50 protein-coding genes (1 of these 50 running past the window's edge) are annotated in these 56,944 nt (G+C 64.3%); 16 read left to right on the top strand and 34 right to left on the bottom strand.

Annotated features, from left to right (window positions below; translation table 11 throughout):
• The first annotated feature begins 79 nt into the window (after positions 1–79).
• Positions 80–1,294 carry an MFS transporter gene (locus tag ASN89_RS16255; protein ID WP_058049992.1) on the top strand — a complete coding sequence of 405 codons (1,215 nt, stop codon included), beginning with the start codon at positions 80–82 and terminating at the stop codon, positions 1,292–1,294.
• 157 nt (positions 1,295–1,451) lie between these two features.
• On the opposite strand, the gene ASN89_RS16250 is transcribed toward ASN89_RS16255, so the two are convergent.
• Both ASN89_RS16250 and ASN89_RS16245 read right to left on the bottom strand, forming a co-directional pair.
• Positions 1,452–2,498 (bottom strand): hypothetical protein, encoded by a 1,047-nt coding sequence (locus tag ASN89_RS16250; RefSeq protein ID WP_058049991.1) that lies wholly within the window; start codon positions 2,496–2,498, stop codon positions 1,452–1,454.
• Between the two features lie 234 nt (positions 2,499–2,732).
• Positions 2,733–3,416 (bottom strand): pentapeptide repeat-containing protein, encoded by a 684-nt coding sequence (locus tag ASN89_RS16245; protein ID WP_058049990.1) that lies wholly within the window; start codon positions 3,414–3,416, stop codon positions 2,733–2,735.
• A gap of 309 nt (positions 3,417–3,725) precedes the next feature.
• Here ASN89_RS16245 and alaC point away from each other — a divergent pair, with 309 nt between their 5' ends.
• The 3 genes from alaC to ASN89_RS29700 all read left to right on the top strand — a co-directional run bounded on the left by alaC (position 3,726) and on the right by ASN89_RS29700 (position 5,841).
• Positions 3,726–4,943, top strand: coding sequence for an alanine transaminase (alaC, locus tag ASN89_RS16240; protein WP_034755193.1), 1,218 nt, complete (start codon positions 3,726–3,728; stop codon positions 4,941–4,943).
• Between the two features lie 291 nt (positions 4,944–5,234).
• Positions 5,235–5,666, top strand: coding sequence for a hypothetical protein (locus ASN89_RS16235; RefSeq protein ID WP_058049989.1), 432 nt, complete (start codon positions 5,235–5,237; stop codon positions 5,664–5,666).
• 46 nt (positions 5,667–5,712) lie between these two features.
• Positions 5,713–5,841 (top strand): hypothetical protein, encoded by a 129-nt coding sequence (locus ASN89_RS29700; RefSeq protein WP_258002789.1) that lies wholly within the window; start codon positions 5,713–5,715, stop codon positions 5,839–5,841.
• 72 nt (positions 5,842–5,913) lie between these two features.
• Here ASN89_RS29700 and glpK read toward each other — a convergent pair whose 3' ends face one another.
• From glpK to araD, 15 genes are all read right to left on the bottom strand, one after another.
• The gene (gene glpK / locus ASN89_RS16230) at positions 5,914–7,404 is read right to left on the bottom strand and encodes a glycerol kinase GlpK (protein ID WP_058049988.1); all 1,491 of its coding nucleotides are present in this window, start codon (positions 7,402–7,404) and stop codon (positions 5,914–5,916) included.
• Positions 7,401–8,960: a glycerol-3-phosphate dehydrogenase gene (gene glpD, locus ASN89_RS16225; protein ID WP_058049987.1), complete on the bottom strand. Its 1,560-nt coding sequence runs from the start codon at positions 8,958–8,960 to the stop codon at positions 7,401–7,403. Before glpD ends, glpK begins: the two co-directional genes overlap by 4 nt.
• 46 nt (positions 8,961–9,006) lie before the next feature.
• Positions 9,007–9,768, bottom strand: coding sequence for a TSUP family transporter (locus ASN89_RS16220; RefSeq protein WP_058049986.1), 762 nt, complete (start codon positions 9,766–9,768; stop codon positions 9,007–9,009).
• Positions 9,769–9,775: 7 nt separating this feature from the next.
• Entirely contained in the window at positions 9,776–11,797 is a 2,022-nt protein-coding gene (locus tag ASN89_RS16215; RefSeq protein WP_058049985.1) for an alpha-glucosidase, read from the bottom strand.
• A gap of 81 nt (positions 11,798–11,878) precedes the next feature.
• Positions 11,879–13,279, bottom strand: a complete 1,401-nt coding sequence (locus ASN89_RS16210; RefSeq protein WP_058049984.1) for a porin — start codon at positions 13,277–13,279, stop codon at positions 11,879–11,881.
• Between the two features lie 65 nt (positions 13,280–13,344).
• Entirely contained in the window at positions 13,345–14,799 is a 1,455-nt protein-coding gene (locus tag ASN89_RS16205; protein WP_058049983.1) for an NAD-dependent succinate-semialdehyde dehydrogenase, read from the bottom strand.
• A gap of 28 nt (positions 14,800–14,827) precedes the next feature.
• Positions 14,828–15,616 (bottom strand): SDR family NAD(P)-dependent oxidoreductase, encoded by a 789-nt coding sequence (locus tag ASN89_RS16200; protein WP_058049982.1) that lies wholly within the window; start codon positions 15,614–15,616, stop codon positions 14,828–14,830.
• 28 nt (positions 15,617–15,644) lie between these two features.
• Entirely contained in the window at positions 15,645–16,553 is a 909-nt protein-coding gene (locus ASN89_RS16195) for an SMP-30/gluconolactonase/LRE family protein (protein ID WP_058049981.1), read from the bottom strand.
• Positions 16,546–17,442: an aldose 1-epimerase gene (locus ASN89_RS16190; RefSeq protein WP_058049980.1), complete on the bottom strand. Its 897-nt coding sequence runs from the start codon at positions 17,440–17,442 to the stop codon at positions 16,546–16,548. Before ASN89_RS16190 ends, ASN89_RS16195 begins: the two co-directional genes overlap by 8 nt.
• Positions 17,443–17,450: 8 nt before the next feature.
• The gene (locus ASN89_RS16185; protein ID WP_034755232.1) at positions 17,451–18,281 is read right to left on the bottom strand and encodes a carbohydrate ABC transporter permease; all 831 of its coding nucleotides are present in this window, start codon (positions 18,279–18,281) and stop codon (positions 17,451–17,453) included.
• Positions 18,278–19,192 (bottom strand): carbohydrate ABC transporter permease, encoded by a 915-nt coding sequence (locus ASN89_RS16180; RefSeq protein ID WP_058049979.1) that lies wholly within the window; start codon positions 19,190–19,192, stop codon positions 18,278–18,280. The genes ASN89_RS16185 and ASN89_RS16180 overlap by 4 nt, the downstream gene beginning before the upstream one ends.
• Before the next feature lie 76 nt (positions 19,193–19,268).
• On the bottom strand, positions 19,269–20,519 hold the full coding sequence (locus ASN89_RS16175; protein ID WP_058049978.1) for an ABC transporter substrate-binding protein: 1,251 nt from the start codon (positions 20,517–20,519) through the stop codon (positions 19,269–19,271).
• A 47-nt stretch (positions 20,520–20,566) separates the two neighbouring features.
• A complete protein-coding gene (locus ASN89_RS16170) occupies positions 20,567–21,670 on the bottom strand; it encodes an ABC transporter ATP-binding protein (RefSeq protein ID WP_058049977.1) in 1,104 nt (367 codons plus the stop codon).
• A gap of 64 nt (positions 21,671–21,734) precedes the next feature.
• Positions 21,735–22,547 carry an HpcH/HpaI aldolase family protein gene (locus ASN89_RS16165; protein ID WP_058049976.1) on the bottom strand — a complete coding sequence of 271 codons (813 nt, stop codon included), beginning with the start codon at positions 22,545–22,547 and terminating at the stop codon, positions 21,735–21,737.
• 39 nt (positions 22,548–22,586) lie between these two features.
• The gene (araD, locus tag ASN89_RS16160) at positions 22,587–24,254 is read right to left on the bottom strand and encodes an L-arabinonate dehydratase (protein ID WP_235501992.1); all 1,668 of its coding nucleotides are present in this window, start codon (positions 24,252–24,254) and stop codon (positions 22,587–22,589) included.
• 396 nt (positions 24,255–24,650) lie between these two features.
• On the opposite strand from araD, the gene ASN89_RS16155 reads away from it, so the two are divergent.
• Together ASN89_RS16155 and metE are read left to right on the top strand one after the other, a co-directional pair.
• Positions 24,651–25,685, top strand: coding sequence for a LacI family DNA-binding transcriptional regulator (locus tag ASN89_RS16155; protein ID WP_058049974.1), 1,035 nt, complete (start codon positions 24,651–24,653; stop codon positions 25,683–25,685).
• Between the two features lie 269 nt (positions 25,686–25,954).
• A complete protein-coding gene (gene metE / locus ASN89_RS16150) occupies positions 25,955–28,243 on the top strand; it encodes a 5-methyltetrahydropteroyltriglutamate--homocysteine S-methyltransferase (protein ID WP_058049973.1) in 2,289 nt (762 codons plus the stop codon).
• A gap of 211 nt (positions 28,244–28,454) precedes the next feature.
• Here metE and ASN89_RS16145 read toward each other — a convergent pair whose 3' ends face one another.
• Positions 28,455–28,643, bottom strand: coding sequence for a hypothetical protein (locus ASN89_RS16145; protein ID WP_046684175.1), 189 nt, complete (start codon positions 28,641–28,643; stop codon positions 28,455–28,457).
• Positions 28,644–28,776: 133 nt separating this feature from the next.
• Between ASN89_RS16145 and ASN89_RS16140 the strand changes: the two genes are divergently transcribed.
• Positions 28,777–29,877: a transketolase-like TK C-terminal-containing protein gene (locus ASN89_RS16140; protein WP_152988589.1), complete on the top strand. Its 1,101-nt coding sequence runs from the start codon at positions 28,777–28,779 to the stop codon at positions 29,875–29,877.
• On the opposite strand, the gene ASN89_RS16135 is transcribed toward ASN89_RS16140, so the two are convergent.
• Positions 29,862–30,353, bottom strand: a complete 492-nt coding sequence (locus ASN89_RS16135; RefSeq protein ID WP_046684177.1) for a MarR family winged helix-turn-helix transcriptional regulator — start codon at positions 30,351–30,353, stop codon at positions 29,862–29,864. The two genes, ASN89_RS16140 and ASN89_RS16135, sit on opposite strands and share 16 nt — an antisense overlap.
• Before the next feature lie 133 nt (positions 30,354–30,486).
• Here ASN89_RS16135 and aceE point away from each other — a divergent pair, with 133 nt between their 5' ends.
• From aceE to ASN89_RS16120, 3 genes are all read left to right on the top strand, one after another.
• On the top strand, positions 30,487–33,162 hold the full coding sequence (aceE, locus tag ASN89_RS16130) for a pyruvate dehydrogenase (acetyl-transferring), homodimeric type (protein ID WP_058049971.1): 2,676 nt from the start codon (positions 30,487–30,489) through the stop codon (positions 33,160–33,162).
• 17 nt (positions 33,163–33,179) lie between these two features.
• Complete coding sequence (gstA, locus tag ASN89_RS16125) at positions 33,180–33,800, top strand: glutathione transferase GstA (protein WP_058049970.1); 621 nt, start codon at positions 33,180–33,182, stop codon at positions 33,798–33,800.
• A gap of 231 nt (positions 33,801–34,031) precedes the next feature.
• On the top strand, positions 34,032–35,621 hold the full coding sequence (locus ASN89_RS16120; RefSeq protein ID WP_058049969.1) for an aspartate:alanine exchanger family transporter: 1,590 nt from the start codon (positions 34,032–34,034) through the stop codon (positions 35,619–35,621).
• 12 nt (positions 35,622–35,633) lie between these two features.
• Here ASN89_RS16120 and ASN89_RS16115 read toward each other — a convergent pair whose 3' ends face one another.
• Entirely contained in the window at positions 35,634–36,842 is a 1,209-nt protein-coding gene (locus ASN89_RS16115) for an MFS transporter (RefSeq protein WP_058049968.1), read from the bottom strand.
• A gap of 158 nt (positions 36,843–37,000) precedes the next feature.
• Here ASN89_RS16115 and ASN89_RS16110 point away from each other — a divergent pair, with 158 nt between their 5' ends.
• The 6 genes from ASN89_RS16110 (at position 37,001) to ASN89_RS16085 (ending at position 41,508) form a co-directional block, all read left to right on the top strand.
• Entirely contained in the window at positions 37,001–37,588 is a 588-nt protein-coding gene (locus ASN89_RS16110; protein WP_058049967.1) for a TetR/AcrR family transcriptional regulator, read from the top strand.
• Positions 37,589–37,700: 112 nt separating this feature from the next.
• On the top strand, positions 37,701–38,051 hold the full coding sequence (locus ASN89_RS16105) for a VOC family protein (RefSeq protein WP_058049966.1): 351 nt from the start codon (positions 37,701–37,703) through the stop codon (positions 38,049–38,051).
• Between the two features lie 171 nt (positions 38,052–38,222).
• Complete coding sequence (locus tag ASN89_RS16100; RefSeq protein ID WP_058049965.1) at positions 38,223–39,413, top strand: acyl-CoA dehydrogenase family protein; 1,191 nt, start codon at positions 38,223–38,225, stop codon at positions 39,411–39,413.
• 16 nt (positions 39,414–39,429) lie between these two features.
• Entirely contained in the window at positions 39,430–40,575 is a 1,146-nt protein-coding gene (locus tag ASN89_RS16095) for an acyl-CoA dehydrogenase family protein (protein ID WP_058049964.1), read from the top strand.
• Positions 40,572–41,060, top strand: a complete 489-nt coding sequence (locus ASN89_RS16090) for a MaoC family dehydratase (RefSeq protein WP_046683057.1) — start codon at positions 40,572–40,574, stop codon at positions 41,058–41,060. The genes ASN89_RS16095 and ASN89_RS16090 overlap by 4 nt, the downstream gene beginning before the upstream one ends.
• A complete protein-coding gene (locus ASN89_RS16085) occupies positions 41,053–41,508 on the top strand; it encodes a MaoC family dehydratase (protein WP_058049963.1) in 456 nt (151 codons plus the stop codon). Before ASN89_RS16090 ends, ASN89_RS16085 begins: the two co-directional genes overlap by 8 nt.
• A 58-nt stretch (positions 41,509–41,566) precedes the next feature.
• Here the strand turns inward: ASN89_RS16085 and ASN89_RS16080 are convergent, their stop codons facing one another.
• The 14 genes from ASN89_RS16080 to ASN89_RS16015 all read right to left on the bottom strand — a co-directional run.
• Positions 41,567–42,490: a diguanylate cyclase domain-containing protein gene (locus ASN89_RS16080; protein WP_082127627.1), complete on the bottom strand. Its 924-nt coding sequence runs from the start codon at positions 42,488–42,490 to the stop codon at positions 41,567–41,569.
• Complete coding sequence (locus ASN89_RS16075; RefSeq protein WP_235501990.1) at positions 42,487–46,968, bottom strand: PAS domain-containing protein; 4,482 nt, start codon at positions 46,966–46,968, stop codon at positions 42,487–42,489. The genes ASN89_RS16080 and ASN89_RS16075 overlap by 4 nt, the downstream gene beginning before the upstream one ends.
• Positions 46,969–47,200: 232 nt before the next feature.
• Positions 47,201–47,563, bottom strand: coding sequence for a NirD/YgiW/YdeI family stress tolerance protein (locus tag ASN89_RS16070; protein WP_046683054.1), 363 nt, complete (start codon positions 47,561–47,563; stop codon positions 47,201–47,203).
• Positions 47,564–47,590: 27 nt separating this feature from the next.
• Complete coding sequence (locus ASN89_RS16065; RefSeq protein WP_046683053.1) at positions 47,591–48,163, bottom strand: prepilin-type N-terminal cleavage/methylation domain-containing protein; 573 nt, start codon at positions 48,161–48,163, stop codon at positions 47,591–47,593.
• Between the two features lie 101 nt (positions 48,164–48,264).
• The gene (locus ASN89_RS16060) at positions 48,265–48,984 is read right to left on the bottom strand and encodes a hypothetical protein (protein ID WP_058049961.1); all 720 of its coding nucleotides are present in this window, start codon (positions 48,982–48,984) and stop codon (positions 48,265–48,267) included.
• Positions 48,984–49,757, bottom strand: a complete 774-nt coding sequence (locus ASN89_RS16055; RefSeq protein WP_058049960.1) for an ABC transporter permease subunit — start codon at positions 49,755–49,757, stop codon at positions 48,984–48,986. The genes ASN89_RS16060 and ASN89_RS16055 overlap by 1 nt, the downstream gene beginning before the upstream one ends.
• The gene (locus ASN89_RS16050; protein ID WP_058049959.1) at positions 49,757–50,467 is read right to left on the bottom strand and encodes a type II secretion system protein; all 711 of its coding nucleotides are present in this window, start codon (positions 50,465–50,467) and stop codon (positions 49,757–49,759) included. The genes ASN89_RS16055 and ASN89_RS16050 overlap by 1 nt, the downstream gene beginning before the upstream one ends.
• Positions 50,464–51,186, bottom strand: coding sequence for a hypothetical protein (locus tag ASN89_RS16045; RefSeq protein WP_058049958.1), 723 nt, complete (start codon positions 51,184–51,186; stop codon positions 50,464–50,466). The genes ASN89_RS16050 and ASN89_RS16045 overlap by 4 nt, the downstream gene beginning before the upstream one ends.
• Positions 51,183–51,629 carry a hypothetical protein gene (locus ASN89_RS16040; RefSeq protein ID WP_058049957.1) on the bottom strand — a complete coding sequence of 149 codons (447 nt, stop codon included), beginning with the start codon at positions 51,627–51,629 and terminating at the stop codon, positions 51,183–51,185. Before ASN89_RS16040 ends, ASN89_RS16045 begins: the two co-directional genes overlap by 4 nt.
• Positions 51,626–52,321 carry a hypothetical protein gene (locus tag ASN89_RS16035; protein ID WP_235501989.1) on the bottom strand — a complete coding sequence of 232 codons (696 nt, stop codon included), beginning with the start codon at positions 52,319–52,321 and terminating at the stop codon, positions 51,626–51,628. Before ASN89_RS16035 ends, ASN89_RS16040 begins: the two co-directional genes overlap by 4 nt.
• Complete coding sequence (locus ASN89_RS16030) at positions 52,318–53,883, bottom strand: hypothetical protein (RefSeq protein ID WP_058049956.1); 1,566 nt, start codon at positions 53,881–53,883, stop codon at positions 52,318–52,320. The genes ASN89_RS16035 and ASN89_RS16030 overlap by 4 nt, the downstream gene beginning before the upstream one ends.
• 7 nt (positions 53,884–53,890) lie before the next feature.
• On the bottom strand, positions 53,891–55,096 hold the full coding sequence (locus ASN89_RS16025) for a type II secretion system F family protein (protein WP_058049955.1): 1,206 nt from the start codon (positions 55,094–55,096) through the stop codon (positions 53,891–53,893).
• Positions 55,096–56,799: a GspE/PulE family protein gene (locus ASN89_RS16020; RefSeq protein WP_058049954.1), complete on the bottom strand. Its 1,704-nt coding sequence runs from the start codon at positions 56,797–56,799 to the stop codon at positions 55,096–55,098. The genes ASN89_RS16025 and ASN89_RS16020 overlap by 1 nt, the downstream gene beginning before the upstream one ends.
• Positions 56,800–56,806: 7 nt before the next feature.
• On the bottom strand, positions 56,807–56,944 hold the 3' portion of the coding sequence (locus ASN89_RS16015) for a tetratricopeptide repeat protein (RefSeq protein ID WP_058049953.1). Its footprint extends 1,266 nt past the window's final position; only the last 138 of its 1,404 coding nucleotides appear in the window; its start codon lies beyond the right edge, outside the window; the stop codon is at positions 56,807–56,809.

The raw sequence follows: 56,944 nt of genomic DNA, 5'->3' as shown, positions 1-56,944 counted from the left end.
ATAAGCGGATTATGCCCTAATTATCTTTGCCTCAGCTTTGCCTAGAATGGCAACATCCCTATCGAACCGAGGAAACAACATGAACAAGGCCTCACCGTCTGCTCCCCACGACATTTCGCCCGCCATGGTGCTGCTGCTGGCCATCGCTTCCGGCCTGATCGTCGCCAATCTGTACTACGCGCAAACCCTCGTCGGGCCAATCAGCGCTTCGACGGGCCTGTCGGCCAAGGCGGCCGGGCTGATCGTCACCCTGACGCAAGTGGGCTATACCCTGGGCCTGCTGTTTGTCGTGCCCCTGGGCGACTTGCTGGAAAACCGCCGCCTGATCGTCACTGCCTTGTTGGTGACGGCCACGGCCCTCGTGGTGGCAGCCCTCTCCACCGGCGCCATCGTGTTCCTGGCCGCAGCGCTGGCCATCGGCCTCGGTTCCGTGGCGGCGCAAGTGATCGTGCCGTTTGCCGCCCACCTGTCGCAAGAGGCGACGCGGGGCCAGACGGTGGGCAAGGTGGTCAGCGGCTTGTTACTGGGCATCATGCTGGCCCGCCCCGTGGCCTCGCTGGTGGCGGCCCATGCGAGCTGGCACGTGGTGTTTGGTGGCGCCGCCGTGCTGATGGTATTGCTGGCGATGGTCCTGCGCCGTGCCTTGCCCGTGCGCCAGCCCGTGTCGAGCATGAAATATCCAGCCCTGATGGCCTCGCTGTGGCATCTGCTGCTGGGTACGCCCGTGCTGCGCCGCCGCGCCGCCTATCATGCCGGCCTGTTTGGCGCTTTCAGCCTGTTCTGGACCGTCACGCCGCTGGTGCTGTCCAGCCCTGCGTTCGGCCTGTCGCAAACGGGCATCGCCATCTTTGCCCTGGTGGGCATGGCAGGTGCAGTCGCTTCGCCCATCGCCGGCCGCCTGGCCGACGCGGGCCACACCTTGCCGGCCACGGCCGTTGCACTGGCGCTGGGCATCGTCGCCTTTGCCTTGCCGATGTTTGCGCCGGAATCGAAACATGTGGCGCTGGGGCTGCTGGTGGTCGCTTCCATCGTGCTCGACATGGGTGTTGCCGCCAATCTGGTGCTGGGCCAGCGCGCCATCTTCAGCCTGGGCGCTGAAGTGCGGGGCCGCCTGAACGGCCTGTATTTCGCGCTGTTCTTCGCCGGCGGCGCGGCCGGCTCGGCCATCGGCGCCTGGGTGTATGCCAGCTACGGTTGGCAAGCGACCTTGCTGACCGGCATGGCGTTTCCAGGCCTGGCCTTGTTGGTGTGGCTGGGAGAATTTTTGCCGCAGGCCACGCGCCGCACGGCTTGAAACCCTGATGGCGCCTCATTATCACTGATGAGTATTTCTATCATCATGAAGATAAAGTGGCGTGATATGCCGCAATGCCGCAAGATGCACTTGTCTCCTCTATCTCCTCCAAGGAAATAGATTCAGCCCGCTTCCGTAGCGGGCTTTTTTTTGCCTGTTACTTGTGCGGCATGCGATCGGCGTCGCAAAAGCCATAGCCCTGAGAATTGCCGCACCAGCCAGCTTCCTTGCGGGGCTCCGATAGCGGGTTGCAATAAACGGTGCGAAAATTTGTTGGCAGATAGCTTTTTAAGATGACATCAGAGATATTTCGAGGGGAAATTTTTTCGCCTTGTGGGGGCAGCGGAAACGTCGCTGCAATCGCGCGATCCGCTACATTGTCAATGAAGACAACGGTTTCACCGTCCTGGGTCTGGCACATGTGGTTGGTGGTGAAGTCATAGCGCTCCGCGGCCTTGATCATGAAAAGTGGCCCCTTGTTTGATATGCCCTGGATCATGGCCATGGCCGCCGAATAACTTCCGATAAAGCCGGCAATGGAGATTGCAAAGAGGAAGTAAGTGGTTTTTTTATTGGTCTTGAAATCGAAAATAAACAAGAACAACAGGAAAATGACCTCGAATATGATTGCCAGCACAGCATAGGCAAAGGCGCTGAACGAGAAGGCAAATATCAGGGTGGCGAGGCCAAAAGAAAAGGGCAGGTAGGACGGCGGAAATGGAAAATTGGCCGCAAAAAAATCGACTGCGCTCAGGCGCGAAAAAATCACGCAGGCAGACACCGCCAGGGAAACCGCCACTTTTGCCAGCAGGCTTGCAAAAACGGAATCCAGCGAAAATAGTACCCATGCAATGCCTGACACGCCAATGACGAGAATGCCTGTCAGTGCCACCTGTTCGAGGATGTAATTTACATAATCATCTGTTTCCTGGACATGTAGGTGCGATATCAGGAGGATCAAGCCGCCTATCGTGGTAATGGAAAAAATGACAAGTGAAATAATGGTTTTGGGATCGTTATATCTTTCGATCAGCGCAGGGATGATTTTTTCGGTGTCGGGAGATATCTTGACGATAAATCTTCTGATGCACTCCTTGTTTTCACGCAGCGCCATATAGCTGAAGATTATTCCCGCTGGCGGAACGGTGATGGATGTCAGGATGCACAGCAGTATGAATAAGATTATCTTTATTATCTTCATCATCGTAATTTGGCACTAGCGTCGGCGGATGTTTAAATGGAAAGCTGCGTGTGGAATATAGCACGCATTATTTGGCATGGACTGTGGTGAATGGAGTGGCCTGGGTCTGAAAAACTTCTGAGCGACGCAGAATGGGCGATGGACATGGAACAAGCAATGCCACCAGCCCAGAACCTTTAGTTGCGGCAACCCGCTTTTACCGCAAGCTTGCTGTTCAGGACGACTGTGGGGCGAGGCTTATATCACCACCAGGTCGAGCGCGCGCATGAAGTTGGCCGCCTGCGCATGCGTGATGACGGCGCCTTTCAGCAAGGCCGCTTCGCTCAATTTGAAACCGTCGATATCGGCGCCGCGCAAGTCCGCGCCTTGGAACTTCGCCAGTTTGATCGTGGCGTTGCGAAGGCTGCCGCCTTCGAAGACGGCGTCGCGGAAGTCGCAGCCGGCCAGGTAGGCGTCGGAAAAATCCAGCTGTTTTAATGTCGCCTTGCGGAACGAGAAGCCGCGCAAGTCGGCGCCCACCAGCAGGCTCTCTTCGAAGGTGAGGCCCAGGTGGGCCGCTTCCTCGAAGGACGCGCCCGTCAGCTTGCAGCCGCGGTAGGTGGCCGAGGCCAGCTTGGCGCGCCGCCATTTCGTGTTGTTCAGGTCGCAGCCTTCGAAGCAGGCGTCGACGGCGTCGACGGATTCGAAATCGGCACTGCCGGCGCGACATCGGCGCCAGGTGCTGCGCGCCAGCTTGCTGGCGAACAAGTTGGTGTCGGCAAAGGTGCAGCGTTCGAAAGTGCAGCCTTGCAAATCGAGGCGCGTCAAGTCTTCGCCGTCGAAGGCGCAATCGATGAAGTGGCGTACCGGCAAGGCCAGTTGCTGTTCCATGCCGGCGCGGTCCAGGGTCATGCCAGTTACTGCGGTGTCGTGAGTTGCCATCCGTCTAATTCCTAAAGTAAAAAACAGGGGAGGGATGGCGCGGCGGGAAAATGCACGAACCAGAACACCTCCCCGGCTGGTGTAACAGTCAGAGGTCAGCGCCGTGGGTCCGCGTGGGCGGGAGCATGCCGGACTGTGCCGGGCACTTACCGGGTTACCAACCGGTGCGCTCATTTTCGATCAGCCTGCATTGTAACGGCTTGACTACACACTTGCCAGTTCTTGCGAAGCCGGGTTAGTATCGTTGCAGGCGCACGCATTGTGCCAACGTCGCTCGGACGGATCCGGGCGCTTACGTATAGAGATACCATGACCGACAGCCAAGCTCCGCGCAGCTTTTCGCGCATCAATCGCCTTCCCCCCTACGTTTTCAATATCACCGCCGAACTCAAGATGGCCGCGCGCCGCCGTGGCGAGGACATCATCGACATGTCGATGGGCAATCCCGATGGCGCCACGCCGGCCCACATCGTGGACAAGCTGGTCGAGACAGTGAAACGCCCCGACACGCACGGCTATTCCGCGTCAAAAGGCATCCCCCGCTTGCGCCGCGCTATTGCGCACTGGTACAAGAAGCGCTACGAGGTCGACATCGACCCGGACAGCGAAGCCATCGTCACCATCGGCTCGAAAGAGGGCCTGGCCCACTTGATGCTGGCGACACTCGACCGTGGCGACACGGTGCTGGTGCCGAACCCCAGCTACCCGATCCACATCTGGGGCGCCGTGATCGCGGGCGCCGATATCCGCTCCGTGCGCATGGGCCCGGGCGTGGATTTCTTTGCCGAGTTGGAGCGGGCCATCCGCGAAAGCTATCCGAAACCGAAGATGATGGTGCTGGGTTTCCCGTCCAACCCCACGGCGCAATGCGTGGAGCTGGAATTCTTCGAGCGGGTCGTCGCGCTGGCGAAGCAGCACAATATTCTGGTGGTGCATGACCTGGCGTATGCCGACATCACCTTCGATGGCTGGAAGGCGCCGTCCATCATGCAGGTGCCCGGGGCGCGCGACGTGGCCGTCGAGTTTTTTACCATGTCAAAAAGCTACAACATGGCGGGCTGGCGTATCGGTTTCATGGTGGGCAATGCGGAACTGGTGGCGGCCCTGGCGCGCATCAAGAGCTACCACGACTATGGCAGTTTTACGCCCGTGCAAGTGGCGGCCATTGCCGCGCTGGAAGGCGATCAAAGCTGCGTGACGGACATCTGCGCCCAGTACCAGCGCCGCCGCGACGTGCTGGTGAAAGGCTTGCATGAAGCTGGCTGGATGGTGGAAAAACCGAAGGCGTCGATGTATATCTGGGCGCATATCCCGGAAGCGTATCGCCACCTGGGCTCGCTGGAATTTGCCAAGCTGCTGCTGCAAAAAGCCAAGGTCAGCGTGTCGCCCGGCATCGGTTTCGGAGAGTATGGCGATGAATACGTGCGCTTCGCCCTGATCGAAAACGAAGCGCGCGTGCGACAGGCGCTGCGGGGCATCAAGAATATGTTGCGTTCTGGCGACGGGAAAACGGAAGCGGCAGCATAAAAGTTGCCACATGGAATGCTTCGTTGCCCCTAATATCACTATTGCGTATTTCTGACATCACGAATATAAAGTGGTTTTATATGCTGCAACGCGGCATCATGCATTTGTCTCCTCTATCTTCCTCCAGGGAAATAGATTCAGCCCGCTCCCGCAGCGGGCTTTTTTTTGCCCTGTGTGCGTTCTCTTTCCCAAGACCGTATCCGCATGACTTTTATCAAAGTCCACTTCGCTGATACTGCCACCATTTCAAGTTGCACATCTTGTCGCGTCAAGCGTGTCCATGGGGGCGTCATGAACGACTGGCATCTGATGAATCTGTTTGTCCCAACCCTGTTGCCCCTCGTGTTTTTGAGCGCCTTCTTTCTTTTTGACCTGTCCACAACGGAAAAGGCGCGGGCCAATCCATTGGTTGCGATCAAGGATGGCCAACTATCGTGGGCGGGGCTGGGCATGTGCGTCAATGGGCTGTATGAACTGCCGCATCCCGCGGCTGGCAAGGCGGTGTCGCAGCTGTGGAGCATGAACACCTTCTGGCTGGTGGTCGCCGTGCTGATATTTCACGCGCTGATAGCGGCGGCAGGGCCCGTTTTCCCGACGAAAAAGTGCGGCTTCACCGTGTGCTTGAAAACGCTGCGCCACTACCGCGTGCTGCTTGCCTCGGCGATTCTCACAATTGCGGCCGGGTGGTTATACTCGGACATTCACTTGACAACACAGGGATAAGGTGACTAGCATGAAGTACAAGGAATTAAGTACAAGGAGTTCGATCATGGCGCGACTGGTACATCAATTCTTGCAAGATGAAGAGCGCAGCCGCAATCTGGTGGCGGCTGTCGGCATGGGCGCGGGCGTGATTCTGCTTACCTTGTCGATACTCAATACCTTCCTTGCCCGTTAATTTGCCCAGCTTGCCAGGTGTCGCCGCCGCTCGCAGGCGGCGTGTCGACATGCTGGCTACTGCAAGCGTTCGCTATCCCTCCCCATTCCCCGTAAACCGCCGCACCGCCACCTCCCACTGCTGCATCAGACTGGCCGCCTGGTCGCGTCCGATGGTGGGCAAGAACGTCCTGTCGGCGCGCCAGTGCGACGCCAGCTCGTCGGTGCCTTGATACAGGCCGATGGCCAGGCCCGCCAGATAGGCGGCGCCCAGCGCCGTCGTTTCGATCACTTGCGGGCGCACGACAGGGATGCCCAGCAAGTCGGCCTGAAATTGCAGCAGCAGGTTGTTGGCGCAGGCGCCGCCGTCCACGCGCAGTTCCGTGATCGGCGCTTGCGCGTCGCGCGTCATGGCGCCCAGCAGGGCGGCGCTCTGGAAGGCGATCGCTTCCAGTGCCGCGCGGGCGATGTGACCCACCGTGCTGCCACGGCTCAGGCCCAGGATGGCGCCCTTGGCCGACGGCACCCAGTAGGGCGCACCCAGTCCCGTGAACGATGGTACGAAGACCACGCCGCCCGAATCGGGCACGGAGGCGGCCAGGCCTTCCGCTTCGCCCGCGTGGCCAATGGCGCCCAGGCCGTCGCGCAGCCACTGCACCACGGCGCCGCCGATGAAGACGCTGCCTTCGAGCGCATACGCCGGCTGCGCGCCCACCTGGCAGGCGGCCGTGCTGATCAGGCCATGCTGCGATTGCGCACACTGGTCTCCCGTGTTGAGCAGCAGGAAGCAGCCCGTGCCATAGGTATTCTTGGCCATGCCCGGCTTGAAGCAGGTCTGGCCGAACAGCGCCGCCTGCTGGTCGCCGGCGATGCCGCCGATGATGACGGGGCTGCCCAGCAATTCCGCATCCGTTTCGCCATACACGTGGCTCGACGGGTGGACGGATGGCAGCAGGCTGGCGGGAATGCCCAGCCAGTCGAGCAGCTGGGCATCCCAGCAGCCTTCATGCAGGTTCCACAGCATGGTGCGCGAAGCATTGGTGACGTCGCTCACGTGCAGGCGGCCGCCCGTCATTTTCCACGCCAGCCACGTATCGATGGTGCCGAAGGCCAGTTCGCCGCGCATGGCCCGCGCGCGGGCGCCGGGAACGGCGTCGAGTATCCAGCGCAGCTTGGTGCCGGAAAAATACGGGTCGAGCACCAGGCCCGTCTTGGCATGGATGGCGCCGGCCAGGCCGCGCGCGCGCAAGTCTTCGCACAGCGCTTCCGTGCGGCGGTCTTGCCAGACGATGGCGTTGTAGACGGGCTCGCCCGTGGCGCGGTCCCAGACCACCGTCGTTTCGCGCTGGTTGGTGATGCCCAGCGCACCGAGCGCATCGGCCTGCAAACCCGCCTTGACCAGCACTTCGCGGCAAGTCTCGACCTGGCTGTGCCAGATTTCCATGGGGTCGTGCTCGATCCAGCCCGGCTGGGGGAAGAGCTGGCGAAACTCGCGCTGCGCCACGGCGACGATGGCGCCGGATTCATCGAACACCATGCTGCGCGAGCTGGAGGTGCCCTGGTCGAGGGCCAGCAAATACGTCATGCCGCCACCTCTTGCGCCAGATGGACCGCCAGCCACTGCTGCACGCGCGCCACGTCGGCCGGCGCGCAGCGCAATCCCAGCTTGCTGCGCCGCCACAGGATGTCGTCGCTGCTCCTGGCCCATTCCACCTCGATCAGATAGCACGCTTCGGCTTCGTACAGGCCGGGCGCCAGCCGCGCGCCCAGGTCGGCCATCGAGGTGGCGCCCGTCAGCAGGCGTGTGGCGCGGCTGCCGTAGGCGCGCGCATAGCGGCGCGCCAGCGCGGGCGGCAGCCAGGCGTGGTCGCGCTGGAAGCGGGCGAGAAAACCGTCGAAATCATGGCTGTCCACGAGCCGGTTCGGCTGCTGCAGGTCACCGCCGGGCAGGGGCGCCTCGGCCGTCCACGCCGCGGCGGTATTGTCCAGCAGGGGCGCCAGCAAGCCCAATGCTTCCTCGGCCAGCTTGCGGTAGGTGGTGATCTTGCCGCCCCAGATATTGAGCAGCGGCGCGCCAGTCGTCGTGTCGCCGCGCGCCACTTCCAGCAGGTAGTCGCGCGTGACGGCAGAGGCGTTTTGCGCGCTGTCGTCGAGCAGCGGGCGTACGCCGGAATACGTCCACACGACGTCGGCGGGAGAAATCTCGCGCTTGAAATAGCGGTTCGCCGCCTGGCACAGGTAATCGATCTCCATCTGGCTGATTTTGACCTGGCTGACTTCCCCCTTGTATTCCTCGTCCGTGGTGCCGATCAGGGTAAAGTCATCCTGGTAGGGGATGGCGAAGATGATGCGCTGGTCCGGATTCTGGAAGATGTAGGCGTTTGGATGCTCGAACAGGCGCGGCACGATGATGTGGCTGCCCTTGATCAGGCGCAGGCCCTGCGTCTTGCCGCCGCCGGCCGCACCGGCAAATTGCGCCGTCCACGGCCCCGCCGCGTTGACGATGGCGCGCGCGCGCAGCGTCTTGCGCTGGCCATCCTCGGCTTGCAGGGTGGCTTGCCAGTTGCCGCCATCGCGGCGCGCGTCGACGCAAGCCGTGCGCGTAAGGATGTGCGCGCCGTGTTCCTGCGCATCGAGCGCATTGAGCACCACCAGGCGCGCATCGTCGACCCAGCCGTCGGAGTACACGAAGCCCTTGCGGTAGCCGGCTTTCAGCGGCGCGCCTGCCGCGTGCGTGTCCAGCGCGATGCCTTGCGAGGCGGGCAAAAAGGCCCGCTTGGCCAGGTGGTCGTACAGGAACAGGCCCGCGCGTATCATCCAGGCGGGGCGCTGGGCGGCGTCGTGCGGCATGACGAAGCGCATCGGCCACATGATGTGGGGCGCGGCGCGCAGCAGCACTTCGCGTTCCTGCAGCGCCTTGCGCACCAGCTTGAATTCATAGTATTCGAGGTAGCGCAGGCCGCCGTGTATCAGCTTGGTGGACGCGGACGAGGTGTGCTGCGCCAGGTCGTGCTGTTCGCACAGCACCACGCGCAAGCCGCGGCCGGCCGCGTCGCGCGCGATGCCGGCGCCATTGATGCCGCCGCCGACGACCAGCAGGTCACAGTCGGCGGGCAGGGAGGAAAAGCGGGAAGCGGACATGGAAGACTCGTCTTGTAAAAGTAAAAAAGCTAAAAAAGGCGCCGCATCAGGCAAGCAGCGACAGCACGGGCGGCAGCACGAGGGCCAGGCCGGCGATCAGCAGCAGCACGAAGACGGCGCGGCGCACGTGTTCGATGGGCAGGCGCGAAGGGTGGCGGCGCGCCAGCCACGTCAAGCCCGTCACCAGCGGCAAGGCTTCCAGCGTCAGCCAGAATGCCGTCATGCTGAACTGGCCATGCGCCAGCACGAGGGCCAGGCGCAGCACGGCATTCGCGGCGAACAGCACGATCAGCGAGTGGCGGATCATGTCGGCCGGCCATGGCTGGCGGTACAGGTGGTAGACCATGGGCGGGCCGGCGCTGGCGAACAGGCCGCCCATCACGCCGGACACGCCGCTGAAGAACAGGAAGGCGGGCAGGCTTGACTGCCGCGCACGCGCGCTGGCGCGCAGCACCAGCATGAAGGCGCAAACGACGATGGCGCAGCCGAGCAGGAAGCGCAGCACGCTTACTTGCTGCGCGCTGAACCAGCCCAGCAGGGCCACGCCCGCGCCCACGCCCAGCTGGCTGACGGCCAGCGATGGGCCGAACACGGGCCAGGCCAGTTGCGGGCGCGTGCGGCCAAACGTGATGGCCGCATTCACCAGCACCAGCACGCTGACCACGTTGGCGACGTCGCCCAGGCTGGCCAGGTGCAGCACGGCCGTCAGGCCCAGCAGGATCAGGCCGAAGGCAAATCCCGTCAGGTTCTGCGCCACGCTGGCCAGCGCCACGCAGGCCAGGAACAGCAGGTGCGACGCCACGCTCATGCCAGGCTCATTTCGCCAGCGACAGGAAGAAGTCCTGCTGCGCGCAACCGCGCCGCACGAAGACGGGCGGCTGGCCCAATGGCGCATCGACTTCCACGCGCTGGCCGCCGTCGAACGCGGCGCCGCTCCACAGGTGGATCCAGGCGTCGCCCTGCGGCAGGTAGGCGCTCCAGCGCGCGGCACCGGCCGCATGCACGGGCGCCACCAGCAGGTCGGGGCCGAACAGGTACTGGTCCTGGATTGCGTAGGTGGCGCGGTCGTGTTCATAGTGCAGGAACAGCGGGCGCTGCAGCGGCAGGCCGCGCGCCACGGCCTCTTCGGCCAAGGCGCGGATGGTGTGCGCCAGCGCCACGTGCAGCCGCGTCATGCGGGCGAAGTGGCGGAACACCTCTTCATCCTGGTAGAACTGGAAGTTTTCGTCGGGGCGGTTGCCTTCGTGCGTGCGCATCATCGATGTAAACACGGCCATCTCCGTCCAACGCTGGAACAGTTCCGCCGTGCGCAGGTTGCCGAACAAGCTTGTATAGCCGCCGATATCGCTGTGGTGGTAGGCGTTGCCCAGGAGGCCCGAGGACAGGGCGCCGCAGATCACTGTCTGCAAGCCGTCGTGGCGGCTGAAGTCGACGGACTGGTCGCCCGCCCACAGCAGCGGGCAGTGCGCTTGCACGCCCGTGTAGCCGGCGCGCATGAAGAAGGTGGCGTCGCCCGTCTTGCCGGCCCGCTCGATGGCGCGCGCATTGACTTCGGCCCACAGGGTCGGCCACGCGTTGTGCATCAGGCGAGCGTCCGCGCCATTGTGCAGGCGCAGGTCGATCGGCAGGTATTCGCCGAAATCGGCCATCCAGCCGGACAGGCCGAAGTCGAGCATTTCCTGGCGCAGGATGCGTTCCTCGAACCACAGCGCGGCGGCCGGATTGGTGAAGTCGACGACGCCGCAATCGAATTCGCCGAAGTCGACCAGATAGGCGCCGCCGTCCATGCTTGTCGCCAAAAAGCCCTGCTGCAGCGCTTCCTGGTACAAGGTGCCGTCGTTGCACAGGTAGGGATTGACGTAGCCGAGGAAGCGGATGTCCTGTTTGGCCAGGTCGGCGATCCAGTTCTTCAGGTCGGGGTAGCGCTGCGGCTGCCAGCGCCAGTCCCAGAACAAGCGTTTGCCGAACGAGGTCTGGCGCAAGCCGACCCAGTCTTCGCACCACAGGGCGCTGACGGGCAAGCCGTGTTCCTGCGCCTGCGCCAGGATGGCGCGCGCGTGCTCCTCGCCGCCTTTCAGGCCCAGCATGGCGCCATTTTGCAGCCATGCAGGCAATTGCGGCTGGCGGCCGAAGCGCTGCGACACGACGCCGACCAGGTCGACGAAGGTCTCGGCCAGCATGAATTCCAGGCGCTCTGGCATGGCCCAGAATTGCAGCTCGTGGAAGTCGGCCTGGCGGAAATCGAAGTCCGCATACGCCGTCGTTTCCGCATGCAGGCAGTAACGCTGCGAAGAGATGAAACTCGGCTGCGGATAATTCGTGTGATAGTAGTCGCCGCCCGACTTGGACGTCACGTCCGCCTGCCACGTCAGATGCGTCGACTTGTCGCGGCCCACGCCCGGCTCCGACGTCCACAGGGGGAAGTGGCGGCCGCGCAAGTCGAAATACGACATCTGCTCGCCGCAGCCCCACACATGTTCGTCCTGTTCCGCGGGCAGGCGCAGCCACAGCCGGTTCCAGCCCGGCGCCGCGTACTGCACCACCAGGTGCACGCCATGCGGCGTCGCTTGCACGGCCAGCACCATTTGCGGTACCTCGCCCGCATGGCGCGCAAAGCTCAGGGTGGCGGCGTCGCCATCCTGCGTGACGGCCAGCGCGCGCAGGGCATTGCGCTCCTCGACGTAATCCTCGATCTCGAAATTGCCGCGGTACATTTCCATGCTTTCGCGGCCCTGGCCGACGAACACGCATGGCGCATCGGCGCTGTGGCGCAGCAGCAAGCGGCCGGCGCAGCGCAGGGCGACGCTGTCATTTTCCTGGTGTAGTGTGTACTGCATGACGATCAACTCCTGTGAAAACCGGCGCCCGCATGGCGGGGCATGCGGCGGGCCGGCGGTGCATCAACAATTAAGCACTAATTAAAAGACGAGGAACATGCCGGCGGTCAGCTCGACGGGGCTGTAGCCGAAGTAGTTATTGTCCCCCCGGAACTGCAATACGCCCAGCTTGGCGTGACTGTTGTTGGCGATACGCGTGGCATACGCATAGAACGACAGGGTAGGCTGGAAGTTGTACAGGTAGCCCAGCGAGTAGGCCGTCGACGTCGGCTTGCCCACGCCGTCGCCCGTGTTCGTGCCGAACGCGCCTTTGGCGTTGGCGCCGTCATAGCTGATGTGCGCCAGACTGCCTTCGATGCGGTGCTTGCCAAGGTCGTACGCGCCCGACACGCCGAAGGCGTCGGCCGCATAGCCGCCCGCGTTCGACACGCGGTAGGAGGTGTAGGAGCCGCCCAAGGTAAAGTCGTTCCACTTGTAGCGCGCGCCGACGATGTCCGTGACCTGGTTGCGCTTGACGAAGTTCGGCGTGCCGGCCGTGCTGATGTCGTTGCTCTGCTGGTAATCCATGTGCGCATAGCCGAGGAACAGATCGCCCTTCTTGTACAGCACGTTGGCGGCCCAGCTGCGGCCATCGTTTTCCAGGTCGGTGGCGGAAGACGCCTGCTGTCCGGCTGAATACGACACCTCCGCCGAGATATTGTTCCAGGTGGGGCTGCGGTAGCGCAGCGCGTTGCCATAGAACAGGGCCGTGCCCGAGTTGTTGCCGGCCAAACTCGTCGTCTTGCTGGCGTTGCCCGTCACGGGGTCTTTCAGGTAGCGGCCCAGGGATTCGGGGCGCGTGAGCGAGAACAGGGCGCTGAAGTCGTTGGCGCCGTAGTTGTGGGCCGACGCCAGATCGGCGCCCAGCGAAACCCAGAACGGCGCCATGTACATGGTGCCGCCTTCGATCGAGCCCCAGGTGGTCGAGGCAAAGCCCACGGTGGAGCCGCGGTTGAACAGCACGGACGAGGTGGTGTTGTTTTGCGTGCCGCCGCCCGCATTGCCGTTGAACAGGTTCAAGCCCGTTTCGACGCCGAAGATGGCCTTGTATTCATCGCTGAAGACCCAGGCGCCCGTGAGCCCCAGGCGGCTGGCCATCTCGCCCTGGTTCAGGCGGTGGTTCGTCAGCTGACGCCCGCTGGCATCCTTGCCGCGCGAGACCGTGTAGCCGATGTCGCCACGGCCGTACAGCTTCCAGTTGAAGCCGGTGGCGGGTTTTATCGGCGCCGCCGCCGATGATGCCGGTGCGGCCGCCATCACTGCTGCTGGCGCTGGCTGGGCCGCCTTCGCTTCCATCTGCGCCACTCTTTCTTGCAGCTGAGCCAGCATGGCTTTCATGTCGCTCAGTTCGTCGGCGTGCGCGTTAGCGCTAACAAATGATGCCGAAAAAAGGGCGCCCGTGATGGCCGCGGCCAATGTGGTCTTGCGTAACGTCGTTTGCATGATCCTGTCTCCTGTGTTTTTATAGGTGTATTATTGCTGATCCCTGCCTTGCCTACATTAAATAATCAAATCCCTCCCATGCACAAATATTTGATATCGAGGAAGTCGTCCATGCCGTAATGCGAGCCTTCGCGGCCCATGCCCGAATGCTTGACGCCGCCGAACGGCGCCATTTCATTGGCGATCATGCCCGTGTTGATGCCGACCATGCCCACTTCCAGTTCTTCGGCCACGCGCCAGACTCTGCCCAGGTCGCGGCTGTAGAAATAGCCGGCCAGGCCGAACTGCGTGGCGTTGGCCATGGCGACGACTTCGTCTTCGCTGCCGAAGCGGAACAGGGGCGCCAGCGGGGCGAAGGTTTCCTCGGTGGCCACCAGCATGTCGCTGTTCGCTTCCAGCACCACGCTGGGCTCGAAAAAGCTGCCGCCCAGCGCGTGGCGCTTGCCGCCGATGGCCAGCTTGCCGCCCTTGGACAGCGCGTCGGCGATGTGCTGCTCGATCTTGCGCACGGCGTTTTCATCGATCAGCGGGCCTTGCGTGACGCCAGCGTCCAGGCCATTGCCCAGTTTCAGTTCGGCCACCTTGGCCACCAGGCGGGCGGCGAAGTCATCGTAGATGCTGTCCTGCACGTAGATGCGGTTGGCGCACACGCAGGTCTGGCCGCTGTTGCGGTATTTCGACATCAGCACGCCTTCGACGGCCGCGTCGATGTCGGCATCGTCGAAAACGATGAAGGGCGCGTTGCCACCCAGTTCCAGCGACAGCTTCTTGATCGTGCCGGCCGCCTCGCGCGACAGCCAGGCGCCCACTTCCGTCGATCCCGTAAACGTGATCTTGCGTACCAGGTCGTTGTGGCACAGTTCCGTGCCGATCGCTTGCGCCGCGCCCGTCACCACATTGAACACGCCGGGCGGCACGCCGGAGCGCAGCGCCAGTTCGCCCAGGGCCAGGGCCGACAGCGGCGTTTGCGACGCCGGTTTCAGGACCATGGCGCAGCCGGCCGCCAGGGCAGGGCCGGCCTTGCGCGTGATCATGCCGTTCGGGAAATTCCACGGCGTGATGGCCGCGCACACGCCGATCGGCTGCTTGATGACGACGATGCGCTTGTCGTTCGATGGCGGCGCGATCACGTCGCCATACGCGCGCTTGCCTTCTTCGGCAAACCATTCCAGGTAGGCCGCGTTCGAGACGATCTCGCCCTTCGCTTCCGCCAGCGACTTGCCTTGCTCGCTGGTGAGGATCAGCGCCAGGTCGTCGGCGTGCTGCAAAATCAAGGCATGCCAGGCGCGCAGCACCGTGGCGCGCGCCTTCACCGTCTGCTTGCGCCACAGCCGGAAGGCCGCATGCGAGGCGGCGATTGCGCGCCGCGTCTCGGCCGCACCCATGCGCGGCACGGTGGCGATGACTGCGCCCGTGGCCGGGTTGGTGACATCGATGGTGGCGCCGTCATCGGCGTCGCACCAGGCGCCGTCGATCAGGCATTGCTGTTTCAACAGGCTTGCGTCTTGCAGGTTCAACATGGGGTTCTCCTTGGATGAGGGATGCTGCTTATCCGGCGACCGAGACTTGGGCCAGACCCGCGTCGACGATGATGTTCTGCCCTGTGATGCCGTCCGAATCGTCGGCCGCCAGGAACAGGGCCGTGCGCGCCACGTGGCCCGCGTCGAGCCGGTATTTCAGGCATTGCAGTTCGATGAAACGCCGGTCTTCTTCCGGATCGCGCCACAGCGCGGCCTGGCGGTCCGTGGCGATGGCGCCCGGGGCGATGGCGTTGACGCGGATATTCTGTTCGCCCAGCTCGCGCGCCAGGGTGCGCGACAGGCCCGCAATACCGGCCTTGGACGTGGTGTAGCCGACCAGGTTGGGACGCCCGCGCATCCAGGAAATGGAGCCGAGGTTGATGATGGAGCCGCCGCCGGCCGCCGCCATGCCGGGCGCCACCTGCTGGATGGCGAACACGTGGTGCTTGAGGTTCAGGGCCAGGCAGTTGTCCCAGTACTCGGGCGTCAGTTCGGCCAGCGAATGGCGGTCGTCGCGGCCCGCGTTATTGAGCAGCACGCGGATGGCGCCGAAACGCGCCTCGACGTCGGCCAGGCTGGCCTGGTAGGCGGCGATGTCGCGGATGTCGCTGTACACAAAATAGGGCGCATGGCGGCACAGGGGCGCCAGGCGCGTGGCCAGGGCGGCGCTGGCGTCGCGGTCGATGTCGCAAAAAGCCACTTGCGCGCCTTGCAGGGCGAAGTGTTCGACCAGGGCGGCGCCGATGCCGGAGCCGCCGCCGGAGACGAAGACCACGCGGTCCTGCAGGCTGGGGTAGAGAGTGATGTTGGCGTTCATGCTGTCCTCGGGAGGGTTGTGTGGGGTATCAATCCCGGTAAAGGGGTTCGGGGCGGCCTGCCACGTCCAGGCGCACGGCAAAGAGGCCGCCGGCCTGCGGCTGGCGCGCCAGTTCGTCGTCGCCTGCGCCTTCGCGCGCGCTGGTGATGTACAGGGTGCGCAGGTCGGCGCCGCCAAAGGCGATCATGGTGGGGCGCGTGACGGGCACGCGCACGATGCCGATGATCTCGCCCTGCGGCGAAAAGCGCAGTACCCGGCCGCCTTCGTATTGCGCGCTCCAGTAGCAGCCTTCGGCGTCCAAAGCCGCACCATCGGGGCGGCCGCCGTACACGGCTTCTTCGCCCTTGACGGGAAGGCGCGAGAATACCTGGCGCTCGCCGACCTGGCCGCTGGCCGCGTCAAACGCGAAACGGTAGATCACGTGGTTCGGCGTGTCGGACTGGAACAGTGATTTCCCGTCGGCCGCGAAAGCAAGGCCGTTGCTGACCTTGACGCCGAAGCCTTGTTGCGGTCCCCAGCCCAGGCGCGTGGCGCCCCGTTCCAGGCAAAACATGGCGGCCAGTTCCGTCGTGCGCGGCTCATACATGGCGCCGGCCCAGAAACGCCCGGCGCTGTCGCAGCGGCCATCGTTGAAGCGCATGTCGCGGCTGTCGTACGGTGCATCGGCCAGCTTGTCGAGCAAGCCTTCCTGCGGATAGAAACGGTAGAAACCGTCGCGCAGGGCCGCCACCAGGCCGCCCTTTTCAGCCAGGGCGATGCAGCCAGGCTCGCACGGCACCCACCAGACGCGGTCGAGGTTTGTCGCCGGATCGTAGCGGTGCACACGGCGTCCGGCGATGTCGATCCAATATAAACACTGCTCGGCCACGCTCCACAGCGGGCATTCGCCCAGCTGGGCGCGCGCGTCGAGCGCGAGTTCGGCTTGCCATTCACGCATGCTGGGCCTCCGCAGTGTCTTCCATGGCCAGTCGCATGGCGATGTGCAGGCTCTCGCCGGGCGCCAGCAAACGCATGCCCGTGCCTTGCGCGCCGCGTGCGGCCAGCGCAAACGCGTTATTCGCGTGCGTGACGGGTTCCAGCGCAATGAAGCTGCGTTCGTCGTTGGGCGCGAAGCAGACGAGGTGGCCGCAATTGTCGCTGGCCGACAGCTGCACGCTGTAATTACCGTAATCGAGGCTGGCGCGGCCCGTCCAGCCGCTGTAGCAGTTGTCCGCCTGCCAGCCGGCCACCTGCTGCGGCGTGGCGAATGGCGACGCTTGCAACACAGGTGCCAGGCCGGCGGGCAAGCGGTCGTCGCCCATGCTCCACACGCCATCCCATTGGGTCTGCAGGCGCAGGCCAGGGGCCAGCGGAAAGTAGGGGTGAAAACCCAGGCCGGCGGGCATGGCGCGCGTGTCGTCATTGCGCACCGATAAAGTCAGGCGCAGGCCGGCTTCGTCGAGCAGCACGGTTTGCTGGACGGTGCAGGCGAACGGCCAGTCCGCGTCGCCGCCATGCACGAGCAGCAGTTCGGCGCTGTTGGCCGTGCGCGCCGCCACGTGCCAGGCGCGTTGCCAGCCAAAGCCGTGGATGCTGTGCGGCTCGGGCGGGAAGTTGGCGCGCAGCGCATGCGTGTGGCCATCGGCCTGCAGCACGGCGTTGCCGATGCGGTTAGAATACGGCGCCAGCGGATAGCACGCCATCTGCCGCACACCAGCGTTGGCCGGCGCGGCGCGCAGGATGTCGCGCCCGCGCCAGCGGAGCGCCGCCAGCGCGCCACCCGTGGCCGGGTGGACGTCGGCGCGGCAGTCGCCGTGCGCGAGGGTGAAGGGAGACTGGTGGTCCATTTTCAGCCTCAGCCTTTCAAGCCGCCCGAGGTCAGGCCGCTGACGACCTTTTCCTGGAAGATCACGATCAGCACGACGATGGGCACGATGGCCACCACCAGCGCCGCCGAAATGATCGGCCACGGGAAGGCGAACTCGCCCTGGTACAGCTGGATGCCGACGGGCAGGGTGCGGTAAGCCACGGCCGAATTCATCGACAGCGCCAGCAGGAACTCGTCCCAGGAATTGACGAACGCGAGAATGGCCGCCGTCGCCACGCCAGGCGCGGCCAGCGGCAGCACGATGCGCCACAGGGCGCTCAGGCGGGTGCAGCCGTCGAGCATGGCCGCATTCTCGATGTCGCGCGGGATATCCTGGAAAAAGCTCACCATCATCAGGGTGCAGATGGGCAGGTTCAGCACCGTGTACGGCAGCACGAGCGCCCAGTAGGAATTGAGCAGGCCCAGGCTGCGCATGATCTCGAACAGCGGCACCATCAGGGTCACCAGCGGGAACATCGACACGCCGATGATGGCGGTGAGGATCAGGCCGCGGAAGCGCAGCCGCAAGCGGGCGATCGCATACGCGGCCAGCGCGCTGATGAACAGACTGAGCAGGGTCGACAGGCCGGCCACGATCAGGCTGTTGGTCAGGAACGTCAGCAGCGGCTGGTCCTGGAAGGCCGAGATGAAATTGCCGATGGTCGGTTCGTGCGGCCAGTAGGTGATCGGCTTTTGCGTCAGTTCGCTCTCGGTCTTCAATGAGGTGAACAAAATCCACAGGGCGGGGAAGACGCCGTTGAGGATGACGATCGCGGCGGCGAACCAGCGCAGGCGCTTCGATGAAAACAGGCCGCTCATTCTTTGTCTCCTCTTACATATTTCAGATACACAAACGTGGTGGCCATCGACAGCAGGAACATGAACACGGCCAGTGTCGAGCCGTAGCCCACGTCAAGGTAGTCCACCGTATTGGACTGGATGTACATGGCCAGGGTCTTGGTTTCATCGCCAGGGCCGGGCATGTTGTACGGAATATCGAAGGACTGGATGGCCGTCAAGGTGCGGAAGATCAGCGCCACCAGCATCGATGGCACCAAGAGCGGCAAGGTCACTTCCGTAAATTGCTTCCACTTGCTGGCGCCGTCCACCTCGGCCGCTTCATACAGCGAGGCGGGGATCGTCTGCAGGCCGGCGAGCAAAATGAGCGCCATGAACGACGAGGTTTTCCAGATGGTCGTGATGCAGATGGCGGCCATCGTCAGCGCGGGCGAATTGAACCAGATTTGCGGTTCCCAGCCCAGGCCGGGGATCAGCAGGTCGATGCGGCGGATGATGTCGTTCACCAAGCCGTATTCGCTGTGGAAGAACCAGGCGAAGATCAGGCCGACGAAGGCCAGCGGCAGCGCCCACGGCAGCAGCAGCGCCAGGCGCACGGGCCAGCGGTATTTGAACGGCATGTTGGCCAGCATGGCCAGGCCCAGGCCCGCCACCAGCGCGCCCGGCACGGTGACGATGGTGATGATGACGGTGTTTTTCAGCGACTTCCAGAACAGGCTGTCTTCCAGCGCCATCTTGTAGTTGTCCAGGCCCACGAAACTGGGCAGGCTGCCGCCGGACAGGCGGATGTCGAAAAAGCTGTTGTAGATCAATTTGCTGACCGGGTAGGCCACGATCAGCAGTAAAAACAGAATCGCCGGCGTCAGCAGGACCCAGGCCAGCGTCGTTTCGCTGGGGTCCGTGATGCGGCTTTTCAGGGTGCGTTGCCTCATGATTTCCTCGTCTGTTGCGGTGTGCGTATGCGTGTGCCGCCCGGGCCGCCGTCGTGGCGGCCCGGGCGCATGCCGGTTAGCGCAGGATGCGCTTGACCCGGTTTTCGATCTCGGCCACGCCGGCCGCCGGCGTCTTCACGCCCGCCATCACGGCATTCGTGTTGACGCGCACGGCTTCGGACACTTCGCTGTAGCGCGGCGTGACGGGGCGCGAACGGGCGCTTTGCACCACCGGCAGGGCGTCGGCGAACCAGCCATTGACGGCCAGCACTTCCTTGTCCTGGTAGACGGACGGGTAGACGGGCAGGTTGGAGGCCTTGATGGCCAGCTGCTTCGACACTTCCGGGCTCGACAGCCAGCGCACCAGCTTGGCCGAAGCTTCCTTGTTTTTCGAGAACGAGGACACGGCCCACTGCCAGCCGCCGATGCACGAGGCCGGCTTGCCGCCCGCCATGGCCGGCAGGCTGACGACGCCGACTTTATCTTTCACGCTGCTGTCGGCGCCATCCTGGAAGTGGTTCCAGGCATAGCCCCAGTTGACGGCAAACAAGACGTTGCCGGCCTGGAATTCCTTGCGCGTATCGTCAGTGGCCACTTCGGCGATGTTCTTTTTCGCCACGCCCTGGTCGACCAGCTTGCGCCACATGGCCAGGCCCGCTTCCGCCTTGGGCTTGTCCAGGGTCAGCTTGCCGTTGGTGACCAGTTCGCCGCCCTGGCTCCAGTACGGCAGCAAGAAGGTGCAGACGGCGCCTTCGATGGCCTTGCCCTGGAAGCTGATGCCTTGCAATTCCGGATTCTTTTCGCCGGCCTGGATGGTGCGCGCCACGGTGGCCAGCTCATCCCAGGTTTTCGGCGCCGCCAGCTTGTACTTGGCCAGCAAATCCTTGCGGTAGTAGAGGAACATGGCGTCGGCAAAGGCGGGCAGGGCCACGACCTTGTTGTCGACCATATTCGCCTGCTTGTAGGCCGGCAGGTACTGGCCCATGATCTTGTCGCGGTCGGCGCCCAGGTATTTGTCCAGGCTTTCGATCCAGCCGGCCGACGCGTACTGGGCCGGGCGGATGATGTCGATCAGGAACACGTCCAGGGTGGTGTCGCCGGCCGACAGCACGGTGTTCAGGTATTTCTGCTGCAATTCGGAGGTGGCGCCGCCCGTTTCCAGGTCGATCTTGACGCCGGGATTGGCGGCCATGAACTTGGCGAACAGTTCGCGCATGACTTCGGGGCGCTCCTGGCCGCCGACGAAGACCTTGACCGTCTGCGCGTGCGCACCGGTGGCGAGGACGAAAGTGGCGCCGAGCGCCAGGACGAGGGATTTGATACGCATGATGTTGTCTCCTGTTTTTTGGAATGGGTATGCCGCTTGTGCGCGGCTTATCGGGATGGCAGTACCGCGCCGCCCTGCGGATCGAACAGGTGGAATTTCTCCATGTCCAGCTGTACCGTGACTTGCTGCCCTGGCGCCAGTGCAAACGTGGGCGGCAGGCGCGCTGTCAATTCGCCGCCTTCGCACTGGAAGATGACGAGGGTTTCCGCGCCCAGCGGCTCGACCACGACCACGGTGGCGGCCAGGGCGGCGCTGGCGCTGCCGGCCGCCTCCAGGGTGATGTCTTCCGGGCGGATGCCGAATTCCACGGCGCGGCCATCGAGCTTGCCGCAGGCAGCCTGACGCTCGAGCGGCAGGGCCAGGCGGGCCGCGCCCAGCACAATCTCGGCCTGGCCGGCGCCATTGCGCGCCACCTTGGCGCCGAGGAAGTTCATCGGCGGCGAACCCGTGAATCCGGCGACGAATTTCGACACGGGCTCGTTGTAGATCTGGTCCGGCGTGCCGACCTGCATGATATTGCCACCAGACAGCACGACGATGCGCTCGGCCAGGGTCATCGCTTCGACCTGGTCATGCGTGACGTAAATGGTGGTGGCGCCGATGCGCTGGTGCAGCTTCTTGATTTCCGTGCGCATTTCCGAGCGCAGCAGGGCGTCCAGGTTCGACAGCGGTTCGTCGAACAGGAACAGCTTGGCCTGGCGCACGATGGCGCGGCCCATGGCCACGCGCTGGCGCTGGCCGCCGGACAGGGCGCGCGGCTTGCGGTCGAGCAAGTGGTCGATTTTCAGGATGGTGGCGGCGGCGCGCACGCGCTGTTCGATTTCCGCCTTCGGAAACTTGCGCAGCTTCAAGCCAAAGCCCAGGTTGTCGAACACGGACTTGTGCGGATACAGCGCATAGTCCTGGAAGACCATGGCGATGTCGCGCTCGCGCGGCGGCAAGTCGTTGACGACCTGCCCCTCGATGGAGATGGTGCCGCCCGTGATGGACTCGAGCCCCGCGACCATGCGCATCAGGGTGGACTTGCCGCAGCCCGAAGGGCCCACGAAGACGACGAATTCGCCTTGCTTGATTTCCAGGTCGATGCCATGAATGACTTCGACGCCGTTGTCGTACTTCTTGACGACCTTTTCCAGTTTTACACCTGACATGCTTGTCTCCAAAAGATGCGAATGACGCGTCTGAGCGCGCTACGTGCGTTGCAACAGAAATAGATTAGTAGGCGCCCGTGTCGAGGGCTTTCGCCAACGACGGTTTCAGGGCCGTGATAAAGGCGTTGGCCTGGCGCATCATCATGCCCATGTCCGAAGCGATGGCCACGTAGTCATAGCCGTAACTAATGAAAGTGTGCACCATTTCCGGCGAAGGGCCGACAATGCCGATGGGTTTGCCGATGGCGCGGGCGCGGCGGGCAGCGTCGGCAATCGCCGCCTGCACGTCGGGATGGCCGATATTGCCGATCTGGCCCATGGCCGCCGACAGGTCGCCGGGTCCCACGAACAGGGCGTCGACGCCCTCGACGGCGGCGATCTCTTCCAGCTGCGCCAGGGCGGCCGGCGTTTCCAGCTGGATGATCGAGAAGACGGCGCCGTTGGCGCGGGTGGCGTAGTCGGGCACGGTGCCATAGCGGCTGGCGCGATGCATGGCGGCAAAACCGCGCGTGCCGGGAACGGCCTGGCCCGGCTGTGGATAGCGGGTGGCGGCCACGGCGCTGCGCGCTTCTGCCGCGTTTTCCACGAACGGGAACATCAGGGTCTGCGCGCCGATGTCGAGCGCGCGCTTGATTTGCACCAGGTCGTTCCAAGCCAGGCGCACGACGGGGCAGGCCGGCGTGCCGCCCACTGCCTGCAGGATCTGGTAGGCGTCCTGGTAGTCGATGGGCACGTGTTCCATGTCCAGCACCAGCCAGTCGAAGCCGGCGCAGCCCATGGCTTCGGCCGTCACGGGCGTGCCGGCCATCAGCCAGCTGCCCAGCGGTACTGCTTTGTCCGCCAGCAAGGCGCGGAAAGGGTTGTCCAGGATATCCATATTTACTTTGTGCTCTCTATATATGTAGGGAAGGCGGCGTCAGAAGATCGGCGGCTCGGGCGTGGCGGCGTTGCCCAGCAAGAAGTCGAGGTCGCAGCCCTGGTCGGCCTGCGTCACGTGCTCCATGTACAGCTTGGTGTAGCCGCGCGCATATTTTTGCGCCGGCGCCTGCCACTCGGCCCGGCGGCGCGCCAGTTCCTCGTCCGTCACATCCATGTTCAGGGTGCGCGCGGCGATGTCCAGCTCGATCATGTCGCCGTTGCGCACCAAAGCCAAGGGGCCGCCCACGGCCGCTTCCGGCGTCACGTGCAATACGCAGGTGCCGTAGTGGGTGCCGCTCATGCGCGCGTCGGAGATGCGCACCATGTCGCGGATGCCCTGCTGCAGCAGCTTTTTCGGCACGGGCAAATTGCCCCATTCCGGCATGCCAGGGGCTCCGATGGGGCCGCCATTACGCAGGATCAGCACCGTGTTTTCATCGATGTCCAGGTCCGACGCATGGATTTGCGCCAGCATCTCCGCGTTCGAGTCGAACACGAGGGCGCGTCCGCGATGCTTGGCAAATTTCGGATTCGCGGCCGACGGCTTGATGACGGCGCCGCCAGGACACAGGTTGCCGCGCAGCACGGCCAGCGCCGCGCCGTCGGCCACCGGCTGCGACACCTTGCGGATCACGCTGTCGTCGAGGCAGACGGCGTCGGCGATGTTTTCGCCCAGGCTGCGGCCCGTGACCGTCAAGGCCGTCAAGTCCAGCTGCGGCGCGATTTCCTTGAGCAGGGCCGGCATGCCGCCCGCATAGAAGAAATCTTCCATCAGCTTGTCGCCGGACGGGAAGAGGTTGGCGATGACCGGTACTTTTTGCGCCATCGCATCCATTTCATCGAGCGACAGGGCCAGGCCGGCGCGCCCGGCGATGGCGACCAGGTGGATGGCCGCATTGGTCGAGCCGCCGAGCGCCATGTAGGCGGCCACGCCGTTCGACAGCGCGGCGCGGGTGAAGAAGCGCGACGGCTTCAAGTCTTCCCACACCATGCCGACGATGCGCTCGCCGCATTGCGAGGCCATGCGCACGTGGTTGGCGTCCATGGCGGGAATGCTGGTGGCACCCGGCAAGGTAAAGCCCATCGCTTCGACGATGGACGTCATGGTGGACGCCGTGCCCATGGTGTTGCAGGTGCCGGGCGAGCGTGTCATCTTCGCTTCGAGCTTGATCCACTCGGGCTTGGCGATGTCGCCAGCCACGTAGTCGTCCCAGAATTTCTTGGTGTGCGTGCCCGCGCCCACGCTCTGGCCGCGGTAGCGGTCGTTGAGCATGGGGCCGGCAGGGCAGAAGATGGCGGGGATATCCATGCTGATGGCGCCCATCAGCATGCCTGGCGTCGTCTTGTCGCAGCCGCCCAGCAGCACGGCGCCGTCGATGGGCAGCGAACGCAGCAGTTCTTCCGTTTCCATGGCGAGGAAGTTGCGGTAGATCATGGTGGTGGGCTTGACCATCACTTCGCCCAGCGACAGGGCCGGCAGCTCGACGGGGAAGCCGCCGGCCAGCAGGATGCCCCGCTTGACGGCTTCGGCCCGTTCGCGCAGATGCGAGTGGCACGGCGACAGGTCGCTCCAGGTATTGATGATGGCGATGACGGGGCGGTCGAGGAATTCCTCGCGGCGCAAGCCCATCTGCTGCAGGCGCTGGCGGTGGGCGAACGAGCGCATGTCGTCTGGGGCCAGCCAGCGCTGGCTGCGCAGGGATTCCAGCGTGCGGCGGGAGGTAGCGGAGCTCAATGTGTGTCCTTTTTGGTTGCCTGGCGCGCTGCGTATGGCGTTCCAGTGCTGCTGTCTCGGGTCTTGCTTGTCGTCTTTGTTAGCGCTAACATTGCAAGTACAGCGAAATATAATTTGAATCGCGGGGGGCTGTCAACAGATTTAATGCAGGGTGCAGGCGCGCAGCCCTTACACTATCGGCATGATTTCATTGACGCCAATTTCCAGGGTGGAATTTCTGCGGCCCGGCCGAAGAGCCGTAAAGCACCGGCGATACGCTGGCGTCCCCCGTGCGCCCGGCCATGGCATCATGCGTGGTGATCACCGATTTTTGAGAAGGCAGTACCCATGAACGACCCAGTACGCAAGCGGCGTGGCCTCGGCCGCAGCACCGTGTTCGATGTGGCCAAATTGGCACAGACCTCGGCCATTTCCGTGTCGCGCTATTTCAAGGAGCCGGACCGCGTGTCGCAGGAAACGCGCGACCGTATCAAGAGCGCCATCGACCAGCTCGGCTATATCCGCAACGAGGCGGCAGGCGGCCTGGCCTCGACCCAGGGCCGCATCGTGGGCGCCATCGTGCCCAGCGTGTCGAACTCCATCTTTGCGGAAACCATCCAGGGCTTGTCGACCACCTTGTCGCAGCACAATTACCAGTTGCTGCTGGCCACCCACGATTACTCGATCGAGACGGAAGAAAAGGTCGTGCGCGCCTTTCTCGGCTGGTCGCCGCGCGCGCTCGTGCTGACGGGCGCCGACCACAGCGCCGCCACGGAAACCTTGCTGGCGGGCTTGCAGATTCCCGTCATCGAAACGTGGGATATCCGCCCCGAGCGGCCGTATCCGCAGATCGGTTTTTCCCACATCGCCACGGGGCGCGACATGACCTTGTATCTGCACGGGCAAGGCTACCGGCGCATCGTCTACGTCGACAGCGGCATCGGCAGTGATTTCCGCGCGCGCAAGCGGGCCCAGGGGTATGAGGAAACCATGCGGCAGCTGGGTTTGCGTCCGGAAATCGTGCAAGCGTCGGTGACGGCGCCGCTCGACGCGGGCGGGCAAGTGTTCAGCGAGCAAATGGCGCGCGCCGAGCGGCCCGACGCCCTGTTTTTTGCCAACGACAACATGGCTGCCGGCGCTATCTATGAAGCGGCGCGCCTGGGCATCCGCATTCCCGAGCAATGCGCGGTGGCGGGCTTCGGCGACTTCCCGTTCTCGGAAAAACTCATGCCGGCGCTGACGACGATACGCGTACCGCGCTATGACATCGGCCGCCTGGCCGCGCAAGCAATCCTGCAGCGCCTGGGCGAAGTGGACGAGGGCGCCGCGCCACCGGCCTTGGCGCCGCTGGCCTACGAACTGATCGCGCGGGCCAGCGCTTGAGATACCGTACTTGCCGCAGATATTGATGAATCATATTTCTATCATCACAACATGCAATTGGCTTGATATGCTGCGATGCGGCATCATGCATCTGTCTCCTCTACTTCCTCACAGGAATTAGATTCAGCCCGCTCCCGTAGCGGGCTTTTTTTTGCCCGTGCCCGCCTGCCTTCCTATGAATATTATTAATGGATATATGAAGTTTTACCATTATTTTTCATGGATGAAAGCCTTTATGATGATTCCATACTTCATCAGGAGGCACGACCATGACCGTCACGACACACAATTTGGGCTACCCGCGCATCGGCGCCAAACGCGAACTGAAATTTGCCCTGGAAGACTACTGGAAGGGCAACATCACCTTGGCCGCGCTGGAAAGCCAGGGCGCCGAATTGCGCCAGCGCCATTGGCAAGACCAGAATGTGCTGGACTTGGCGCCCGTGGGCGACTTTTCCTTCTATGACCAGGTGCTGGACCTGAGTTTTACCCTGGGTAACTTGCCGCAACGCGTGCGCGGCCTGGAAGGCGCGGCGCTTGATAACTATTTTCGCGTGGCCCGTGGCCGCTCGGCCAGCGACAGCGATTGCAGCTGCGTCCACGCCGGCGAAATGACGAAATGGTTCGACACCAATTATCACTACATCGTGCCGGAATTTTCGGCCGGAATGCAATTCAAGCTCGACAGCAGCCGTTTGCTGCAGCAACTGGCGCAAGCGCGCCAATTGAATGTCAAGGCCAAGCCCGTGCTGATCGGCCCTGTCACCTATCTGTGGCTGGGCAAGGCCAAGGATGATTCTGACAAGCTGGCGCTGCTGCAAGGCTTGCTGCCCGTCTACGTGGAACTGTTGCAGGAACTGGCCGCCCAAGGCGTGGAGTGGGTGCAGATCGATGAACCTATCCTCGTCACGGAACTGGACAGCGCCTGGCAGCAGGCGCTCGTCACGGCCTACGATGCCTTGAGCAAGGCCAACAACGTCAAATTGCTGCTGGCCACGTATTTCGGCAAGCTGCAAGAGAACCTGGCACTGGCGTGCAAGCTGCCCGTGCAAGGCTTGCACCTCGATGCCGTCAATGCCCGCGAGGAAGTGGAACAGGTGATTGCCCGGTTGCCCGCCACGAGCGTGCTGTCTCTGGGTGTCGTAAATGGCCGCAATATCTGGAAGACGGATTTGAATGCCGTGCTGGCGTGGCTGGAACCCGTGCACGCCAGCCTGCAATCGCGCCTGTGGATCGCCCCGTCATGCTCCTTGCTGCACGTTCCTGTTGACCTGGACAGTGAACAAAAACTCGAGCAGGACATTCAATCGTGGCTGGCCTTTGCCCGTCAAAAGCTTGATGAAGTGCACACGATTGCCGGCGCACTAAACCAGGGCCGCGCCTCCGTCCAGGCGGCGCTGGACGCCAATCATGCTGCCGTGCAAGCGCGCCGCCAGTCGCCGCGCGTGCACAATCCGGCAGTGAAAGCGGCCGTGGCCCGCATCGACGCCAGCCTGGGCCAGCGCGCCGGCAGCTATGCCGAACGTGCCGCCAAGCAAGCTGCGCTGTTGCAACTGCCCGCGTACCCGACGACAACCATCGGCTCCTTCCCGCAGACGGCGGAAATCCGCCAGGCCCGCAGCCAGTTCCGCAGCGGCCAGCTCGATGAAGCCAGCTATAAAAAATTGATGCAGGCGGAAATCGCCCATTGCGTCCAGGAACAGGAAGCGCTGGGCCTGGACGTCTTCGTGCACGGCGAGGCGGAACGCAATGACATGGTGGAATATTTCGGCGAACAGCTCGACGGCTATACCTTCAGCCAGTTCGGCTGGGTGCAATCGTACGGTTCGCGCTGCGTGAAGCCGCCCATTTTGTTCGGCGACATCAGCCGCCCGCGCGCCATGACGGTCGAGTGGATTACCTACGCCCAGGCGCTGACAGACAAGCCGATGAAGGGCATGCTGACGGGCCCCGTCACGATCCTGAACTGGTCTTTCGTGCGCGATGACCAGCCCCGTTCCGTGTCGTGCTACCAGTTGGCGCTGGCCATCCGCGCCGAAGTGCGGGACCTGGAACGGGCCGGCATCCGCGTGATCCAGATCGACGAGGCGGCGCTGCGCGAAGGCTTGCCCCTGCGCAAATCCCAGTGGGCCGAGTACCTGCGCTGGGCCGTGGAATCGTTCCGCATCACGGCCAATGGCGTAGCCGATGAAACGCAGATCCACACGCACATGTGCTATTCGGAATTCAACGACATCATCGCGCAGATCGCCGGCATGGATGCGGACGTCATCACGATTGAAACCTCGCGTTCCGATATGGAATTGCTGGATGCCTTCGATGATTTCAACTACCCGAACGACATCGGCCCTGGCGTCTACGACATCCACTCGCCCAACATTCCTGGCCAGGAACAGATGGTCAAGCTGATGCGCAAGGCGGCCGAGCGCATTCCCGCGCAGCGCCTGTGGGTCAATCCCGATTGCGGCCTGAAGACGCGCGGCTGGAAAGAAGTCATTCCTGCGCTGGCCAACATGGTAGCGGCAGCGAAAACCTTGCGCGGCGACACCGTGGCGTAAGGATGGCAGGGGCAGGGGAGGCCGCTATGGCTGAAACGTGGCTGAGAGTGGCTGAGATATAGAACAATCGTATTTCTGTCATCACAACATGCAATTGGATAATGATGCTGCGATGCGGCATCATTCACCTGTCTCCTCTACTTCCTCACAGGAATTAGATTCAGCCCGCTTCCGTAGCGGGCTTTTTTTTGCCCGCGTCGTACGTGGTCCGCTACAGCACATTCGCCGCCACGGCCGAACTGTAGTTGCGCGCCAGCGCCGCGATGATGGCGGCCATCGCCTGCGGGTTGTCAGTGCCGCCGAAATGCGCGGCATACAGGCGCTTGGCCGCCTCGACTTGCGCATTCGTCAGTTTCACGGCATAGGCCATGCGCACGGTTTCAGGATTGTTCAGCGTCATTTTTCACCTCGAAGACAGGATTTCACTTGGCTCGCGCACTTGTACGCGCAAAGGATTGCAACTACAATAATTGCATTTGCAATCGTATAGGCAATATCTGCCTTGCGCAAGCATTGTTGCGACAGGAGCCTGCATGCATTCTTCCCCTTTACTTCCTCCACCGCCATTGGACGTGGCGCGCGACACCGTCCAAGCTTGCTTGGCCGCGCTGGCGGCACCGCCGGCGTTGCCGTTGCGGCAGGTTTCGCCACGCCGGGCGCTGGGCGCCATGGCGGGCAGCTTGCAGACGGGCCCCGGTGCGGTGAACGCCATCCGCATCGTGCGCGCGGAAGTGATGCAGCGGCCTGACGATGCCTGGAATGTCACGGCGTCCGCCAGTGCCTGGCCGCTGCGCTATGGCGCCGACAAACCGCTGTTGTATCTGTGCCGTCCAGCATCGGTTCAGGCATTGTGTGGCGTGCTGGTCGATGCTTGCGAGCGTGGCATCGTCTGCAGCGACGCGGAAACGCAAGCCTCGCACTGGCCGAAAGGCGTGCAGCCCGCGCTGCCCGCCTGGCTGTCCGCGCAGCATAATTGCACGCCGTTCGATCCGGCCACGGGCGAGGAAGTGCGCGCCATTCTGCGCTCGGCACTGGAAACGCTGTATGTGGAACAGCAGTCAGGCTTTTACTATCTGGCCATACATGACGAAGATGCGGACGAAGGTGCGGATGAGTATGCGGTGGCGGCGCCCTTGTCGGCCGCCGATGCGGCAGCGGCCAGCCTGGGCATGTACCGCGTGTCGCCGCTGAGCCCTGAGCCATGCCGGGTGCGTCTGTGCGGGGCGGGAGCGATGCTGGCCGTCGTTGCCGATGCGGCCCGCTTGCTCAAGGACGACTGGGATATCGCGACGCAAGTGTGGAGTTGCCCCAGCTATACGCGCCTGGCGCGCGATGCACAGGCGGCGGAGCAGTGGAACCTGCGTCATCCGCGCGCCGTCCCAAGGTTGGCCCATGTGCGGCGCTGCCTCGATGACAGCGCCGCGCCCGTCATCGCCGTCACAGGCTATGGGCAGCACATCGCGGGGCAGATCGGCGGTTACGTGCGCGGGCGTTTCATCGCCGTCGGTGCCGACGCCATGATGGAGGTCAGCGCGCCATGGCTGGCCGTCACGGCCTTGAAAGCCCTGGCCGACGATGGCGCGCTGCCCCTGCAGTCCGTCGATTACGCGCTGCGGCGCTACGCCTTGCTCTGAACCTTGCCCTGGCCTGCGTTGCGTGCCGCCTCGGCGGCGCGCGCGAGGGCGGCGCTGAAGTCCTGCTGCTCGCCGCTGTCAAAGTGCGCGAGGAACAGGTCGGCCACCGTGGCCTGGTAGACGGTCCACATCTTCTTGCGCAAGACCTTGCCATCTTCCGTGATGGAAACGAAGGCGGCGCGCCCGTCTTCCATCGAGCGCGTGCGCGTCACCAGCCGGTCCGTTTCCAGCTTGTCCACCAGGCGCGTCAGGTTGTAGCGCTCGATGGCCAGAGCGTCGGCCAGTTCATGCATGCGGCGCGAACCGTCCTGTCCGCTTTCGAGTCCCCACAGCACGTCATACCACGCATATACGGGCAGGCCGGCCGCGGCGAGGCGGCGCTCGATTTCGCGGATCATCAAACGGTGCGTGCGCACGAACGAGAACCACAGGTCGGGCGCGGAGCCCGGGCCAGTTTCAGGCGCGGTTTCAGACATCGGTATTCCTCCAGATCGGTCACAGTTGCAAATGCAATTATAGCGCTATACAATGGCCGTCGTAACGATTGCAAATGCAATGATTGCATAAGCAATTATTCGCGTATCGAATTTCCCAACCCAGGAGACTGCCATGACCACATCCCTCGCTGTGCCCGATATTGACCCGCAGGAAACCAAAGAATGGCTGGAGGCGATGCAGGCCGTCGTCGCGGTGGAAGGGCGTCCGCGCGCCCATTATTTGCTTGACCAGCTCGTCGATTCCGATTCCGCGCAGCACGGCGGCATGCATGGCCGCGTCACCACGGCCTATACCAACAGCATCGCCACCGAACGCCAGGGTGCGTATCCGGGCGACCCGGCCATCGAGCGCCGCCTGAACGCGTACATCCGCTGGAATGCGATGGTGATGGTCTTGCGCGCGGCCAGGCATTCGAACGTGGGCGGCCACATCGCCACCTACCAGTCGGCGGCCGTGCTGTACGACGTGGGTTTTGACCACTTCTTCCGTGGCCGCACAGACCAGTTCGCCGGCGACCTGGTCTACATCCAGGGCCATTCCGCGCCCGGCATCTATGGCCGCGCCTATCTGGAAGGCCGCATCACGGAAGCGCAGCTGGACAATTACCGCCGCGAAGCGGGGCGCGAGGGCTTGTCGTCGTATCCGCATCCCCGGCTGATGCCCGACTTCTGGCAATTTCCCACCGTCTCCATGGGCCTGGGCCCGCTGACGGCCGCCTACCAGGCCCGTTTCATGCGCTACCTCGAGTACCGTGGCTTGAAGGAACACCAGGGCCGCAAGGTATGGGCCTTCCTCGGCGACGGCGAGATGGACCAGCCCGAATCCCTGGCCGCCATTTCGCTGGGCGGACGCGAGCGCCTGGATAACCTGATCTTTGTCGTCAACTGCAACCTGCAGCGCCTCGACGGTCCCGTGCGCGGCAACAGCAAGGTCATCCAGGAACTGGAAGGCACGTTCCGCGCGGCCGGCTGGCATGTCATCAAGGTCGTCTGGGGCAGCGGCTGGGATGCCTTGCTGGCGCGCGATACGAGCGGCTTGTTGCGCCAGCGCATGATGGAATGCGTGGACGGCGATTACCAGACCTTCAAGTCGCAAAATGGCGCTTATGTGCGCGAGCATTTCTTTGGCAAGTATCCGGAACTGCTGGCGCTGGTGGCGCACATGTCGGACGACGACATCTGGAAGCTGACGCGCGGCGGCCACGACCCGGAGAAAGTGCACGCCGCGTATGCCGAGGCCATGCGCACGCCGGGCCGTCCCACCGTGATCCTGGCCAAGACCGTCAAGGGTTTCGGCATGGGCGAGGCGGGAGAAGGGCAGAACATCAACCATCAGCTGAAAAAGATGAGCGCCGACGCCGTGCGGACGTTCCGCGACCGCTTCGCACTGCCCGTCAGCGATGCCCAGCTGGAAGAAATGCCCTACCTGAAACCGGCGCCGGACAGCGAGGAAGGGCGCTACTTTGCCGCGCGCCGGGCGCAGCTGGGCGGCTACATTCCCGCCCGCATCGGCAAGGTGGCGCCCTTGCCCATACCGCCGCTGTCCGCGTTCGCCACCCAGCTCAACGATAGCGGGGAGCGGGGCGCGTCCACCACCATGGCCTTTGTGCGCATCCTAGGTACTCTGCTGAAAGATCCCGCCTTGAGCAAGATCATTGTGCCCATCGTGCCGGACGAATCGCGCACGTTCGGCATGGAAGGCCTGTTCCGCCAGATCGGCATCCATTCCTACCTGGGTCAGCTGTACACGCCGCAGGATGCGGGCCAGCTCAGTTATTACAAGGAAGCCAAGGATGGGCAGATATTGCAGGAGGGGATCAATGAATCGGGCGCCATTTCTTCATGGATCGCCGCCGGCACGTCGTACAGCAACCATGGCCTGGCCACCATCCCGTTCTACATCTTCTATTCGATGTTCGGCTTGCAGCGCGTGGGCGACCTGGCGTGGGCGGCGGCCGATGCCCGCACGCGCGGCTTTTTGCTGGGCGCCACGTCGGGCCGCACGACACTGATGGGGGAGGGACTCCAGCACGACGATGGCCACAGCCACGTGCTGTCGTCCGTGATTCCCAACTGCATCTCGTACGACCCCACCTATGCCTACGAGCTGGCCGTCATCATCCACGATGGCATGCGCCGCATGTTTGCCGAGCAAGAGGATATTTTCTATTACATCACCTTACTCAACGAAAACTATCCGCACCCGGCCATGCCGGCAGGGGCCGAGGCGGGCATCTTGCAGGGCCTGTATCTGCTGCAGGAAAGTCCGGAAGCACTCATGGCAACCACGCCGCGCGTGCAGCTGATGGGCAGCGGGTCCATCCTGCGCGAGGTGCTGGCCGCCAGCGTGCTGCTGCAGCAGGATTTCGGCGTGGCGGCCGACGTGTGGAGCGCCACCAGCCTGACGGAAGTGCGGCGCGACGGCCTGGCCGTGCAGCGCTGGAACATGCTGCACCCGGACAGCGCGCCGCGCGTGCCCTACATCGAGCAATGCCTGGCTGGCCGGCAAGGCCCGGTGGTGATCGCCACCGATTACATGAAGATCGTGGCCGACCAGGTGCGCCCCTTCGTGCACGACCGGCGCTTCGTCACCTTGGGTACGGATGGCTTCGGCCGCTCCGATACGCGCGAATCCTTGCGCACCTTCTTTGAAGTGGACCGCCATTTCATCGTGCTGGCAGCGCTGACGGCGCTGGCGGATGGAGGCGAGCTGCCGCGCAGCAAGATTGGTGTAGCCATCGCCAAATACGGCATCGACGTGGAAAAACTGGATCCCGCGTCCGTGTAACTTTTCGAGGAGTGATCATGAAACTGTATTACGCAACGGGAAAGTGTTCTTTGTCGCCGCACATCGTGGCCATCGAGGCGGGCATCGCGCTGGAACTGGAAAGAGTTGATATTCGCAAGATTCCGCGCATCACGGAAACGGGCGCCGATTATGCGCGCATCAATCCGAATCTGTACGTGCCGGCGCTGGCGCTGGACGACGGCACCATCTTGCTGGAGGGCACGGCCATCGTGCAATACCTGGCCGATCTGGCGCCGGCCAGCGGTCTGGCGGCGCCGGCAGGAACCATGGCGCGCGTGCAGCTGCAGTCGTGGCTGGGTTTTATTGCCACCGAGCTGCACAAGGTGTTCAGTCCCTGGCTGTTCCACCCGGAATACGGCAGGCAGGCGCAGGACGTGGCCCGCTCGCGCCTGGCTGCCCGCCTCGATTACGTGGAGCGGCAACTGGCGGCCGGCGGGCCGTATCTGCTGGGCGAGTGCTATTCCATCGCGGATGCCTATCTGTACACCATCCTCGGCTGGTCTGCGCACACCAAGGTGGACTTGTCGGCCTTCCCGCAAGTGCGGCGCTTGTTCGAGCGCGTCGGCGAGCGTCCCGCCGTGCAGCAGGCGTTGCGCGAGGAGGAGGGTAGATATTGATAAAACATATTTCTATCATCACAACATAGAATTGGATGAATATGCTGCGATGCGGCATCATGCATCAGTCTCCTCTACTTCCTCACAGGAATTAGATTCAGCCCGCTCCCGCAGCGGGCTTTTTTTTTGCCCGTTTTGTGGCGCAAAGCTGCGCACGCTTGCTTGTCATCATCGCCATCGTGTTGCTTTTGTGCATGTTAAACTGGGCCTTCCCCAGAATAAGGCTGCCCCATGCTTGAACTCTTCCGCCATACCCTGGAATCGTCGCCCATCCTCGCCCTGTTCCTCGTTATCGGCGCCGGTTATGCGCTGGGGCGCATCAGCGTGTTCGGCTTTTCGCTGGGCGTGGGCGGCGTGCTGTTCGCGGGGCTGGCGCTGGGTGCCTTTGCTCCCGCTTCCGTGCCGCCGCCGATGGTCGGCTCCATCGGCTTGCTGCTGTTCCTGTATGGCATCGGCGTGCAGTACGGCGTACAGTTTTTCGCCGGCTTGCGCGGCGCGGGACAGAAACACAATCTGATCGCCTTTGTCGCCGTCATGGGCGGCCTGGCCGTGTCCATCTGGGGCGGGCAATGGATCGATATCTCGCTGCGCATGGCCAGCGGCGTGTTTGCCGGCGCCATGACCAGCACGGCCGCCTTGCAGGCGGCGCTGGAAGCGTCGCACGGCAATGGCGACGCGGCCGTCGGCTATGCCGTCGCGTATCCGTTCGGCGTCGTCGGCCCCATGCTGGGCCTGTACCTGGCCGGGCGCATCTTGAAACCCGTGCTGACGCCGCCGCCGGCGCCCATCGTCGTGTCCGAAATCACCATCGATGCAGCCAAATTGGCAGGCGCGGCCCTGTCCGAACTGGCCGACGGCCCCCTGGCTGGCGTGCAAGTGATCGGTGTGCGCCAGGGCCACCAGAACCGTTTGCCCGACCCAAGCCTCGTGCTTGGCGTGGGCGACGCGCTGATGGTGTCGGGCACGGTGGCGGGCGTGGAAGCGGCGCGCACGGCGCTGGGCCATCTGGACCCGGGCCGCCTGATGAAGGACCGCAGCGATTTCGATGGCACGGAAGTGTTCGTGTCCGACGCGGAAATCGTCGGCGTGCCCCTGGGCGAGCTGAACCTGGCCAAGGATTTCCCCCTGCAGATCGCGTTCATCCGCCGCGGCGACGCCATGATTTTGCCGCACCCGTTCCTGACCCTGGAATTCGGCGACAGGGTGATGGCCATCGCGCCGGCCAAACATGCGGCCGACGTGCGCAAGCTGTTCGGCAACTCCATCACGGCCACGGCCGAGTTCAGCTATGTGTCGCTGGGCATGGGCATGGTCTTGGGCGTGCTGCTGGGCCTGGTGCCTATTCCCTTGCCGTGGATAGGCTCGTTCAGCCTGGGCCTGGCCGGTGGGCCGCTGGTGATGGCGCTGATTTTGGGCCGCCTGGGCCGAGTCGGCAAGATCAGCTGGCGCTTGCCGTTGTCGGCCAACCTGGTCATGCGCAACTATGGCTTGACGATATTCCTCGCTTCCGTCGGCATGGCGTCCGGCTTGCCTTTCGTGCAGCAAGTGGGCGCCGACGGCTTGCCCATGCTGGCGCTCGGCGCCGTGACGGTGCTGGTGGTGGTGGCCCTTGTCGTCATCCTGGGCAAGGTCTTCCTGCGCCTGCCGTTTCCTGAATTGCTCGGTATCGCGGCCGGCGCCACGGGCAACCCGGCCGTGCTCGTGTTCGCCAACCGCCTGGCCAAGTCGGACCGGCCGAACCTCGGCTATGCGATGATTTTCCCCAGCATGACCATCGTCAAGATCGTGGCCGTGCAAGTGCTGCTGCACTTGTATGGCTGATGGCGGCCAGCGTCAATCCCTTGCAGCGCCAGGGCGTTTGTTGGCTCCGGCAACGCTGATGCCAGACGCCAGCAGCAAGGCGGCAGCGGCAAATCCTGCGGCAAGCCACAGGTTGGCCGAGAGGCCCAGCCTGTCGACGGCTTGGCCACCGGTCCACGCCCCGAGCGCGATGCCGATATTGAAGACGCCCACATACAGCGCGGCGACGATCTCCACGGCCCCGGGCGCCGCCTTCATCATCAAGGTCATCAGGCCGACCGATACGCCGCCGTAGGCCAAGCCCCAGGCCAGCAGCACCACGCCGCCGCCGATGCAGGACTCGCCGACAGCGAGGAACAGCAGCGGCGTGAGCAGCAGGCCGCCCGAGATGGCGATGATGGTAGTCGCCGTGCGCCGCGCCGCAGCGACACCGGCCAGGAAGTTTCCAATGATGCCCGCGAAGCCATAGGCAAACAGCAGTGCGCCCAGCCATTGCGTATCGAAGCCCGACACGGACAGCAGTAGCGGGCGCACGAAGGTAAAGGCCATGAAATGGCTGGTCACCAGCAGCAGGGTCAGAAGCAGTCCCGCTTGCAACTGCCTGTTGCGCAGCTGGTTGCCGAATTGGCGCAAGGTCGCCGAAGCGGCAGCAGGCAGGGCGGGAATGACGGCCAGATGCAGCGCCAGTACCAGGCCGCTGAACAGCGCCATGACGCCGAAAGCCCAGCGCCATCCTGCGAGGTCGCCGATTTGTGCGCCTAGCGGCACGCCCAGCACGGAAGCGGCCGCCACGCCGCCGAAGATGACCGACGTTGCCAGGCCAACCGAGCGGGCAGGAACCAGCCGGGAAGCGAGGCCGCCGGCGATGGCCCAGATGCCGCCCATGCAGAAACCGACGAGTACCCGCGCCGCCAGCATCCACGCCATGTTCTGCGCCAGGGCCGAGGCAATGTTCGCGATCACCAAGAGCGTCAGCAAACCGCAGAGAATCTTGCGCCTGTCCAGGCTTCCCGATGCAAGCACGACCAGCGGCGCGAACAAGGCCGCCAGCAATGCGGGCAGCGAGATCATCAGACCGGCCGTTCCCGTGGAGGTGCCGAGGGTGTCGGCAATCGGCGTCAACAGGCCGACCGGGAGCATTTCCGTCGTCACGACGGAAAAGGTGGCCATGCCGACAGCGGTGACCGCCAGCCACGGGTGGCGGGCGGAAGTTTCTGCGGCAGCGCAGGAAGACGTACTCATGGTGCATATCCTTCATGTGATCAGGCGATAAACGGGCCGTGCCCCGCTTGCAACGGAGACACGCCGCAGCGATAATACATACATCGCGTATGAATAAAGTATATATACATACGCACTGTATGTAAACAATCATACGCTACGTATGCAAGGAGAAAACAATGGTTCGCCGCACCCGTGTGGAAATGGAAGAAACCCGCGCCTCGTTGCTGGCCACCGCGCGCAAAGTGTTCAGCGAGCGCGGTTATGCCGACACGTCCATGGACGACCTCACCGCGCAGGCAGGGCTGACGCGTGGTGCGCTATATCATCACTTCGGTGACAAGAAGGGCTTGCTGCTGGCGGTGGTGGAGCAGATCGACGCGGAAATGGATGGCCGCCTGCAAGCCATCTCCGACAGCACCGCAGACCTGTGGGAAGGCTTTCGCCATCGCTGCCGTGCCTATCTGGAGATGGCCCTGGAACCGGACATTCAGCGCATCGTGTTGCGCGATGCCAGGGCGGTCCTGGGCGGCGCTTCACCGGACTCGCAGCGCTATTGCCTCGAGTCGATGCAAGGGCTTATCCAGCAGATGATTCACCAGGGCATCGTGGCCGACGCTTGCCCGCAGGCATTGGCTTCGCTGATCTACGGCAGCCTGGCGGAAGCGGCGTTCTGGATCGCCGACGGCGACGAAGGCAAGGCGCGCCTGGTAAAAGGAACTGCTGCATTGGAATTGCTGCTGCGGGGCTTGTTGCTTCAAAGGTAATTGCGGAAGATGGCAGTTTCGTCAGAAGCGGCCATGCCTGGAGAAGTGGATGACGATATTGAGCAGGTTTGGAAAATAGAGCTCTAAGCTTATATTGACAAGGAGAAAAACTATGCAAGTCAAGCGCATCGTTGCAAATTTCCCGGCGTCGGATCCGGGCCTGGCGCGGAAGTTTTACGAGGAAGTGCTGGGGCTGAGCCTGTTGATGGACCACGGCTGGATCATGACGTATGGTTCGCAGACCGAGATGAACGTTCAAGTGAGCTTTGCGACGGAAGGCGGCTCGAATACTGCCGTGCCCGACCTTTCCATTGAAGTCGATGACGTGGATGCCGCTTTTGAACGCATGTCCGGAGCAGGGTTTCCCATTGAATATGGCCTCACCGATGAACCTTGGGGTGTCAGGCGGTTTTTCGTGCGCGACCCGTTCGGCAAGCTCGTCAATATTCTGTCGCACACATAGGTGAAGTGCCAACGGCAGCAGTCAGCCAATTCACCCAGCGCCAGCCATCGTAAAACCCCTGGCGTCACGTTCAATCTGTTGTACAATCCTTGAGAACGGTCGTGCTTTTTTGTGCGCTGAGCTTCCTTGCGTGCAGTCATCACGGCAACCGATAAGAACAAGGAGACAGACATGGACCTGCATTACAAGGCCGAGGAGATGGCCTTCCGCGACACGGTGCGCGCCTTCCTCGACACCCATTTGCCGGCGGATTTGCAGCGCAAGGTGCGCCAGCATCTGCGCCTGAACCGCGACGATTACGTGCGCTGGCACAAGATCGTCGCGCAGCAGGGCTGGGCCGCGCCGGCCTGGCCCGTCGAATATGGCGGCACAGGATGGACGGCCGTGCAGCGCCACATCTGGGAAGACGAGTGCGCGCGCGCCGCCACGCCGCCGATTCTGCCATTCGGCGTGAACATGGTGGCGCCCGTCATCATGGCTTTCGCCAACGCCGAGCAAAAAGCATACTACTTGCCGCGCATTTTGAACTGCGACGACTGGTGGTGCCAGGGTTATTCCGAACCGGGCGCCGGTTCCGACCTCGCTTCCCTGAAAACGACGGCCCAGCGCGACGGCGACCATTACATCGTGAATGGCCAGAAAACCTGGACCACCTTGGGCCAGCACGCGGACATGATCTTTTGCCTGGTGCGCACCGACAGCACGGTGCGCAAGCAGGAAGGCATCAGTTTCTTGCTGATCGACATGAAAACGCCGGGCATCACCGTGCGCCCCATCATCATGCTCGATGAAGAGCATGAAGTGAACGAAGTCTTCTTCGACAATGTGCGCGTGCCGGTCAGCAACCTGGTTGGCCAGGAAAACAAGGGCTGGACCTACGCCAAGTATCTGCTGGGCCACGAACGCACGGGCATCGCCGCCGTCGGCCGTTCCAAGCGCGAGCTGACGTTCCTCAAGCAGCTGGCCATGCAGCAAAGCAAGCGCGGCGCGCCGCTGCTGCACGATCCCGCCTTTGCCGCCAAGGTCGCTACTCTGGAAATCGAATTGATGGCGCTGGAAATGACGGTCTTGCGCGTCATCAGCGAAGAGGGCAAGGGGCCGGGACCGCAGGCGTCGATGCTGAAGGTGCGCGGCTCGGAATTGCAGCAGCAGCTGACGGAACTGATGCTTGAAGCCATCGGCCCGCAAGCCTTGCCTTTCGATCCTGACTTCCTTGATGGCAGCGTGCCGCACGGCGCTGGCGGTGACGACCTGGCCGCGCCGCTGGCCGCGTATTACTTCAATTACCGCAAGACATCGATTTATGGCGGCTCGAATGAAATCCAGAAAAACATCATCACGCAGATGATCCTGGGCCTGTAAGCCAGAAGGAGACGACATGGACTTTCAATTTAATCAGGAACAGCAGCAATTCGCCGATGCGCTGCGGCGCTGGGTCGACAAGGATTACCCGTTTGAAACGCGCAAGCAGATCGTCCACTCGGCCACGGGTACGTCCGATTCTGCCTGGGCCACACTGGCCGAACTGGGCATGACGGCCTTGCCGCTGCCGGCCGGCGCGGGCGGCTTCGACGGCACGGCCGTCGACATGCTGCTGGTGATGCAGGAACTGGGCCGGGGCCTGGTGGTCGAGCCCTATCTGGCCACCGTGCTGGGCGCGCGCTTCCTGAGCCTGGCCGGCGGCCACGACGGCGTGCTGGAGCAGGTGGCCAGCGGCAGCCTGAAACTCGCGTGTGCGCTGGGCGAGCGGCAGTCGCGCCACGATATGCACGATATCGCCACGACCGCCAAGGCCAGCGGCGACGGCTTCGTGCTCGATGGCGAGAAAACCGTCGTCATCCATGGCGCGCAGGCGGGCGCGCTGATCGTCTCGGCGCGCAGCAGCGGTAGCCAGATGGATACGGATGGCATCTCGCTGTTCCTCGTGCCCGCCGACGCGCCCGGTGTCAGCGTGCGCGACTACCGCACCATCGACGGCCAGCGCGCCGCCACCGTCACCCTCGTGCAAGTGGTGCTGGGCCACGACGCTCTTATCGGCCAGGCGGGGCAGGGCTGGCCCGTGCTGGACGCGGCGCTCGACTATGGCGCCGCGCTGCTGTGCGCGGAAGCCGTGGGCGCCATGGACGCCATCTTTGCCGCCACCCTCGAGTACTTGAAGACGCGCCAGCAGTTCGGCGCGCCGATCGGCAAGTTCCAGGCCTTGCAGCACCGCATGGCCGACATGTTCATCCACCTGGAGCAGGCGCGCTCGATGGCCATGCTGGCCGCCGCCAAGGTTGACAGCGAAGATGCGGCCGAGCGACGCCGCACGGTTTCCGCCGCCAAGGCGCGGGTGGGACTGGCCGCCACCTTTGTCGGCCAGCAAGCCGTGCAATTGCATGGCGGCATGGGCGTCACGGATGAATTGCCCGCCGCCCACCATTTCAAGCGCCTTTCCATGATCGCCCTGACCCTGGGCGACGTGGAGCATCACATCGAGCGTTTTATCGCCCAGCCGGGCTTCTTGCCGACGGAGACCGCATGACCGCATCGCCTGCCATCACCCCGAAACACTGGTATTTCGAAGACTTTACGCAAGGCCTGGAAATCGACCTGGGCCAGCGCCATGTGACGGAGAAGGAAATCATCGCCTTCGCCACGGATTTCGATCCACAGCCATTCCATGTCGACCATGAGGCCGCCGAAAAGACCATCTTCAAGGGCGTCATTGCCAGCGGCTGGCATACGTGCGGCATGATGATGCGCCTGGTGGTGGACAATCTGCTCAAGCATTCGTCCAGCATGGGCTCGCCCGGCCTGGACAGCATCCGCTGGCTCAAGCCCGTGCGCGCGGGCGACACCTTGCAGCTGACCTACCAGGTCAAGGAAGTGCGTCCGTCCACGTCGAAGCCGGACCGCGGCATTGTCATTTCCGTGTGGAGCGTGCGCAACCAGCATGGCGAGGTGGTCACCACCGTCGAAGGCATGGGCATGTTCGGCCGCCGCCCTGCCGGAGAGCAGCATGCGTGATATCGCCGGCATCGCCGGTTTCCAGGCGCTGGCGGGACAGCACGTGGCCGTCTCCGACTGGCTCGCCATCACCCAGCAGCGCATCGATACGTTTGCCGACGCCACCGACGACCATCAGTGGATCCACGTCGATACGGAGCGCTGCGCGCGCGAGTCGCCGTACGGCTGCACCGTGGCGCACGGTTTTTTGACGTTATCGCTGCTGCCGGCCATGTTGCAGGGCGCCTTGCACATGGCCGGCATCCGCATGGCCATCAACTATGGCTTGAATAAAGTGCGCTTCCCCGCCCCCGTGCCCGTGGGCAGCCGTCTGCGCGCGCGGCTCGACATCCTGTCCGTCGACGACTTGCCGGAAGGCGCGCAAGTGAACTGGGCTGTCACCATGGAAAGGGAAGGCGACACGAAACCCGTGTGCGTGGCGGAGTTTTTGATGCGCTGCTATCCCTGAGGGATAAGCCTGGCTCGCCGCGTAGGTTGGCGTAAGCCGACGCAGGCGCGCATCCTCTTCACTCCCCCTCCGACGCGCAATACCTGTCCCGTCCCGTATGCTTGGCGCGGTACAGCAGGGCGTCGGCTGCGCGGATCAGGGCGCTGGGGTCCATGCCTTCCGTGGGCATGACGCTGGCCATGCCCAGGCTGACGGTGACGTGCGGGCCGACGCTCGACCTGGCGTGGGGAATGTCCAGCGCGCGCACTTCGTCGAGGATGCGCTGGGCCACCACCTCGGCGCCGTCGCGCGTTTCCTGCGGCAGCAGGATGATGAATTCCTCGCCGCCGTAGCGCGCCAGCAGGTCGGGCGGGCGCACGGCGCAGCGGCGCAGGGCGGCGCTTACCTGCTGCAGGCACAGGTCGCCCGCCTGGTGGCCATAGGTATCGTTGTAATCCTTGAAGTGGTCGATATCGGCCATGATGAGGGCCATCGGCATGCCGTCGCGCGCGCAGCGCCGCCATTCGCTGTCCATCGTGTCGTTGAAGCTGCGCCGGTTGGCCACGCCCGTCAGCGAATCCGTCAGCGACAGTTCGCGCATGGCGTCGGCTTGCCGCTTGATGGTCAGCTGGCTGCGCACGCGGGCCCGCACGACGGCCGCGTTGAACGGTTTCGTTATGAAATCGACGGCGCCCGCTTCCAGCGCCCGTGTTTCGTCCTCGGGCTGGTTCAGGGCCGTGACGAAGATGACGGGGATGGCGCTGAGGATGGCCGATTCGCGCAGCGCGTTACACACGGCATAGCCATCCATGCCTGGCATGACGGCGTCGAGCAGGATCAGGTCCGGCAGTTGATTATGTGCGATTTCCAGCGCCTTCTCGCCGCTCAGGGCGAACAGCACGTCGTGTTCCTCGCGCAGCAGCTGGTGCAGGATCTGGATGTTTTCCATGGCGTCATCGACGATGAGGATGCGCCCGTTCATGGCAAGGTTGGTCCAGCTCACTTGTTTTCCTCTCGTTTCAGCTGATCGAGCACGAGTTTTTCCGCTTCGGAAAAGTTCAGTGTCTCGATCGCGTTTGCCAGCGCCAGGGCCGCTTCCCGGTCTGATTGTTGTAGGGCGGGGTGCAGGGCGTGGAATTGGGCCAGCGCCTTCAGGTTATTGTTGCGGATCAGGACGAGCAAGTCGGCCAGGCCGGCGCGCAGGTCGAGCGGTGCGCTGCCGGGCGCGGCTTGTGCCGGCTGGCCGCGCCGCAGGGGCGAGGGCAGGGCGCGCGCCGCTTCGATGACTTCGGCCATCGCCAGTTCCAGCTGTCCCAGCAAGGCGGCGGTGGCTTGCGAACCGCCCCCGTGCAGCGATTTTTCCGCGTCGCCGGCCAGGCTGGCGACGCGCGTGGCGCCCAGGTTGGCCGCCACGCCGCACACGCGGTGCAGCAGTTGCGCCGCCTGCCGCGCCTGGCCAGCGGCCAATAGGCGCCCGGTTTCCTCGACGGCGTCGCCTTGCGAATTCTCAAAGCGCTTGAGCAGGGCCAGGAAGGCGCCGTAGTCGCCGCCAAAGCGGTGCAGGGCCGCAGCCAAGTCGATGCCGGGTATCGCGGCCGGCATGTCCAGCACTTCCGTGGCGGCGCCGCCTGGCTGAGCGGCGCTGCTGCCGCCACTGTGGGGCGCCGGCACCAGCCGGGTCAGGGTCTCGATCATGTCGTCGACATCGATGGGCTTGGCCACGTGCGCATTCATGCCGCTGGCAATGGCGCGCAGGCGGTCCTCGTCCATGGCGTTGGCCGTCATGGCGACGATGGGCAAGTCCGGCAAGCCCAGCGCGCGGATGGCCAGCGTGGCGTCGTAGCCATTCATGACGGGCATCTGCAAATCCATCAGCACCACGTCCCACGCTTGCGGGCTGTGCGCCAGCATGTCGACGGCCAGCCTGCCGTTGGCCGCCACGGCCACGCGCGCGCCCGAGTGCAGCAGGATGTACTGCGCCACTTCCTGGTTGATTTCATTGTCTTCCACCAGCAGGACGCGCATGCCTTCCAGCAAGCCCGACAAGGGCGTGGAAACGGGCAGCACGGATGGCGCGCTGCGGCCATTGCGTCCATCCCGCACGGCCGTGACGGCCGCCAGCAGGCGCGCCGGGGTGGCCGGTTTCGAGACGATGCCGGCCAGCATCAGGCTGTCGGCCAGGCGTTCGAGGTTTTCGCTGTCCTGGTCGGCCACCAGCATGATCACGGGCGGCAGCGCCAGGTGTTCGTCGGTGCGCGCCTCGGTGAGCATGGAAATGCCATCCATGCCCGGCATGGCCGCGTCCAGCAACACAAGGTCCGCCGCCCGTTCGTCGCCGGCATGCTTGCGCAGCAGGTCCAGGCCGGCCGCGCCGCTGTCGGCGCTGCGGCTGTGCCAGCCCTGCGCCGCGCACCAGTCTTCCAGCATGGCGCGCACGCTGGCGTTGTCGTCGATGATCAGCAGCGACAGCGCCCTGGGCGCGCCCTTGCCGGGCGCCTCGAGCGGCGGCGCCACCTTGTCGAAGCGGCAGCTGAAACGGAAGTCGGAACCTACGCCCAGCGTGCTTTTCACGCTGAGCTGGCCGCCCATCAATTCCACCATGCGCCGGCAGATGGCCAGCCCCAGTCCCGTGCCGCCGTATTTCCGGCTGGTGCCGCTGTCGCCCTGGGAAAACGCGTCGAAGATGTGCTCCTGCTCGGCCGCGCCGATGCCGATGCCCGTGTCGCGCACGGAAAACTCCAGCGTCGCGCCTGCCGCATCCTCGGCCGCCATGGCGATGGACAGCACCACTTCGCCATGCGCGGTGAACTTGACGGCGTTGCCCATCAGGTTGATGAGGATCTGTTCCACGCGCAGGGAGTCGCCGATCAGTTCGTCCGGCACGCGCGGGTCGAGCACGAACACGGGCTCCACGCCGCGCGCCCAGGCGCTGCTGGCCAGCAGCACGCCCACGCTGCCCAGCATGCGTTCGAGCTGGAAGCGGCGCTGTTCCAGCACCATTTGTCCCGCCTCGATCTTGGAGAAATCGAGCACGTCGTTGACGATGTTGAGCAGCGACTGCGTGGCCATCTGGATCTTGCCCACATAGCTGCGCTCGCGCCGTTCCAGCGGCGACTCTTCCAGCAGGCGCGCCAGGCCGATGATGGCGTTCATCGGCGTGCGGATTTCATGGCTCATGTTGGCGACGAATTCGCTCTTCGCCGTGCTGGCCGCCTCGGCCTTGTCGCGCGCGCGCACCATTTGTTCGTTGAGTTCGTGCAGACGCAATTCCGTGCGCTTGAGCTCGGACACGTCCGAGGCCAGCACGAAGAAGCCGCGCACGCCGCCGCCATCGTCGACATCGGGAATGTAGTTGGTCCACGTGTGGCACACCTGACCCGTGGGGTCGAGCAGGTCGCGCTCGAAGCTTTGCGGCCGGCCCGCCAGCACGCCCTCGACATGGGGCGCATACACGTCGAACAGTTCCTGCCCCAGCAATTCGCTCATGTGGATGCCGGCCAGTTCGGCGCTGCTGCGGCCAAACCATTCGTTATAGAAATTATTTGCGAAGCGGCAACGCAGATCGGCGCCCCAGTACGACACCATGCCAGGCAGGTTGTCGGTGACGGTACGGATGAAGCGCTCGCTCTGTTCCAGGCGCAAGGTGGTGGCGTGCAGCACCTCGGTGGCGCGCTTGCGTTCCGTGATGTCGATCGACACCCCCAGCACGTGGCTGGCGCGCCCCGCATCGTCGCGCAGGACCACCTTGCGCGTGGTGAAGTGGCGCGTCGTGCCGTCGGCCGTGTTGATCGCCTCCTGTTCGATTTCCACCATCTGCCCCGTGGCCAGCAGCTTGCGGTCGGCGCTCACAAAAGCGGACGCCTGCTGCGGCGGGAAGAAATCGTGGTCCGTCTTGCCCAGCAATTGCTCGCGCGAGCGTCCCAGGGTCAGTTCCGCGTGGCGGTTGATCATTTCAAAGCTCAGCTTGTCAGCACGCTTGACGAAGACCATGGCCGGGATGTTTTCGATGATGGTGCCGAACAGGTGTTTCGAACGGCGAAACTCCGCTTCGCTGCGTTTGCGTTCGCTAATGTCCAGCCACAGGCCCGATACCCCCAGCAACTGCTGCTCGGGGCCGAAGATCGGATGATACGAGACGACCCAGTGGCTCAGCTGCTCGCGTTGCTGCCCGCCATGGCCTTGCAATTCGAGGTCGACGATGGGCAATCCCGTTTCGAGCACCTGGCGCACGCAGCGCTCCACCTCCAGGCGCACGGCGTCGTCGAACAGCATGGCGCCCACGGGACGGCCCAGATGCTGCGCCACGCTGGCCCCGTGGATGGCGGCCAGGTAGTGGTTGATCATGACGATGCGTAAGTCCAGGCCCACGAACAGCATGCCGATGGGCGCCGTCGCGTACACGGTTTCCAGCAGGCGCGTGGATTTTTCCAGGGCCAGCGTGCGTTCTGCCACCAGGCTTTCGAGCTGCGTGCGGTGGCGCCGCAAGTCGCGTTCCAGCGCGCCCAGGGCGCTTGCCATGTCGGCCGACTCGCGGTCCGCGTGCCGGTTCGAGAGCAGGGGCTTGCCTTGCGCCAGCGCGTGGATCTGCTGCGTCAGTTCGTGCAGGGTGCGGGCCAGACGGCCGCCCACGCGCCAGGCCAGGGCAAAGCCGGCGCCCAGCAGCAGGGCCAGGATGAGGGAACCGGTGACCACGGAGCCCAGCAGGGCTTCGGCCACCGTGCTGGTGCGCATGGTGACGGCCACTGTCCACGCGTCGTCCGGCGCGCGGCGAAAGCCCGTATACACGTCGAGGCCTTCCAGGGTGGCATGGCGCAGCACGCCTTCGCGCGCCTGGCGTATCTGCTCGAGCAGGGGCGCCACGGTGCGCTGGCCTACATAACGCTGCGGCGCCAGGGTGCGCGCCACGTTGATGCCGTCGGCATTGACGATGGCCGCGCCCAGGTAGGCGGGCAGGTGCAGTTCGCGCAGCAGCACGGGCAGGTAGTCGGGCGGGTAAAGCGCCGTCAGCACATAGGCGGGACCCTTGTCGCGCGGCAATGGTTGGTTCAGGGCCAGCCGCGGCAGCTCGTCCGGCGCCGTCAGCAAACTGGTCAGCCGAGGCTTGCCGTGGTCGCGCGTGCGCTCCATGCTGGCGGCCCATTTTTGCGGCAACGGTGGCGGCGCCTGGCTGGCGGGTAACGATGTATTGATCAGCTGGCGGCCCTTGGCGTCGGACACGATGAAGGCGCTGACGGCCAGGCCCGGCTGCAGCAGGCTGCCGGCCAGGGCGCGCAGGGCGCCGATGTCGTCGTTTTGCAGGGCGGGCGAGGCGGCCAGGATGCGCGCGGCCATCTGCGCGCCGCTCAAGTCGCGTTCGACGGCGGCGGCAACGGCACGCGCCGCCTGCGCCGTTTCGTTGACGACATGGTCGCGTTCGCGCGTGTAACTTTGCGCCACAAGCAGGAGAAAAACGAGTGCCGTCGGAATGACCCAGGCGAGCACCAGCCATGAAATTCTTGAGCGTATCGAAGGCAAATCTTGCACCCGGAAAGCTCCCAGAATGGATGAGTCGACAGGCAGGCTGACGCTGGCGCTGGCTGACCTAGAATGAAAAGATGCTAGACGAAATTGATTGTTCTGACAAGCCTAGTTTCTGTAATGGAAAAAAGGTTGCGCAAGGCATACAGAGGAGGGTGACGCCCATCCCGCCGCAGCGGCGGGATGGCAAGGAAACTTACGGAACCACGGTCAGCACGTCGACATCGATTTCCGGGCTTTCCATGAAATCTTTTTCCACTTCGCCACGGATTTCCACGCGGGTCCTGGCGTCGATCTTGCGGTTCATGAAGACCTTGTCGTCGATGTCCACGCGGATTTCCGCCGTGCCGTCGGAGAACGTATATTTCTCGTTGCCCACTTTGCGCAGCAGATTGCCGCGCAGCACGACGGCCTGGTCGTCGACGGGATTTTTCAGGATGGCGGCCACATTGCCGGGCGCGGCCGGGCCGGTCGTCGGTCCCACGTATTGGGCATGCGCGCTGCCGGCCAGCAAGGCGCAGGCGGCCAGGGAGACGATGAGTGTGCGGTGCAGTGACATGGTATTCCTTCGATAGTGACTTGCGGCTTAGAAAAAGACGGCGGTGCGGGGGATGATAGCACCGGCATTGCCATAGGGCATGTTCGCCCGGACGCTGCCCGTGCTGGCCACACCATCGTCGAGTTTGCTGTCGATCTGCTCCGCGTAGCTCTCGGGCAGGTTGTCGAAACGGATGCCGTTGCCGGCCCGGCCGCCCACTTCGTCGTTGTACAGGTAGACGGCGCCGCCCTGGGCGCTGGTCATGAATTGCGAAGTGCCGTTGAACGAGCCGGTGATGAAGCCGCCCAGTGCCAGGTGCTGCGGCGCCAGGGTAAATTCGCGCGGCTGGCCGTCGCCGATCTGGCCGTCGCCATTGCCGTTGCCGGCCGAATTGGGCACGTGCACGGTGCCCTGGACATCGTCGCCGGGCAGGGCGCGGAACTTGTCCTGGTAGGCGTTGACGGCGGCCGTCAGCGCATTCGACTGCTGGATGATGTTTTTCACCTTGGCGCTGTCGATCAAGCCTTGTCCCTTGAGCACGCCGCCGAGCAGCAAGCCGATGATGACCAGGACGATGGCGATTTCTACGAGGGTAAAGCCGTGCTGGCGGCGTGGGAGCATGGGATTTCCTTGGAAAAAAGTGCAGGTGCTGGGTATGGCAGCTTCAGGATCGCAGTTTACTGCAAATGATGCCGCACGCGCATGGCATTTCGGACGGCGGCTCATGGCGTCGCCTGTTTCTTTTTGGCCAGTTCGTCGAGCTTGCGCGCGAGGAAAGCGAGCTCGTGCGGATCGCTGATCTGGCCGCTGGCGATCAGGCCGCCGATCACCAGGCGGGCGCTGTCGAGCTGGTCCATGTCTTCCAGGATGAACGCTTCCATTTCGCGCACCCACGGCGGCACGTGCGGCCCCGTCGCCAGCTGGCGCAGCGCGCTTGCATAGCCGAGCGCCAGCGGCAGGTCGTGCAACTGGTGCTTGGCCACCAGCACGGCCTGCGCCATCGCGGGCCAGCGGTGCTGCGGGTCGGCCGCGAAGCTGGCGGCGACAAAGGCCAGCATGCGCCGCGCGCGCTGCGGGTCGGCCACGCCCGCATACACCTCGCTGGCGGCGACCAGCGCATAGCGGCTGCGCGGATCGAGCGTTTGCGCCGTCTCCAGCCAGCCGGCCAGACGGTTGTAGTCGAGCGCGCGCCACGGCAGGCTGACGCCGGGCTGGTCTTCGAACGATTGCAGGTACAGCAGCATCGCCTTCGACATGGCCAGCGGCTCGCCCAGGCTGGCCAGGCGCGCCACGCCAGGTGGCGGCGCGGCGGGCAAGGGCTGCGCCTGCGCGGGCGCGTGCTGTTGCGCCAGACGCCAGCCCAGTTGCAGCAGCAGGCAGGCCGCCAGCAGCCAGCACAGGGGACGCGGCACGCTGGTCCAGGGACGCTGGGCGGCGGCCATCAGATGTTCCTGCGGTAAAAGTCGCACAGCGCGCAGCTGGCCAGCAAGGCCACATAAATAGCCGTTTGCGCCGCCACGCCGGCCAGGGCTGGCCAGTCTCCCGTCGCGTACAGCAGCCATTCCGCGCGTGTAAACGTGTCGAGGCGGGGCAGCAGCAGGGCCAGCACGTCGATGGCGCCGGCCGTGGCCCGTTGCGGCCAGGAATCGCCCGCCTGCGGGCCGTGCGCCAGCAGTTGCAGGCTGCCCAGCATGCGCGCCAGCACATAAAAGCCGCCCGTGGCGGCCAGTGCCGGCAGGGCCTGCTGCAAGCTGGCCGCGCACAGCAGGCTGAAGGCGGCGACGATCCACAATTCTCCCAGCAAGGACAGGGCCCACAGCGCGCTTTGCTCGGGGGCGGCAAACAGCGCCATCAACAGGCCGAACAGCGCGGCGGGCATGGCCGCCAGCGCCCCGTAGCCCAGCAGTTTGCCCAGCAGGTAGGCCGCGCGCGGCATGGGTAGCGCCAGCAGCAATTCCAGGCCCCGGTCGGCCGCTTCGCGCGCCATGCTGGTGATGATGAATGTGGCCAGCAGGAAGACGCCGGCCAGGCGCAAGGCGGCCGCCAGCAGGGACGCCTGCACGGCGCCGCTTTCCGTCAGTGCCAGTTGCTGCAGGAAGCCGGCCAGGCCGGCCGCGGCGCAGGCGGCCAGCAGGAACAGCCACGGCAGGCGGCTGCGTAGCGCTTCGAGCAGCGTGTAGCGGGCGATGGTGAGGGCGGGCCGGAGCATGCGCATCAGCGGGGCAGCCTTTGCGCCGCCACCATGCGGTTGAACAGGATGTTCGGCGACAGCCAGACGACGATATCGTCGAACTCGCCGCCCGGCTGCTGCGGGCCGCTGGCGGCGCGGCTGATGAAGGTGGTGGCGTTCGATGCATTGTTGCGCTCGTCGACGTTATTGCCGAAAGGCACAGCCTGGCGCTGGCCCTGCATGCCCATGGCGCCAAAGCCGTTTTTTCCGTGCGACATGATCATGGCGGGGATGTCGCTCAAGGCCGTCGCCTGCAGCAGCGCGCCGCCATTGCGCGTGACGATGCTGATGTCGCGCGGCGTGCCCAGGTGGAACTGCTGCTCGCTGTCGCTGAAAGCCGGCGTGACGCTGTAGCGGAACAGATGGTTCCAGCTGTCGCCCTGGCGCAACCCCAAGGTGGCCCAGGGCAGGAAGCCGGCGCGTTTTTCGCCCGTGCAGCGCGTGCCGCGCCGGTCTTCCAGGCCGTTCATGGCGGAGATGGCGGGACACGGCAGGTAGCCGTAGCGCAACGCGTAACCCGTCAGCGCTTCCTTCGCTTCATTCAGCGCTTGTTGCGTCTCGGCTACCTTGCGCTGTTCCAGCTGCACCGTCAACGGCGTGACGAGGCCGCCTATCATCAGGCCGACGATGACGAGCACGATGGCGATCTCGATCAGGGAAAAGCCGGTCTGGCGGCGTGGATGGGGGGCGCTCATGGCAGGTTGCGCGCGGCGCGCATGCGTTGGTACAGGGTGGGCAAGGTAATCCAGGTCAGCATGTCGTCAAAGGCGCCGCCGGGCAGCGTGGCCAGCCCGGTGGCGGGGCGGGTAATGAAGCTGCGGCTGGCGCTGTCGTTGGCCGCTTCATCGATATTGCCGCGCGCCGTATTGATCTGCGTCACGCCGCTGGCGGCCGTGCCGTGATGATCCTTGCCTTGCGAAAACAACACGGCAGGCAGACATTGGGCGCTGACGTCGCACAGCGCCTGGCCAGCCACGAAGGCGAATTCGCCGCGCCCGTCGCGCGTCACAACGACTCTGTTGGCGACGGCGGAAAACGAGACGATGGGCGCGCGCGCCATTTCCGGCGTGACGCTGTAGCGCAGCAGCTTGCCCCAGGCATCCACGCCGCCCACGCCCAGCGCGACCCACGGCAAAAAGCCGCTGCAGTCGGTGTCGCCGGCGCAGTCGGCGGCCCGTTCGCGTCCATCGAGCGCGGAGGCGGCAGGGCGGGGCAGGCGGCCATTGGTCGCCGCAAAGCCCAGCAAGGCGTCGCGCGCCTGCGCCAGGGTGGCCAGGGTGCGCTGCTGGCGTTCGGCTTCGCCCGTGTTGCGCCCGAAGGCGCTGATCAGCAGGCTGGCCGTACCCAGGCCCAGCACGGCCACCAGCAGCAACAGGGCGGCGCCGCGCTGGCGACGAGGTTGGCGCGGCGTCATGGCTGGCCCTCCTGCGCTTCGGTCACCGTGCCGCTGGCCGGATCGTAGCGCTGGCCGGGTTTCAGCAGCACCACCTGGCCGTTCGACAGGCGCAAGGTCAGGGTGCCGGGCGCGCCCGATTTGCCGCGCGCGAGACGGTTGTGCGGCTCGTTCTGCGCTTCCTGGTTCAGCCAGACGGTAGAGCGGCCGCTGCTGCGCTGTACCACGCCATTCAATTCCACGGGCGGGGCGGGCGGCGGTGGCGGCGGCGGAGATGGGGGTGCCGTCAGGGCCGGATCGGGCGCCGGCGGGCCGTAGCGCTGCGCGTCGAGCTGGGCGCGCTGCTCGGGCGACAGGAACAAGCGCCCCAGCTGCGGTGACTGTGACTGTGCCTGGGCCGTGAGCGCGGCGCCAGCCAGCAGCGCGTACAGGACGCAGGCACGCAGGACGAGTGTGCGCTTCATGGCCGCCCCGGCACGGGCGCGCTGCCCAATGTCAGCCACAGCAGCTCGCATTCGGCGCCCAATGTGGGCGTTGCAACACCGCCGCTGCCCGGCCCGGCTGCGGCCGCGGCGGCCGCATGACGCTTGAGCGAACAATCCTGCACGGCGAAATAGCCGGCCTGGCGCAAATCGTCCAGCAGGTTCAGCAAATCCATCTCGTGTAGCAAATCCATCTGCAGGCGCATGCGGCTGCCGCGTAGCTGATATTGTCCCATCACCATGGGCAGCGGCACTTGCAGCCCTTGCTGCGGACTGATGTCATAGCTGATCGGCAGCAGTTTGCGCTGTTCCTGGCTGCGGCGGATGGCGTCGATCCAGGCCAGGCGGTTTTCCTCGCCGATCAGGCCGCGCCGGCCAAGGGCCAGGAATTGCGGTTCGTAGGCGCGGATTTCCTGCTTCTCCGCCTCCGCGTGGTTGAACAGCATGGCGGCCGCCGAACGCGTGCGCTGGGCCAGGTCCAGCTGCTGCGCTTCGCGCTCGCGGTAGGCGATGCTCAGGCTCAGCAGCACCAGGCTGGCCAGCATGGTCAGCGTAAAGCACAGCAGGGCGCGGCGTATCAGGTGCAGTTCACCCAGCCAGGCGGGCAGGGTGCGCGCGGACGTGGCGGTTCGCTGCATGCCGGGCAGGGGCGGCTGCTTGACGGGGCCGCTCATGGCTGCCACGCGAGCAGAAGGGTGAAGCGGGCCTGGCTGGCCGCGGCCGGCACGGCGCTCTTGCCGGACAGGGCCACGCTGGGGCGCAGGTCGAGCGGCGTTTCTTCGATCGTCACTTGCAAGCCCGGCTGGCGCGCCAAGGTTTGCGCGAAGGCCGTGATGGCGGCCAGGGCCGCGCGGTAATCGTTGTTCGGCATGGCCACGTCCGCTTCCAGGCGCAGCGCCTGCGGCGGCGCGACGGGAATGCCGGCCAGGGCGCTGCCGGTCGGCGCGCCCGTACTTTGGTGCTGTTGCGGCGGCTGATTGCTGGCCGTGCGCGCGGGCGCCTGACCCGCATGCCAGTGCAGCTGGCCCAGCGCCACCTGCGGCGCCTGGTCCAGCGCGGCGCTCAGCATGCCCAGCAGACGGCCCGGTTCCGGCGCCTGGCTGGCGATCATGTGGCCCAGGGTCACGGCCACTTTCATGTTCTGCGTCTTGGCCGGCGCCGGCGGCTGGGTCGACATGACGCTGCGGTAGCGCTCCTGGTAGGACGCCGTTTCCTGCGCCAGGCGCGCGATGGTGGCCCCGTCGGCTATGCCGCCGAGCAAGTTAATCGCGCACCACAGGGCTGCCGACGCGCCGATCAGCGTGCTGGCGCCATACAGCGTCTTGCGCGCGCGCTGGAAGTGGTAATAGCGGGCCAGCGCGCCGGGCGGATAGTGGCTGGACGGCGGATGCTTGCCCAGCAAGGTCAGCAGCAATTCGTCGGCCAGCGCCGGCGTCCGGCGCAAGCCCACCCGTTCGCCGGCCAGTTGCAGGTCGATGAAGTGGTAGGCAACTTCGACGCCGTTATCACACAGCAATTCGAGCTTGGCAATTTGCGGGGCCGGCGCCAGGATGACGGTATTCAAGACGTCGCCGCGCGCCAGCATGCGCGTGCTGGTGAGAAATTGCCGCGTCTTTTCCGTTTCCAGCGCAATATTCACGGCCACGCCGTCGAGTGCGATGGTGGCCGTCTGGCGCGAAAAGCGCAGCTGGCCCTTTTCATAGTAACTTTGCCGCAAGCCGCCCGATTGCTGCGTCACCAGCAGCAAGTGCTCATGCGCGATCGACAGTTTTTTGACCAGCGCGATACTGAGCAGGCTGGTCGAATAGATGCCGGCCACGGGCACGCGCAGGTGTTCGAGCGCCTCCGTCCACGGCTGCAGCAGAGACGGGTTGGTCAGGGCGAAGAACAGCACCTGGTCGTCGTGGCGGCCCGTGTTTTCGCGGCCCAGCAGGGTGCTGCCCCGGTAGGGCGTGTCGCGGTGCAATTGCTGCTTGCGCCACTCCAGCAAGGCCCGGCCCGCCTTGCCGCGCACGTGGGGCAGCAGCTGGCGCTGGAAATCTTCCTCGATCAAGTCCGTCAGCAGGTAGGCGGGCACGTCGAGACGGTGCGCCTGCGGATCTTCCAGCCACGCGGCGAAACCGTCCAGCCCGGCCGCGCTGGCGGGAAAGGCCTGGCCCTGGCCCAGCACGCCGTGGTCCCAGTCGTAGGCGCACAGGGCGTCGCTGGTGATGTAGAGTAATTGTTTGCGGAACACGGCGGCCTCAGGTCTTGATTGTACTGATGGTGTCGTAAATCGGTCCCAGCACCGACAGCATGATCCAGCCCAGCAGCAGGCCCAGGATGACCGTCATGGTCGGCTCGATCATGGCTTGCACTTTTTCAATCAATTCCTTCACTTCGCGGTTGTAAAAGTAACTGACATTGCGCAAGGCCGTATCGAGCGAACCCGTTGCCTCGCCCACCTTCAGCATGCGGATCACCAGCGGCGGGAAGATGCCCGTGTGCTGGAAGGCGGCGGTCACGCCGTAGCCCTCGCTGATCAGCTGCGCGGCGCGGCGCAGACCGGCCGCCACCACCTGGTTGCCGGCGATGCCTTCGGACAGGCGGATGCATTCGAGTATCGTGATGCCGGAAGCATACATCAGGGCGAAAAACGTGGCGAAGCGGGCCAGGATGATCTTGTGCAGCACGGGTCCGACCAGCCACAGCCGCAGTTTCAAGCCATCCCAGGTATAGCGGGCTGCCTCGCTGCGGCGGATAAGGGCGCGCAAGCCGAAGAACAGCAGCACGGGCAAGGCCAGCAGCACATACCAGTAATCGATGAAGACATTCGATACAAAGATCAGCACGCGCGTGTGCAGGGGCAGTTCGCCGCCCATGTTGCGGATGAAGGCCGTCAGCTGGGGCACCAGATAGATCATCAGGAAAAACGTCACGGCCGCCACGACGATGGCGACGATGATCGGGTACATGACGATCTTGCGCGTCTGCGACGCCAGTTCGTCCTGCCATTTCAGACTTTCCGACAGGTTCTTGAAGACTTCGGCGATCTTGCCGCTCTGTTCGCCCGCCAGTATCAGGCTGGTGAACGTGGCGTCGAAAATGTCGCCATGCTGGGCCAGCGCGCCCGACAGGGGCAAGCCGCCCTCGATGCTTTCGATCAGATCCGTGACGACTTCGCGCAGGCGCGGGTGGTCCGTGCTTTCGCGCAAGTCGTTCAAGCCTTCCAGGATGGGCACGCCCGCGCCCGTCAATTGCTCCATATGGAAGCAGAAATTGATCAGGTCGCGGCGGTGGATGACCCGCTTGCCCAGCAGTACCAGGTACTGGCCCGTGATCTTGCAGTCGATGAGGTCGAGCTGCATGCGGTGCAGGCGCGCTTCCAGGTCCGGCACGTTGGCCGCCTCCATACTGCCGGGAATCAATGTGCCGGCGGCATCCATGGCGCGGTAGACATATTGCGCCATCAGGCCAGCCTTTCCGTCAGGTCGACCACGCGGCCCACTTCTTCCAGGGTGGTGACGCCTTCGAGCACGCGGCGCATGCCGTCGTCGACGAGGCCCTTGAAGCCGGCCGCGCGCGCCGCATTCTTCAATTCGCGCAAGCTGGCGCGGCGCGCCGTCAATTCATCGAGTTCGGCCGTCATCTTGAGAATTTCCATGATGGCCAGGCGGCCCTTGTAGCCCTGGTGCGCGCAGCGCTCGCACCCGACGGCGCGGCAGATGGATACGGGCGCATCGTCCGTTGCCAGGCCCAGCAGGCGGCGCTCGACGTCGTCGGCGATCACGGTTTCCTTGCAATGCGGACACAAACGGCGCACGAGGCGCTGCGCCACGATGCCGATGATGTTGCCGGCCATGATGTCGGGCAGGATGCCGATGTCGAGCAGGCGCGCGACGGAACCGATGGCCGAGCTCGTATGCAGGGTGGAATACACCTGGTGGCCCGTCATGGCGGCGGCAAAGGCCATTTCCGCCGTTTCGCGGTCGCGGATCTCGCCAACTAAAATGATGTCCGGGTCTTGCCGCATCATCGAGCGGATGCCGTCGGCAAAGCCCAGCTTGACGGAGTCGTTGACGGAGGTCTGGCGTATCATGTTCATCGGATACTCGACCGGGTCCTCCAGGGTCATGATGTTGACGCTTTCCGTATTGATATGGTTGAGTATCGAATACAGGGTCGTGGTCTTGCCGCTGCCCGTCGGGCCCGTCACGAGGATGACGCCGTCCGGCCGCGCGATCATGAGTTTCAACAAGTTCAGTTCCGCCTCGGCCAGGCCCAGAGAGTCCAGCGGCACGATGCCCTTTTGCCGGTCCAGCACGCGCAGCACGACGTTTTCGCCATGCGTGGTGGGCTGCGCCGATGCGCGGAAGTCGATTTGCCGGCCGGAAAATTTGATGCTGATGCGTCCATCCTGCGGCGCGCGCGCCTCGGCGATATTCATGTTCGACATCACCTTCAGGCGCACGGCCATGGCCGGCCAGTACGATTTGTGCAGGCTGCGGATTTGCCGCAGGATGCCGTCGATGCGGTAGCGGATGCGCAGGAACGACTGCTCCGGCTCGAAATGGATGTCCGAGGCGCCGTTCTGCACGGCATCGGCCAGCAACGCGTCGATCAGGCGCACCATGGGCTGGCTGTACTCGTCCGACGGCGACGCCATGCTTTGATAGCTGACTTCGCCCGTTTCGATCTCGTGCAGGATGCCGTCGATCGACAATTCAAAACCATAGTACTGGTCGATGGCGCGCGAAATGTCGGACTCGTTGACGAGCACGGTCGAAATCGTGATGCCCTTGACCAGCATGGCGCTGATCTGGTCGAGCGCGACGATGTTGCTGGTGTCGGCCATGGCCAGGATCAGGTTGTCCGCCTGCCGCTCGTAGACGATGGGGAAGACGCGGTAGCGCTTGGCCACGTCCTTCGGGATCAGTTTCAAGGCGATGGCGTCGACCACCAGGCTCGACAGGTCCGCGCTGACCTGTTTCAGGTTTTCGCTGAGCGCTTCGCGCACCGTGGCTTCCGTGACGAAGCCCAAGGTGATCAGCAGCTTGCCCAGCGGTTCGCTGCTGCGCCGCTGCTCGATCAGGGCGATGCGCAGCTGGTCTTCGCTGATCACGCCTTTCTGAATCAGCAATTTGCCCAGCGGAAGTTTTGCCTGTTCTGCCATGTAATGCTTATTCCTGACGGGGTGTGATGGTGATGGCCGGGTCGGCCTGGGCCGCCGGCGCGGGGGCCGCCAGTTCGCGCAAACGCGTTTGCACGACGGCCGGGTCGAACGCGGCGGGCGTGGTTTGCGCCAGGGTCAGGGCGCG

The sequence above is a fragment of the Janthinobacterium sp. Ant5-2-1 genome (assembly GCF_001445815.1).
In the GTDB taxonomy this organism is placed as follows: Bacteria; Pseudomonadota; Gammaproteobacteria; order Burkholderiales; family Burkholderiaceae_D; genus Janthinobacterium; species Janthinobacterium lividum_E.
The sequence above is the reverse complement of the archived record's forward strand: the minus strand, read 5'-3'. Positions and strand labels throughout refer to the sequence as shown.

Coding starts and splice junctions, on each gene's coding strand:
- glpK (WP_058049988.1), bottom strand. CDS start 7,404: ATGACGTATTTGCTGGCCCTCGACCAGGGCACCTCCAGCTCGCGCAGC.
- araD (WP_235501992.1), bottom strand. CDS start 24,254: ATGCGCTCGTTCGCCCACCGCCAGCGCCTGCAGCAGATGGGCTTGCGC.
- ASN89_RS16110 (WP_058049967.1), top strand. CDS start 37,001: ATGGTTCGCCGCACCCGTGTGGAAATGGAAGAAACCCGCGCCTCGTTG.
- ASN89_RS16095 (WP_058049964.1), top strand. CDS start 39,430: ATGGACTTTCAATTTAATCAGGAACAGCAGCAATTCGCCGATGCGCTG.
- ASN89_RS16050 (WP_058049959.1), bottom strand. CDS start 50,467: ATGAGCGCCCCCCATCCACGCCGCCAGACCGGCTTTTCCCTGATCGAG.
- ASN89_RS16195 (WP_058049981.1), bottom strand. CDS start 16,553: ATGCGTGAATGGCAAGCCGAACTCGCGCTCGACGCGCGCGCCCAGCTG.
- ASN89_RS16255 (WP_058049992.1), top strand. CDS start 80: ATGAACAAGGCCTCACCGTCTGCTCCCCACGACATTTCGCCCGCCATG.
- ASN89_RS16045 (WP_058049958.1), bottom strand. CDS start 51,186: ATGACGCCGCGCCAACCTCGTCGCCAGCGCGGCGCCGCCCTGTTGCTG.
- ASN89_RS16035 (WP_235501989.1), bottom strand. CDS start 52,321: ATGAGCGGCCCCGTCAAGCAGCCGCCCCTGCCCGGCATGCAGCGAACC.
- ASN89_RS16065 (WP_046683053.1), bottom strand. CDS start 48,163: ATGCTCCCACGCCGCCAGCACGGCTTTACCCTCGTAGAAATCGCCATC.
- ASN89_RS16040 (WP_058049957.1), bottom strand. CDS start 51,629: ATGAAGCGCACACTCGTCCTGCGTGCCTGCGTCCTGTACGCGCTGCTG.
- ASN89_RS16175 (WP_058049978.1), bottom strand. CDS start 20,519: ATGCGTATCAAATCCCTCGTCCTGGCGCTCGGCGCCACTTTCGTCCTC.
- ASN89_RS16135 (WP_046684177.1), bottom strand. CDS start 30,353: ATGTCTGAAACCGCGCCTGAAACTGGCCCGGGCTCCGCGCCCGACCTG.
- ASN89_RS16085 (WP_058049963.1), top strand. CDS start 41,053: ATGCGTGATATCGCCGGCATCGCCGGTTTCCAGGCGCTGGCGGGACAG.
- ASN89_RS16060 (WP_058049961.1), bottom strand. CDS start 48,984: ATGGCCGCCGCCCAGCGTCCCTGGACCAGCGTGCCGCGTCCCCTGTGC.
- ASN89_RS16020 (WP_058049954.1), bottom strand. CDS start 56,799: ATGGCAGAACAGGCAAAACTTCCGCTGGGCAAATTGCTGATTCAGAAA.
- ASN89_RS16165 (WP_058049976.1), bottom strand. CDS start 22,547: ATGGATATCCTGGACAACCCTTTCCGCGCCTTGCTGGCGGACAAAGCA.
- ASN89_RS16185 (WP_034755232.1), bottom strand. CDS start 18,281: ATGAGCGGCCTGTTTTCATCGAAGCGCCTGCGCTGGTTCGCCGCCGCG.
- ASN89_RS16205 (WP_058049983.1), bottom strand. CDS start 14,799: ATGTTGAACCTGCAAGACGCAAGCCTGTTGAAACAGCAATGCCTGATC.
- ASN89_RS16200 (WP_058049982.1), bottom strand. CDS start 15,616: ATGAACGCCAACATCACTCTCTACCCCAGCCTGCAGGACCGCGTGGTC.
- ASN89_RS16090 (WP_046683057.1), top strand. CDS start 40,572: ATGACCGCATCGCCTGCCATCACCCCGAAACACTGGTATTTCGAAGAC.
- aceE (WP_058049971.1), top strand. CDS start 30,487: ATGACCACATCCCTCGCTGTGCCCGATATTGACCCGCAGGAAACCAAA.
- ASN89_RS16180 (WP_058049979.1), bottom strand. CDS start 19,192: ATGAGGCAACGCACCCTGAAAAGCCGCATCACGGACCCCAGCGAAACG.
- ASN89_RS16210 (WP_058049984.1), bottom strand. CDS start 13,279: ATGCAAACGACGTTACGCAAGACCACATTGGCCGCGGCCATCACGGGC.
- ASN89_RS16215 (WP_058049985.1), bottom strand. CDS start 11,797: ATGCAGTACACACTACACCAGGAAAATGACAGCGTCGCCCTGCGCTGC.
- ASN89_RS16055 (WP_058049960.1), bottom strand. CDS start 49,757: ATGCGCATGCTCCGGCCCGCCCTCACCATCGCCCGCTACACGCTGCTC.
- ASN89_RS16115 (WP_058049968.1), bottom strand. CDS start 36,842: ATGAGTACGTCTTCCTGCGCTGCCGCAGAAACTTCCGCCCGCCACCCG.
- ASN89_RS16100 (WP_058049965.1), top strand. CDS start 38,223: ATGGACCTGCATTACAAGGCCGAGGAGATGGCCTTCCGCGACACGGTG.
- ASN89_RS16250 (WP_058049991.1), bottom strand. CDS start 2,498: ATGATGAAGATAATAAAGATAATCTTATTCATACTGCTGTGCATCCTG.
- alaC (WP_034755193.1), top strand. CDS start 3,726: ATGACCGACAGCCAAGCTCCGCGCAGCTTTTCGCGCATCAATCGCCTT.
- ASN89_RS16155 (WP_058049974.1), top strand. CDS start 24,651: ATGAACGACCCAGTACGCAAGCGGCGTGGCCTCGGCCGCAGCACCGTG.
- ASN89_RS16190 (WP_058049980.1), bottom strand. CDS start 17,442: ATGGACCACCAGTCTCCCTTCACCCTCGCGCACGGCGACTGCCGCGCC.
- ASN89_RS16105 (WP_058049966.1), top strand. CDS start 37,701: ATGCAAGTCAAGCGCATCGTTGCAAATTTCCCGGCGTCGGATCCGGGC.
- ASN89_RS16245 (WP_058049990.1), bottom strand. CDS start 3,416: ATGGCAACTCACGACACCGCAGTAACTGGCATGACCCTGGACCGCGCC.
- ASN89_RS29700 (WP_258002789.1), top strand. CDS start 5,713: ATGGCGCGACTGGTACATCAATTCTTGCAAGATGAAGAGCGCAGCCGC.
- ASN89_RS16070 (WP_046683054.1), bottom strand. CDS start 47,563: ATGTCACTGCACCGCACACTCATCGTCTCCCTGGCCGCCTGCGCCTTG.
- ASN89_RS16170 (WP_058049977.1), bottom strand. CDS start 21,670: ATGTCAGGTGTAAAACTGGAAAAGGTCGTCAAGAAGTACGACAACGGC.
- ASN89_RS16140 (WP_152988589.1), top strand. CDS start 28,777: ATGCATTCTTCCCCTTTACTTCCTCCACCGCCATTGGACGTGGCGCGC.
- gstA (WP_058049970.1), top strand. CDS start 33,180: ATGAAACTGTATTACGCAACGGGAAAGTGTTCTTTGTCGCCGCACATC.
- ASN89_RS16220 (WP_058049986.1), bottom strand. CDS start 9,768: ATGAGCGTGGCGTCGCACCTGCTGTTCCTGGCCTGCGTGGCGCTGGCC.
- metE (WP_058049973.1), top strand. CDS start 25,955: ATGACCGTCACGACACACAATTTGGGCTACCCGCGCATCGGCGCCAAA.
- ASN89_RS16235 (WP_058049989.1), top strand. CDS start 5,235: ATGAACGACTGGCATCTGATGAATCTGTTTGTCCCAACCCTGTTGCCC.
- ASN89_RS16025 (WP_058049955.1), bottom strand. CDS start 55,096: ATGGCGCAATATGTCTACCGCGCCATGGATGCCGCCGGCACATTGATT.
- glpD (WP_058049987.1), bottom strand. CDS start 8,960: ATGTCCGCTTCCCGCTTTTCCTCCCTGCCCGCCGACTGTGACCTGCTG.
- ASN89_RS16145 (WP_046684175.1), bottom strand. CDS start 28,643: ATGACGCTGAACAATCCTGAAACCGTGCGCATGGCCTATGCCGTGAAA.
- ASN89_RS16120 (WP_058049969.1), top strand. CDS start 34,032: ATGCTTGAACTCTTCCGCCATACCCTGGAATCGTCGCCCATCCTCGCC.